Raw genomic sequence first — 53,621 nt, 5'->3', positions numbered from 1 at the left:
GCGGGCGCGCCCGCCGGTCGCGAGCAGCAGCTGGTCGTAGCCGACCTCCTCGCCGTCGGAGAGCCGGACGACGTGCGCGTCGACGTCGAGCGACTCGACCGTGACCCCGGTGCGCAGGTTGACCGACTGCTGCTCGTACCACTCGGGCTTCTTGATGCGGATCTCGTCGGGCGTCTTCTCGCCGCGCACGATCTCCTTGGACACCGGCGGCCGGCGATAGGGCAGCTCGGGCTCGGCGCCCAGCAGGTCGATGTCACCGTCGTAGCCGCTGCGCCTCATCGCCGCGGCGGCGCTGACCCCGGCGATGCCGGCGCCGACGATGACCGTGCGGTGCGTCATTCAGACCAGCTCGAGCATCGTGAAGTCGGCCTTGGCGGCGCCGCAGTCGGGGCACGTCCAGTCGTCGGGGATGTCCTCCCACTTGGTGCCCGGCGGGATGTCCTCCTCGGGCCAGCCCTCGGCCTCGTCGTAGATGAAGCCGCACTGCTGGCACTCCCAACGCTTCATGCGTCGTCTCCTTCGGTCGTCACGTCTGCGTTCGCCTCGTCCTGCCGCTCGGCGGACCTGCGCTGCACCTGGGCTCGGGTCTCGGCGGCGATGATGTTGCCGTCCTGGTCGTTGTGCTCGAACTCCTCGATGGGCAGGAAGTCGACCTGCTCGCGTACGCCGCAGTCCGGGCACGTCCAGTCAGGGTCGATATCGGCGAACGGCGTGCCGGCCGGCCAGCCCTCCCTCGGGTTGCCCTGCTCCTCGTCATAGACGTACTCGCAGTTGGGGCAGATGAACTGGCTCATGCCGCCGCAGCCTCTTCGTCCTTGCTCGTGCCGACGCCGTACCTCCGCACGTACGCCTCAGCGGTGCGCGGGTGCAGGTTGGCACGGCCGATGTCGCCGTCGTAGTGACCGAGCACCCGCTGGTCCATGACCTTGCGCCACACCTGCGGGATCCAGGTCAGCACGATCATGCCCGCATAGCCCGTGGGCAGGACCGGCGCCTCCTTGAAGTCGCGCAGCGCCTGGTAGCGGCGGGTCGGGTTGGCGTGGTGATCGCTGTGCCGCTGCAGGTGATAGAGCAGCACGTTGGTGCCGATGTTGTTGGAGTTCCAGCTGTGGCTCGGGTTGACCCGCTCGTAGCGGCCGGATTCGAGCTTGGCCCGCTTCATGCCGTAGTGCTCGAGGTAGTTGACCGACTCCAGCAGCCAGATGCCGGCGGCTGCCTGGATCACGAGGTAGGGCAGGATCTCCCAGCCGAACGCGATCGTCAGCCCGCCCCACAGGACGACGGAGAACATCCAGGCGTTGAACAGGTCGTTCTTGATCGACCAGTGCGTCTTCTTCTGGCGCGCGAATCGCTTCTTCTCCAGGCCCCAGGCACTCCTCAGGCTGCCCATGATCGTGCGCGGCATGAACTCCCAGACGGTCTCGCCGAGGCGACCGCTCGCGGGGTCCTCCGGGGTGGCGACGCGTACGTGGTGGCCGCGGTTGTGCTCGATGAAGAAGTGGCCGTAGAACGTCTGCGCGAGCGCGACCCGGGCGAACCAGCGCTCGTGCTCCTCCTTCTTGTGGCCGAGCTCGTGCGCGGTGTTGATCCCGATACCGGCGACCATGCCGAGGCCGAGTGCCAGGCCGATCTTCTGCACCACGGTCAGCGGGTCGTCGATGCCCGGCAACGTCCCGCCGCCGAGCAGGTAGGCGCCCCAGATCAGGCCCGCGATCTGCACCGGGATGAACGCGTAGGTCACCCAGCGGTAGTAGCGGTCCTCCTCCAGCGCCTCGATCAGCTCGTCAGGCGGGTTGTTGGGATCGAGTCCGGCCAGGAGGTCGAACAGCGGGATCAGCACGAACACGAAGAACGGGCCGAAGAACCACACGATCGTCGCGCCGGTCCACGCGTAGAGACCCCACATCATCAGCGGGATCAACGGGATGATCGCGCCCATGATCCACAGGTAGCGCTTCTTGTCGCGCCACTGGATGAGCTGGCCGTCGACGGTTGCCTGGATCGTCATGCATTCCTCCTCGTACGCCTTGGGAGAGGCGCTTTACAAGAAGGTAGCAAATGTAAAGTCGGTGCGCAATGGTCCTACTTGGATCCCACGTTGTCGGCGATGCTGACGATGGCGGGGGTCAGGATCACGATGAACAGAACGGGCAGGATGCACACCAGCAACGGGAAGATGATCTTCACCGGGACCTTCTGAGCCGTCGCCTCGGCACGCTTGCGGCGGCGGAATCGGATCTCGCTCGCCTGCGTCTTCACGACTGACGAGATGGACACGCCGTACTGCTCGGCCTGGACGATGCTCTTGACGAACCGCCGAAGGTCTTCGACGTCAGTGCGAGCGGCGAGCGCTTGATACGCGTCGCGCCGACTCATGCCCAGTCGCATGTCCTGAACCGTGCGCACGATCTCGTCGGCGAGGGGGCCCGTCCGACGTTCCCCGATGTGGGCGAATGCGGCTTCGAATCCCAACCCCGACTCGATCGAGATCGACACCTGGTCGAGCACGTCGGGCAGCTCCTGCTGGATCATGGCCTGGCGAGCTTCGGCGCGCTTCTGGATGATGACGTCCGGTGACACGTACGCGACGAAGATGCCCAGACCCCCTAGTCCCCAATTGAGCAACGACGGCTTGCTGGTCACCAGGATGAAGAGCATGAACACGGCCACCACGCACAAGACCAGCTTGAGCGTGACCACGGTTCGCGCGGTCCATCCATCGGGCCGTCCGGCCAGGAGCACGTTCCGTTCGATCTTGGCCAACGACGCACCAGTTGTCAGGAATCGGAAGATCGAGGAGCTCTTTCCCTGAACCCGGATGACCGGTTCATCGCCTTCGCTCACAGGCTTCGGACCGGCGGCCACCAAGCGCGCGCGGACCGCCTTGTTCGATTGACCCCACATGCCCAAGGCGAGAGTGAGTGCCACCAGCGATCCACCGATGAGAGCCACGCCCAGTACCACCATGACGAACGGCATCTCAGAACTTCACATTCACGATCGCCCTCATCCACACGCCACCGATGATGTAGAGCACCACCGAAGCGGCGAGGAGCATCTTGCCCAGCGACGAGGTGAACATCGGATCCATGTAGCCGGGATTGACGAGCGAGAATGCACCAGCGACGACTGCCGGAAGTGCCATCAGCACGATTCCGGAGAACTTGCCTTCCGCAGCGAGCGTGTCCACCTCTTGGCGAATCTGGTTGCGCTCGCGCATGGTCTGCCCCACCCGATCGAGAACTTCATTGAGGTTGCCGCCGGCGTCTCGGTGGACAGCGACGGCTTCGGCGACCCAACGGAAGTCGTCGCTGGCCATGCGATCAGCCGTCTGTTCGAGCGCCACGATCAGGTCGCGACCGATCCGGTTCTCGTTGATGACGCGGGCGAACTCCTCCGCGGTCGGCGAGTCAGCCTCCGTTGCGACGGCGTCGAGGGCGCGGATGAAGCTGTGCCCCGCGCGCAGTGAGGACGCGATCATCTGGATCGTCTCGTCCAGCTGCTTGGCGAACGCCTTGCGTCGCTGATCGATCTTGACCTTGAGCACCAGCTTGGCGACGACCGGAACCAACGCGCCGGCCAGGATCGCGACGAACACGTTACCGGTCAGCACGAACCCCACGACCAGGGCGGCAACGCCGATCGAGCCGACCGTGACGACAAGCGCACCGGGCGTCATCGACAGACCCGCCAGATCCAGCTCACGTTCACGGAAAGGAGCCCAGCTGCTTCCACGGAGCACGCGGTCCACCATGGACACCAGGTAGTCCGAGGTCAGCGAGAGGACCGGCCTCTCCTCCTTCTTCCCCCATTGACGACGCTCCAACGGGATCCGATCCACGGGGGCAGCAGTCAGGACGTACACCAGCATCGCCAGGGCGAGCGCCGAGAAGATCACGCCGGAGATGAGCAGGGCCACGACGTCACGCTCCCTTCGCGGCTGGGCCGAGACTGTCGAGATTGAACTTGATGCCCATCTCCTCGAACTTGTCCGTGAACCGGGGCCGGATCCCCGTGGACACCTGCGTGCCCCTGAATCGTCCATGCGCGTCGATGCCGGCCGCGTAGTCGAAGACGAACGCGTCCTGAAGGACGACGGTCTCGTTCTCCATGCCGAGCACCTCCGTCACCGCCGTGATGCGGCGAGTGCCGTCACGCATACGGGTGAGCTGGATGATCATGTCGACTGCTGAGGCGATCTGCTCGCGGATGGCTCGCATGGGCAGGTCCATGCCGGCCATGAGCACCATCGTCTCGAGACGTGACACCGCATCGCGTGGCGAGTTGGCGTGCAGGGTCGAGATCGATCCGTCGTGACCCGTGTTCATCGCCTGCAGCATGTCGAGACTCTCGCCGCCTCGACACTCACCGACGACGATCCGGTCAGGCCGCATACGCAGCGAGTTGCGGACCAGGTCGCGAATCGTGATCTCGCCCTGTCCCTCGATGTTGGGTGGGCGGCTCTCCAGCGAGACGACATGCTCCTGCTGGAGCTTGAGCTCGATCGCGTCCTCGATCGTCACGATGCGCTCATCCGAGGGAATGAACGACGACAACACGTTGAGCAGCGTCGTCTTGCCCGTTCCGGTGCCACCCGACACCAGGACGTTCAGACGCGCGTTGACGCAGGCGTAGAGCAGCTCGGCGACCGGCTTGGTCATCGTGCCGAAGCGCACGAGGTCGGCGACCTCGTACGGAGTCTCCGCGAACTTGCGGATGGTCAGCGACGAGCCGTGGACTGCGAGCGGCGGGATGATCGCGTTGACTCGCGATCCGTCCATGAGCCGCGCGTCGACCAGAGGAGAGTTCTCATCGATGCGTCGGCCGACGCGGCCGACTATGCGTTCGATGACACGGCGCAGGTGCTCCTCGGAGTTGAACCGGAAGCCGCTCAGCTTGAGCTTGCCGTTGCGCTCGACGTAGATGTGATTGTGCCCGTTGACCATGATCTCGGTGACATCCGAGTCGGCCAAGAGACGCTGCAACGGACCCAGCCCCAGCGCATCGTCCTCGATGTCCTGGATGAGTCGCTTTCGTTCGTCAGAGGTGAGGGACAGCTGCTCCTCATCGACGATGCGACTGAGCTCCTGCCGCACGAACCGGCGGAGCTGGTCCTCCGTCAGAGACGAGTCGTTGATTCGCACGCCGATGCGCTCGAACAAGGTCTCGACAGCACGCGCCTTGACCGACACCAGCCCCTCGGCCAGACGAGCCGAGACCACCGTGGGCTCGACACCGTCAGGTTCCACCGCTTCGGGCACCTCCGGCACCGGCTTGTCGGGGATGATCTCGCTCTTGGTGCGTGCGGCTTCCAACCGCTGGCTGAGGCTACTCATCCCTGACCCGCTGTCCTCTGCTGCGCTTCTCGGCCCGGGACCGCTTGGGTTCCTTGGGAGCCTTCGGTGCCTTCGGTGCCTTCGGTGCCTTGGGTGCCTTGGGTGCCTTCCCGCTGTTCACGTTTCCCTGGAGAGGCCCCGGTCCGGCGGCCAACCGCGCAGCAAGGCTCATGACACCGGCAGCAACGGGACCCGGCTTCTTCGCCATCATCAAAGGCTCCCCGCGATTGCCGGCAACCTGCGCGTCCTTGACACGAGGGAGCACCACATTGATCGGCATGCCGACGACGGCCTCGACATCGCGTTCGATCAGGCCGGATCGGCGGTCGGCGAAGTTGAGGATGAAATGACGCGAGGTCGGCAGGAGATCGAGCTCAGCGAGCACGTCGATCTCCTTCCGCATCGCCCGGATGCTGGAGACATCCATGCTGGAGACGAGCACGACGTCGTTGGCGTCCTCGAGGGCTGCGAGGGTGAGCTCGGAGAGCCCCGCGGACGTGTCCACGATGACATGACGGAACTGGGATGCGAGCTGAGCCAGCAGGCGCTTGATGTGAGACGCAGTGACGTGGTCGCCTGCCACGGGCGACTCGGCTCCGGCCAACACGTAGAACCCGGCTGGATGGACGGTGAGGAATGTCTTGAGGATCAACGTGTCCAGAGCAGCCGATGTCCCGAACGCGTCCTCGATCGAGTGCGCAGGCTTCAGGTCGAGGAGCACGGCGACGTCACCGAACTGGATGTCGAGATCCACCAGGACCGTCTGCATCGGTTGGATCCTGGCCAGTCCGACCGCGAGGTTCGTCGCTATCGTGCTCTTGCCCACACCACCCTTGGGCGAGGCGACAACGATCACGCGACCGGTTCCGAGGGCTGCGTCCGGCGATGAGCCACCTTGGGGATTGCCCATCCGGGTCACCGCACTGGCAGCGGCGCGATGGACGACGACCTTGAGGTCGTCCTCGTTGATCCTCGGCTCGATGATCTCGCGGATGCCGGCCCGCATTGCGCGAAGAGCCAAGCCAGTGTCGGCTTCGGCGACGAGCATCACCTCGACGAGCGGACTGCTGCCATCGATGACCTGCGCGATCGACAACGCCTCGCCGATCGGCAGCTCGTCACCGATGATGACCACCTCGGCCACGCGATCGCGATCCAGCGCGACCAGGCTGCCCATGCCATCGACCTGCACGAAGTTGGTGACGGACTCACGGTCGAGCGAGACGACGTCGTGACCCGGGAGGGCCTCCACCAGCGCGGTCACGTCCGGATTCGCCGCAAGCACCAGAATGCCGGTCATTGGGTCACATCCTCTTTGGAGATCGAACCACCATTTCCGTTCGCCGTGTCCTTGTTCTGCTTGGTGAGGTAGACCTTGCCGTACTCCATCGCATTGATGATCTTTCCGGCGTCGCGGATCGGCACCGCGACCGTCACGATCTGCGTGATGTCCTCGAGAGGCGAACCATCCCACTTCACGCCTGGCCCGGTGATCTTGGTGATCACCACTTGGTTGCGAATCATCTGGGTGACTCCGTCACCCTCCTTGGTCTGGTAGCTGCCGACGACACCGACCTTGTCCCCCACCTTCAGGACGTCCGAGACCGCGCGCGCTGAGCTGAGCGGAATGGCCAGCTCCTGCATGCCCTTGGGGACGTCGCCCTTGGCTGTCTCCTGCTTGGCCTCGCCCCCCGTGGAGAAGCGAGAGAGCAGGACCTGCTCGCCGGGTTCCAGGTCGGTCGTCGTCGACATGCCCTTGACCTCCGACAGGCTCTTGATCGCGCCCTGCGCGATGGCCGACTGCGGCAGCTTGACCGTCTCGACCTTCCCTCCCAGCTCATCGGCATTGGTGTTCGCTGCAATGGGCTCGTCGACCTGGAGGACCTCCACGAGCTTGGCGTCGTTGAAGGCTCGTTCATTTGCGCCGTTGGCATAGCCGATCAGCAGCACGATGCCGACAACCGCCAGCACGGCGGCGACCAACGCCGCAATCGCCCTCTTGCTCATGTGTCACAACTCTCTCTTGGCGCCTCATGCGCGACGCGATGCGAACTCTTGTCTCGGAGGCGAGGAGAGGTTCCCCCAGCCCTCAGAAGGATGGTCACGATGCCCCCGCTCAATTGGTCAGCTCCACCTTGAGTGCGCCGAACTCGGCGCCGCCCTCGCCGTACGTGAAGTGGTCGAACGGCTCAGCGCTGCTCGTGAACTTGCCGGCGATCTTGCTGGCGCCCGACGAGGCGCCGTAGCACTTGGTGCCGAAGCACCAGCCGCTGACCTGGAACGGCGCATAGCCCAAGATCTTGAGGTCGACGGTGCCCTTCCATGCCGCTTTGGTGCCGTCCTTGCGGAGGCCGCCCCAGGCGTATTCCGTGGACGGCGCATAGACGGCGATCAGTATCGTCGTGCCGGGATGGAGGAACTGCGAGAACTTGTCCTGCTGGTTGACGTTCCAGCCGTCGACACTCGCGAGCGTGTCCAGGACCGCGGTCGGGATGAGCTGGCCGTTGTTGGTGCTGGACCCGTTCGTGCTCATCCACAGGCCGCCGGGCAGCATCTTCACCGTGCCACCGCTTCCCGACAGGTCAACACCCGACGGGACGGAGCAGCTCGTCAGGAGGCCCTTGCTTGTCATGGCGTTGTGAGCCGCCGTCAGCGTGGTGCCGTTGCTCGTCACGATCTGGCTCGCGATGACATCGTTCGTGTCGGTGGCGATCGTCGTCGGCGTGTTGAGCGAGTTCTTGTTGTACTCACAGAGCGACACGGCGAAGGGGATGACGTCTCCTGCGGTCGCGTGCTTCGACCACTTGGCTGTCGCGTTGGCGTCGACGGTCTTGTTGTTGATGCCGAAGGCACCGAAGAAGTTGGTGTTCACCGATTTGGAGACGTGGGTCGTGACCTGGCCGTCCGAGGGCGCGAGCGCGCCCCCGACGATGGATCCACTGCCGCTTCCAGCGTTCTCGTCGACCATGGTGTCGGCGATGGCATCGCCACCGGCCTTCGAGCACGTGGTCTTGTGCCGCGCACAGTCGAGAGCGATCGCGAGGGCGCCGGCGTCCGCACCGTGCTGGACGCGCCCGTTGTCGTAGACGACATGTGCCGTGTCGACCCCCAAGCCTGTGGCCGCAAGGAGCATCGTGCCCATCAGTGCCACCATGACCGCAGCGACACCGCGCTGGTCATGCCGGCGGTTGGTCAGTCCTCGCATCGCGCCACACCCTTTGCATTCACCACAAAGGTGTCGCCGCCCGGGAACAATCCGGTCGGCGAGTTCTCCGTGGACGTGATCGTGACGGTCACATTGCCGCCCGGCGGGCATGAGAAGCCAGCGAACGCGGCGCCGCTGGGCATCCGGTTGTCGGCCGCCCGGCCCGCGGCCTGGGCTGCAGCGGCATCCTTGTGGATCGAGTAGTCCCTGGCCGCGACGAACGCCGCATTGTTGAGCACTGACGATCGCGAGTAGCGGTATCCGTACTCGATGAGGCCCAGCACCAGGAGCAGCAGGAGCGGCACGATCAGAGCGAACTCGACCATGACGGCCCCACGCTCACGCGACCTTCGCATGCCTGCACTCCTCTTGAGATAGCCCTGCGCCGCAACCGGTACTGAGTGGTCGCGGCGCAGGGACGTTTGCTCGATGTCGTCCAGCTGAGACTGATCGACCAGCTCTAGATCACGGCAGTCCGCCGAACATGGTGGAGATACGTCCGCCGAGCGCAGCGGCGGCAACACCGACGACGACGGCGATGCCGGCGACGAGCAGCGCGTACTCGACCATCGCCGCACCCTTGTCGTCACGCCTGGGGCGATCGGACAGCATCGTGATCGTCATGAAGAAGATTCGATCGATGAAGTTCATGTCTTTGTCCTTTTCAGTAAGGCCGCAGGTGCGGCGTCTTCGTGTTCAAAGCCGCCTTTGGCGACCCTCCCACTCGGAAACGTAGACCCAGTTTTTTGTGAGACACACTGTTAGTTCGAAAGATCATCATTTGTGACTAGACATTTCGATTTTCGCTCGGATCGCAGGCCAAAGTGACTTTGGTCGACAGGCGATCGGTACGCGACAGTGACGCCTCCGTGGGTCACCCACGAGCTGTCCGACGCCCGAGGTCTGGCTGCGCACCCGAGGTGCCCAGTCAGTCAGCGGTGATGCTGATCGACGGTCGCAGGGTCCGGAGTGTCCGGACTCAGAACGTCGCGAACATGGCGGCTACGCGGCCGCCGAACGCGGCGGCTGCCAGGGCAACGACCACAGCGATTCCGACCGCCACCAGCGCGTACTCCGCCATGGCCGCGCCCGCTTCATCGTGGCGCGTGGTGGCGAGCTTTCGAAGCAGTCGATGGGCACGCATGAGGTGGACTCCTTGCACTGGTGCCGACAGGGCGGCTGGTTCCGAGCGTAATTGCGCTTTCTCCTCTCGTCTCGAAATGCCCAGAAGTCATCGGGACTACGGCACGAGCACACCTCGGTGCTTGTTGCTCCTCGTGACCAGTTCGTCCGCGCGGATGAGATCGACGACCCTGTCGAAGGCCTTGCCGGCTGCGCAGCGGCGCTTGCGCTCAATGACCGGTCGTCCCAGATCGTTCGAGAGCTTGACCTCACGTGAACGCGGGACCAGCACCTCGATCGGGAGGCCGATGGCTGCTTCAACCTCGCGCACGCCGATGCCGGACTGCCGATCGGCAAAGTTCATGACGACGTGACGGGACGCAGGTGCGACACCACGCGCAACCAACATGTCGACCTCGCGACGCACGGCGCGCGCGCTCGAGAGGTCCATGCTCGCCACGAGCAGCAGGTCGCTCGCCTCGTCGATGGCCGCCAAGGTCTGGTCATTCATGCCAGCCGCGGTGTCGACCACGACGTAGCGGAACTGCGCCGACAGCTGCCGAAGCAGCTGCCGGACCTGGGCAGCCGACATCTCGTCCGACGAGGCGGGGGACTCACCTGTGCACAGCACGTAGAAGCCGGCGCGATGGACCGTGAGAAGCGTCTTGAGGATCAACCCGTCCAGGGAGCCGGCAGACCCGAACGCCTCGGCAATCGTGTGCGACGGGGTGATGTCGAGGAGCTCGCCGGCGTCTCCGAACTGAAGATCGAGATCGACCAGGACAGTGTCCATCGGGGCGGTTCGAGCCAGCGCCAGGGCAACGTTGGTGGCCACGGTGCTCCTGCCGACTCCCCCCTTGGGGCCGGACACCACGATCATCCGGTGAAGGTCGTTGGGTGGCGGGTTCGCATCATCGCGTCGGACGGACGTCGGGCTTCGGTCCGCTCGGTGCATCAGGACCTTGAGCTCGTCCTCGGTCGCATCCCTGGAGACGATGTCGCGGACCCCTGAACGCATGGCCCGGAGGACCAGCTCCGTGTCGGGCTCGGCGACGAGGACGCGGTCCACGCTCGGGAACAGCGTGCCCATCGACTCAGCCATCGACAGCGCCTCGGCGACGGGTAGTCCGTCACCCAGGATCGCCATGTCGGCCAGCATGTCGTCCCGGACGTTGAGCACACTCTCCAAGCCGTTGACGCGCGCCAGCTCGTCCATCCCCGCGCGGTCGAGCGCGGACACGATGTGGCCGGGAACGGAGCGGACCCGATCAACGAGATCGGGAGATCCTCCAAGTATCAGGATGTAAGCCATGACGGTCGTCCTTTCCGTGGGATGGTGCGATCAGTTGGTCAACGCGACCGAGCTCGCGCCGTAGTCGGCTCCGGACTGCGAGTAGGTGAAGTCCGGCTTCGCCTGCATCGTCTTCACGAAGTAGCCCTGGATCCCGTTGCAACCGATGCTTGCCGGGGGATGCACCAAGAGCGGGATCGAGAAGCACTGCGGTGCGCTGGCGTCGGGGTTGGAGTTGTTCGGATAGTTCCAACCAGTGATCTTGAACGGCGCGAAGCCCAGGACCTTGATCCCGATCCGCGGCGGGATCTTCGCTGAGCAGATCCCCAGCAAGCAGCCGTCGAGCTCGAGCCCGAGCTGCTGCAGACTGATCGACGGAACGTAGATCGGCAGCAGGACGACCTGACCCTTCTTGATCGACGAGCCCAGCTTGTTGACGCAGCTCGACGGGATGACTGAGCTCAGCGTGCTCCCGAGGAACCCGTCGATGGTCCCCAAGTGCATGTTGCAGACGGAGGAATTCCAGTTGAACGCCCCGTGCAGGGCCCCTTCGAGACCGGACAGCCAGATGGGCCCGCGCAACATCTTGAGGTTCAGCCCGGTCGGCCCCGTGCAGGCGTCCGTCACCCCGAGCAGGTCGCCCACGAGAGTCGTGATGAGCCGGCCAGCCGTTCCGCCCTGCACGATGACGTTGAAGACCACACTGATGACGTCGGATCGCAGCAGGAGCGGGGTGGTCGCCGGTGGCTGGTTGTCCTTGTACATGCAGTACGGGATGCCCATCGGCAGCATCGTCGTTCCCTCAGTCGGATGGCCGTTCCACTTCGCCGTTGCGGAGGCTGTGACCACCTTGGAGTTGACCCCGACCACCTTCATCAGGCTGGTGGTGACCGTCTTGCCAACCGTGACCTTGACGCTGTCAGCACCCAACACGACGCCACTGCCGGCCACGGTGCTGCCCGGTGCGTTCTGGTTCGCGAAGTACGTCGCCGTGCTGAGAGCACCCGGCGCGGTGCACGTGGACTTGTTCAGCGCGCAGTCCTGCGCGATCGCCATCGCGGCATTGTCCGCGCTGTGCTGCACTCGGCCCTTCTCGTACGTCACCTTGGCGGTGTCGACGCCCAGTCCCGCCGCAGCGACAAGGACGGTCGACAGCAGTGCGACCGCGACGGCGACGGCGCCGTGTTCGTCACGGCCCTTGCCGCGCGGGCGAGTCGCACCCTCGCGATGACGTACCACAAAGAAAGCCATATGGGTCTCCCTCCCCATGGCATTGCGAGCAGCCGCTCCCCTGGCTTCAACGCAATGAGTGAACGTTCACGAACGGTCCGCTGGGACCGCCTCAGCTAGACACGGCAATCACCCGAAATTGATGGCCGGGCCCGTGCGCCATGTCAGCTGTACGTGAAGCGCCTTCGGCTACGCACGCGTGCGTAGGTCTGCATGGCCTCGCGCAACGCGGGCCTGGACCGTGCCGTGAAGACATCGTTCATTGTTCGCTCCCTCAAACAAGCCGCTCCCACGGCTCTCCCTGGCGCTGACAGTAGACCCGTGACGTGTTGTCGCGTGTGAATTCGCGAAAAAGCCGCGAATGCCGTGTCAGCTGGTGACGGCGAGGGGGTCGAACAGGTCCATGCCGACGAGGACCATCGTGTTCTGGCTGACGCAGGTCTGCAGCACGATGTCGGTGTCGGGCAGGTCGCGCACCTTGGCCTCGTTGCGAGGGACGTGCCCGATCGACGTCACGACGTAGGTGCCGTCCTGCACGCCGTCGCCGGAGAGCTTGATCGCGTCGCCCTTGCCGAGCTTGGGCATCCACTCGAGGCCGCCGCAGTAGTCGTGCTCGGCGATGAGGCGCGGCCGGTGCTCGCCCACGAAGATGGCGATCGGCCCCTTGCAGATGTCGAGCATGAACTCCGACCGCTTGAGGCTCGACGTCGCGAAGATCGTCCGGACGTACTTCGCCTTGGGTGGGTCCGCCGGCACGACGACCTGGTCGAGGGTCGCGTTCTGCAGGGCGGTCGACCCGGGCGCGCGAGCGGGAGCCGGCGACTCGGACCCCGACGACAGCAGGGTCACCACGAGCACGGCCGTCGCCGCGGCGACGAGTGCCGCGAGAATGCGCTTCATCGGTGACCTCCCTGCTGCACCATCGTACGAGGCGGAACCCCGATGCGGTGACCTGCGGAAAAGTTGCTCCGGACATGAGACGGTGTGGCACGTCCGGACATCTGTGGGTAGAGACGTCCGCACACCGCAGAGATCGGAGCGCCGGGTGACATCACCGACGACCACCGCTGAAGGGGACCGGGAGCTGTTGGCGCGCGCCGCCGCCGGCGACCGGGCCGCGTTCGGCCAGCTGTACGACCGGCACGTGCGGCCGGTCTACTGGCAGGCGTACGCCGTGGTGCGGGACCAGCGCGAGGCCGAGGACGTCACCCAGGACGTGTTCATCACGACGTGGGACAAGATCCGGCGCATCACGGTCGTGGACGACTCGGTGCTGCCGTGGCTGCTGGTCACCGCCCGCTTCACGGCCCTCAACGCGCGACGCCGCTCGCAGAAGGTCAAGACGCGCAGCATCCAGCTCAACGCCGACCTGCCGGACGACGCCTCGGTCGAGGACGAGGTCGTCGCCGGGCAGATACGCGGCGAGATCGAGAAAGCCGTCGCCGCACTGTCGCCGACCGACCAAAGGCTCTACGAGATGTGCGTCGCCGGCGACGACACGTACGAGTCGGCGGCCCGCGAGCTCGGGGTCAGCCACGCCGCCGTACGCAACCGCGTCTCACGACTCCGCACCAGGCTTCGCGCCGACCTCCGTTCCATGAGGGAGACATCATGACCACCCCCACGCTCGACGACGACCGCATCGCGAAGATGCGCTCGACCGTCATGCACGTCGTCGACCAGGACATCGCCAAGCGGGGCCACCGGGCCCGTATGACGATCGGGCTGGCCGCGGCCAGCGTCGTCGTGGTCGGCTTCGGCTCGGTCGGCATCGGCGCACTCAGCAACGGCAGCGATGCCGGTGACGGGAGCGACGCGGCCGGCGGCGGCAGCGCCCAGAAGGCCGAGACCGGCAAGCCGTACGCCTCCAGGGACAACGCCCTGAGCACCACAGCCGGCGACGACAGCGCGGCCGGTTCCACCGCCACGCAGGACAAGGCAGCCGCCCCCGACGACGACCGCGAGGTCATCACGACCGGCGAGATCAACGTGCGGGTCAAGAACCCGCGCGCGGTCGCCCAGAAGATCAGTGCGTACGCCGAGACGATCGGCGGCCGGGTCGACAGCCGCACCGAGCACGGCGACGGCGACGACGCGTCGGCGTTCGTCACGGTGCGGGTGCCCAGCACCAAGGTGACCGCGACGATCAAGCGCCTCGAGACGTACGGCAAGGTCACCAACGTCTCGTTGCAGAACGACGACGTGACCGCCCAGGCCAAGGACCTCGACGCCCGCATCGAGGCGCTGCAGCTGTCGATCAACCGGCTCGAGCGGATCATGGCGAAGGCCGACACGAGTGGCGAGCTGATCAAGGCCGAGAACGCGCTGACCCAGCGACAGGAGCAGCTCGAGAGCCTCGAGGCGCAGCGCAAGCAGATGAAGGACCAGGTGTCCCTCTCGACGCTGTCGATCGACCTGTCGCAGAAGGCCAAGGCCGACTCGGTCGAGCCCGGCGGGTTCAAGGGCGGACTGACCGACGGCTGGAACGCCCTGGTGTCGACGGTCAACAACGTCGTCGAGGTCGCCGGCGTGCTGCTGCCCTGGCTGGCGATCGTGATCCTGCTGTACGGCGCCTACCGGCTCGTCGCGCGTCGCCGCGGCTGGAACTAGATCCCGTCGAGGAACTTTCGCGCGACACCCTTGGGCACGCACATGCGCCAGGCGTCGATCACGAGCTCCTCCATTTCGTCGGGATCCAGCGCGGCCATGTCGGCGACGACCCACTGATATCGCATGTCGCCCGGTGACGGCAGCTGGAACGTCTCGGGCCTCGACGAGACGAGGTGCTCGCGCTCCTCGCGGGGGAAGCCGAAACCCATCAGGGTCTCGTCGCGCGAGAACGCGACGAAGACGAGGCTGCCGACGCGGAACTTGATGCGGTCACGCACCAGCACCTCGTACGCCCGCGGCAGCGTGAGCGCGACCCGTCGCACGTCCTCGACCGTGATCATGCCCAGAACGTACGCCTCGGCGCGGACACTTCACCCCTGCTGCTGACAGGATGACGGCGTGACCGCACCCCAGGACCGTCGGACCAGCTGGTCCGACGCCGCACCCGTCCCCTACTGGCTCGACACCCCCGACCGGCCACCGGCACGGGCCGCGCTCGACGGCAGCCTCAACACCGACCTCGCGATCGTGGGCGGCGGGTTCACCGGGCTGTGGACCGCGCTGATGGCCAAGGAGCGCGATCCCGCACGCGAGGTCGTGCTGATCGAGGCCGGCCGCATCGCCGGCGAGGCCACCGGGCGCAACGGCGGATTCTGCTCCGCGAGCCTCACGCATGGCGAGGCAAACGGGCGCGATCGCTGGCCGGACGAGTACGACCAGCTGCACCGGCTCGGCCTCGAGAACCTCGACGAGATCGCCGCGACGATCGAGCGCTACGGCATCGACTGCGACTTCCGGCGCACCGGCGAGATCGCGGTGGCGACCCGGCCGCACGAGCTCGCCGAGTACGACTCCTCGGCCCCTGACTTCCTCGACGCCGCGGCCCTGCGACGCGAGGTGGACTCGCCGACGTACCTCGGCGGCACGTGGGACCGCGAAGGCACCGCGATGCTCGACCCGGCCCGCCTGGCGTGGGGCCTCGCCGCCGCGGCTGAGGCCGCCGGCGTCGTGATCCTCGAGCACACGCCAGTGACCGACCTCAAGATGTACGGGCCGCGGATCGCGTTGGTCACCGAGCGCGGTGGGATCACCGCCGACCGGGTGGCACTTGCGACGAATGCCGCGCCGCCCCTGCTCAGACGGCTGCGCTTCCACACCGTCCCGGTCTACGACTACGTGCTGATGACCGAGCCGCTCACCGACGAGCAGCTCGAGTCGATCGGCTGGCGCAACCGGCAGGGGCTGTCGGACTCGGGCAACCAGTTCCACTACTACCGACTCACTGCCGACAACCGGATCCTGTGGGGCGGCTACGACGCGATCTACCACTTCGGTCGCAGCACCGGGCCGAAGTACGACCACCGCCCCAAGACGTACGCAGCTTTGGCGGCCAACTTCTTCGACACGTTCCCGCAGCTCGAGGGCCTACGTTTCTCCCACCACTGGGGCGGCGTGATCGACACGTGCACACGGTTCTGCGCGTTCTTCGGGACCGCCTTTCACGGCACCGTGGCGTACGCGACGGGCTACACCGGGCTAGGCGTCGGCGCGTCGCGGTTCGGTGCCAACGTCATGCTCGACCTGCTGTCGGGCGAGGAGACCGAGCGGACCCGGCTGAAGATGGTCCGCACGAAGCCGCTGCCGTTCCCGCCGGAGCCGTTCGCGTGGCTCGGCATCCAGATCACGACGTGGTCGCTCAAGCGCGCGGACCGCACCGGCCGACGAAACCTCTGGCTCCGCCTGCTCGACCGCTTCGGACTGGGCTTCGACTCCTAGGCGTTCTGGCTGCCCACCGCGTTGACCATCCAGCTGATCCCGAACTTGTCCGTGAACATGCCGAACGTGTCACCCCACGGCGCCCTCTCCATCGGCACCGTCACGGTGCCGCCCGCCGACAGTCCCTCGAACCAGCCGCGCAGCTCGGTCTCGTCCTCGCCGCTCAGCGACACCGCGACGTTGGTCCCGGGGTTGTAGTCCATGCCCGCGGGGGTGTCGGCGGCCATCAGGGTCAGGCCACCGGGCGTCTCGAGCTGCGAGTGCATGACCTTGTCGGCCTCGGCCGGTTCCACATCCATGTGGCTCTCGCCGAACGTGCTGCGGGTCAGCTCGCCGCCGAGCACGGACTGGTAGAAGTCCATCGCCTCGGTCGCCGTGTCGCGAAAGCTGAGATAAGGGTTGAGCTTCGTCGCCATGTTGCCTCCTCGTGTTGGGCCTGCCTGACCCCCGATCAGCCCAGCAGAACACGAAGGTCAGACAGTTGTCACGAGGTCGCGCAGACCTTGGTCGGAGGCTAACAGCGCCTCGCGGTCGTACGTCGAGGTGGACGCGAGGAGCTCGTCGGCGCCGGTGCGTTCCACGAGCTGCTCGAGCGAACGACGGACGGTCTGCGGGCTACCCGCGACCGCCCGGTCGAGCGAGGCTTCGACCCGGTCCCGCACCTGGGTCGTCCACGTCTGGCGGCGGATGTCGTCGACCGACGCGAGTGGAGGGAACTCCCCCGTCTGCCGAGACCGCGCCATCGCCCACGCCTCGGGCAGCGCGAGCTCACGTGCCGTCGCGTCGTCGTCGGCGACGGTCACGTCGAGCGACACCACGACATACGGCCGCTCGACCCCGTGGCTCGGCCGGAAGTCCCTGCGGTACGCCTGGAGCACCTCGTCGAGCCGTGGCTCGGCGAGGATCGGGCCGCCGATGACGGCCGGCAGCCCGAGGCGCGCGGCGATGACGGTGCCCCGGCCGGTCGCGAGGACGTACATCGGCACCCGGCCGGCCGTCCGGGGTCGTGCGGTCACGGCGGCCTGGCCGTCGAGGTAGGCCCGCAGGGCGCGCAGGTCGTCCTCGAACGTGTCGGGTCCGTGATCGCGCAGTGCCTCGCGTACGGGCGCGGTGAAGCCCAACGAGCGGCCGAGCCCGAGGTCGATGCGGCCGGGGTACATCGCCTCGAGCATCAGGAACTGCTCGGCGACCACGAGTGGCTGGTGGTGCGGCAGCATGACGCCGCCCGAACCGAGCCTGATCCGGCTCGTACGGGCGCCGATCGCGGCCAGCAGCACCGGAGGCGAACCACTGGCGATGCCCGGCACGGCGTGGTGCTCGGCGACCCAGAACCGGTCGTAGCCCAGGCGTTCCGCGTTGATCCCACGATCGATCGAGCCGGTCAGCCCTTCAGCCTCGGGACGGCCTGCCCGCGTACGGGAACGGTCCAGGAGCGAGAGCTTCACACCTGGTTCAACCAGCGTGGGACGGCGTTGCTTCCCGTGCGGACACAGCGGCGCGGAAGACGAATCTCCGGTAGGACCAGAAGCGGAATGCCGTGCCCAGGGCCAGCCCGACGACGTTGGCCGAGACGTTGTCGGCGAGCCGGCTCGTGAGTCCCAGCAGGTCGTGCGACACCGCGAGGGTCAGCACCGAGAAGCCCAGACCGATGACGTTGAACAGCACGAACAGCGCCACCTCGCGCCGCCGGCCGCTCGAGCTCTCGCCGCGCCAGGTGACCGCCCGGTTGCCGACGTACGTGACGACCATCGCCAGCGCGACGGCGAGGCACTTCGCGACGGACGGGTCGACCGAGCCGAGCACAGGAAGGGTGCGCAGGTAGTTGAACGCGCTGACGTCCACGACGTAGCCCGCACCGCCGACGGCGAGGAAGCTGACGACTTCGGGCGTCAGTCGTCGCGAGATCACGGCATGACCTCCTTCAGCAGCGTCGGCGACGCATGACAGTCGCCGACCACGGTGGGCGCGGGTCGATCGACGCCCGCACGGAGATAGACCGTGCGGCCGCAGACCGTACCGGTACGCCGGTAGTCATGCGCCAGGATCGTGCTCGTCCGGGCGGTGTCGAGGCCCCACGACGGCACGTGTCTCCACACGACGACCCAGGTCGGCGCCGTGGGACCGGTCAGCACCTCGTCGAGGCCCGTGAGCTGCGGGTCGAGCGTCTTGACCGGCAGGCTCCACAGCTGCGCGTACGGCGAGGAGAGCCCCGAGGCGTACGTGACGTTCGCGTGGCCCCACACCGTGACGATGGTGTCGCCGGGCTGCGCTGACGCCGCCACGGCCTGGCCCACGCTGCGACCCGTGCTGCCCTGCGACATGGTCACGCTGAGCGCCCAGCAGAGACAACCGGCCACCGCCACGTACGCGATCACGCTCCTGGCTGCGAGGTCCCGACGGGCCGCCAGCACCCCCGCCGCCACCGACAACGGCACGACCAGCTCGACCATGTAGTGGTGCCAGTAGTTGCCGCCGAGCAGCACCGACAGCACGGCGAACCCGGTCATGGCGACGAGCGCGGACCACAGCGGGTCGCGCCGCCGGTGGAGCACCTCGTCGCGCAGCACGCCGAGCAGCAGCAGGCCCAACCCGCTGACGACGAACGCGACCGCAAGGCTCGTGAGGCGGCTGATCGAGTGCTGGCTGCCGCCCGCCGCCTGGACCTGGTCGGCGTGGACGCGGAAGGGATACATCGCGTCGAAGACGCCGGTCAGCGACGTGCCGTGCCAGACGGTCCACACGGCAACGACCGCCGCCGTGGCGAACGCGCCGGTCAGGGCGCCCCGCGTCCGGAGCCAGAAGTGCCGACCCGACAGCGCGAACGCGGCGAGGCCGAAGACCGCGGCGTCCGCGAGGTTCTGCTTGACCAGCAGCGACGCCATGGCGCACGCACCGGCGGCCCCGGCGGCCAACACGATGGCCCGGCGCTCTGTCGAGCGTACGGCGAGGATCACGCCGGCCATCCCGCCGAGCGTCAGGGGTGCGGCGAGCAGCTCGCCGTTGACCTCGTAGCCGCCCAGCAGAGGACTGACGCACAGGCCGGCCGCCGCGACCGCGGCCCACCGCGCGGCCGGCCGGCCGCCGACCATCGCGGCAACGCCTGCCGAGCCGAGCACCACGAGGACGACCGCGACGCAGCCGAACAGGCGCAGCGCCGTGAGCCCTCCCAACCGGTCAGCGAGCCGGAAGATCGTGATGAGCAGCGGCGGCCGGTCGACCCAGAGGTTGCCGTACAGGGACGAACCGGCGCCGCTCCACTGCTTGCCGACCATCAGGAAGCCCGCTTCGTCCGGGCTCGGCGCATGTGCGAGGTACGGCAGGSGGACCGCGACCGCCACCGTTGCGGCGCCGACGGCCGTCCAACCCGCAAGCCCCGCGTGACCTGCCGCAGCGCGGAGCGGGCGATCGGCGAGGGCAGTCACGCCACCACCGTCACCCCGCGAACCTGCCTGTGACCTGACTGTGTCAGCGGAGGACGGCCCATAGCGTGGGCTCGTGGTGCACGATTGCGGCATGACCGTGGTGGGCATCTGCGAGGACGACGCCGGCGTCCGTCGCGTCCTGACCGACGCCCTGCGGATGGGTGGTCACCAGGTCGTGATCGCCCGCAACGGCCGGGAAGCCGTCGACAACCTCGGCACGACCAGCGGCGTCGAGGTGCTGATCCTCGACGTCGGCCTGCCCGACGCCGACGGCCGGGACGTGTGCCAGGCCCTGCGTGCCGGCGGTCAGCACGCACCCGTGCTGTTCCTGACGGCCCTCGATGCGGTGCACGACCGGGTCTCCGGTTTCCGCGCCGGGGGTGACGACTACGTGGTCAAGCCGTTCGCGATCTCCGAGGTGCTCGTGCGCGTCGAGGCGCTGCACCGGCGCAGCAGGCCCGACCCGGTCACGATCAGTGGTCTGACCCTCAACCCCGACCGGATGTCGGTGCACACCAGCGCCGGCGAGGTGCCGCTGACCCCGACGGAGTACCGCCTGCTCGCCGCGATCGCCGCCGAGCCGGGCGTCGTCGTACGCCGCAGGGCCGCCGTCTCCGCAGCCTGGCCCGACGGCGCGATCGTCAACGAGAACACGATCGACTCCTACATCCGGCGCCTGCGGGTCAAGCTCGCCGAGATCGACTCCCCCGTCGAGCTCGCGACGGTGCGTGGCGTCGGGTTCACGCTGCGATGAGGACCCCCGGCCGTACGCTCATCTCCCGCATCGTCCTGACGACGCTCGTGGTGACCGCGGTCGCCATGGTGGCCATGGTCGCCACGGTCATGCTGGTGCTGTCGGCGCTGACCCGCAATGACATCGACAACCGGCTGCACGACCAGGTGGCCGCGGTCGCCGCGACGGTCGACGTGGGGAGCGACGGCACCGTGACGGCGCCCGACACGCAGGACGACTCCATCGACGACACCACGTGGATCTTCACCTCCGGCGGCGAACTCGTGCAGGGTCCCCACGTCGCCGACCGGGTCACCGAGGCGGCCGCATCACTGTCGGACGTACGCACCGAGGCCAAGCTCGACCGCTACGAGCGCTCGTTCCTCGCCGTCCCGGTCACGCGCAACGGCAAGGTCACCGCGGTGGTCGTCGCCGCCGCCAGGCTCGAGCCGTACGAGTCGACGCGCAACCTCACCCTGCTCGGCCTCGTGGTCGTGAGCATCGCCGTCACCGCCGGTTCGGCCGCGATCGCCTGGTGGACGGTCAGACGTACGTTGGGACCCGTCGAGTCGATGGCGCTCCGTGCTGAGGACTGGAGCGAGCACGACCTGGACTCCCGGTTCGAGGCCACCAACACCGACGACGAGTTCGGCCACCTCGGCCGTACGCTCAACGTCCTGCTCGACCGGGTCGCCGGGGCGCTGCGTGGTGAGCAGCAGCTGACCTCCGAGCTCGCGCACGAGCTGCGCACGCCGCTGACCGCCATCCGCGGCGAGGCCGAGCTGGGCATGATGACGACCGCAGACCCCGACGTCCGCGAGCGCTTCGGCCGGGTCGTCGAGGTCGTCGACCGGATGAGCACGACGATCTCGTCGCTCCTCGCGATCGCCCGTCACGCACCCCGTCCCGATGCGCGTACGACAGCGTCGACGCTGGTCAGCGCCACGCTCGAGCACCTCGACACCACCGGCATCGCGGTCTCCGCCGAGGTCGGGGAGATCGGCATCGCGGCGCCCAACGAGCACGCCGTCCGGGCCCTGTCCCCCGTCGTAGAGAACGCGCTTCGCCACGCCGCCTCGTCAGTCACGTTCACCGCCACGACTCACGCCCGCACCGTCGACATCACGGTCAGCGACGACGGCGAGGGGATGACGCCCGACGACGCCGAGTCGGTGTTCGTCTCGGGCCACCGCGGACCGCGCAGCGACGGCGCCGGCCTCGGCCTGGCCCTGGCGCGACGCGTCGCTCGTACGCTCGGGGGCGACGTGCGGGTCACCTCGACGTCCCACCCCACGAGCTTCACGCTGACCCTCCCCCGCAACTGATCAACTGGCAGTCAGGTTGCGTGCAGGTTCGGCGCCCAAGAATGTTCGACATGGGTCAACCCCCTGAGCCCCGTCCGGTCCCTGCTTCCCCTGCGGGCCCGGGCGGGGCTCGATTGTTCTGGGAGTGCGGGGCCGTCGCTTCTGCGTGCGGCGGCCCCGGTCAGATCAACGGCCCAGGAAGCCCAGCAGCGCAGCGTTGACCTCGTCGGCGTGGGTTGCCAGCATGCCGTGCGGCGCACCCTCGATCTCGACGTACTCGGCGGCCGGCAGCCGCTTCGTGAACTCGCGGCCGGTCGAGTCGATCGGCAGGATGCGGTCAGCCGTGCCGTGCACGATCAGCGCCGGGACATCGACCTTCGCGATGTCGTCGCGGAAGTCCGTCAGCCAGGAGTCGACCACGGCCGATGCGGCGTACCAGGACGATCCAGCGGCCACGTTCCAGCTGGCGCGGACCGTGGCCTCGCTGATGCGACTTCCGAGGGTCTCGTCGAGGTTGTAGAAGTTCTCGTAGAACGAGTCGAACCACGCGAAACGGTCGTCGGTCGCAGCCTTGCGGATGCCGTCGAACACCTCCGCGGGCACGCCTGCGGGGTTGTCATCGACCTGGAGCAGGTAGGGCTCGAGCGAGGCGAGGAACGCGACCTTCGCCACGCGGTCGGTGCCGTACGTCCCGACGTAGCGGCCGACCTCGCCGGTGCCCATCGAGAAGCCGACCAGGACGACGTCCTGCAGGTCCAACGTCTCGAGCACGACGTTCAGGTCTGCGGCGAACGTGTCGTAGTCATAGCCGGTGATCGGCTGGCTCGACTGGCCGAAGCCGCGGCGGTCGTACGTGATGACCCGGTAGCCGGCCTGGAGGAGCGCGGCGGACTGCTTCTCCCACGAGTGACCGTCCAGCGGATAGCCGTGGATCAGGACGACGGGCTGACCCGTGCCGTGGTCCTCGTAGTAGAGCTCGATGTCGGTGGAGTTCTCGGTGCCGACCTTGATCGTTGCCATGTCAGTTCCTCTCGAAGTCTGGAGAACGTTCGTTCTCCGGTATGCTCTAGACTAGAGAACGATCGTTTTCTACGCAAGTCCCCGAGAGGATCGGTTCCATGACGAAGGTCACCACCGACGATGCGCGCAGCATGAGCGACGACGCCGCTCGCGACCTGGTGATCGCGACGGCCGACAGCCTCTACAACCTCCGGGGCATCCAGTCCGTGGGCATGGATGCCCTCCGCGACGCGAGCGGCGTCTCCCTCAAGCGGCTCTACAAGCTCTTCCCGTCGAAGGAGGTCATCGTCGAGGAGGTCCTGCGCAGCCGGCACGAGCGCTGGATGACGAGCGTCTCGGCCGCAGTCGCCGACGCCGCCACTCCTCGCGGGCAGCTGCTCGCGATCTTCGACTACCTCGGCGCCTGGTTCGGTGAGAACGACTTCCGCGGCTGCGGCTTCATCAACTCGTTCGGCGAGCTCGGTGGCACGGTCGAGTCGCTCGCCGGGATCGTGCGCGACCACAAGGCCGACTTCCAGGCGTACGTCGCCCGGCTCGTCGAGCAGGCCGGTGGACCGTCGTGGCTCGGCCCGCAGCTCGCGATCCTCGCCGAGGGCGCCCAGACGACTGCCGCGATCGCCGGCACCTCGCAGGCCGCGGACGACGCGCGTCGCGCCGCCGAGATCCTCATGGATGCAGCCGGCATCACGGAGTGACCCGGCGAGTCAGCTCTGCGGGGTGAGGGCGACCGTCAGCCGTTCGAGCCCGAACTCGAAGGCGCGCTCGATGTCGCCGCCCAGGCGAAACGCGCCGGCGAGCTCCATCGACACGAAACCGTTGACCCATGCAGTCACGAGCCGGGCCGCCTCCAACGCCTCGGCAGGTCCCACCAGCTCCTCGGCTGCCTTGAGGATCGGCACACTCGCGCGTGCGAGCGACTCGGTGTCGGCAGCCGTCGACATGGTCAGCCGGAATCCTTCCGGGCGCTCGTGCGCGAACGCGCGATAGGCGTGCGCAATCCCGGCGATGGTGCCGTCGGCGGCCGCCATCCGCAGGCTCAGCTCGTCGACCGTCGCGCCTGCGATCAGGCCGAGGAGCGCCTCACGGTCGCGGACGCGCTTGTAGAGCGACGGCGCCCGTACGCCGACCCGACGTGCGACGGCCTGCATCGTGAGGCCCGCCGGCCCGCCGGTCTCGAGGAGCTCGCGTCCTGCGTCGACGATCTCGGCCAGGGAGGTGCGCTCGGGCGCAGCCATGTCACGACCTCCTTGGCTATTGACATTAGCCTTCACGGCTAACTACCGTAGCCATGTTGTATCACGTACTCACGATCGGGGAGACCGTTGAAGCTCGGCCCGCACCTGCACCGCATCGGCAACGACATCGTCGCCGCCTACTTGGTCGACACCGATGACGGCGTCACCGTCATCGACGCCGGTCTGCCGGGTCACTGGCGCGAATTCGTCGCCGAGCTCAGCGCGATGGGTCGCAGCGTGGACGACGTCCGCGGACTCGTCCTGACCCACGGCGACTCCGACCACATCGGGTTCGCCGAGCGGCTGCGCAAGGACCACGGTGTGCCGGTGTTCGTCCACGCGGATGACGCCGACCGGGCCCGCGGCGGCGACAAGCCCAAGCCTCCCCCGGACGCCAAACGCCTCGGCCCGATGCTCGGCTTCGTCACGTACGCCCTCCGCAAGAAGGGCTGGCGGACCTCCTACCTCACCGAGGTCACCGAGGTCACCGACGGCGAGGTGCTGCCGCTTCCGGGCTCACCTCGCGTCATCAGCATGCCGGGCCACTCCCCTGGCAGCATCGCCGTCCACGTGCCGGTCGCCGACGCGATCTTCGTCGGCGACGCGCTCACGACCCGGCACGTGCTCACCGGGCGGACCGGCGTCCAGGCCGCACCGTTCACCGACGAGCCCGCCCGTGCGCTCGAGTCCCTCGGCCGGCTCTCGGGGCTCCAGGCGACCTGGCTCCTGCCGGGTCACGGCGCGCCGTGGCAGGGCGACCTCGCGTCGGTGCAGGACGTCGTACGCCAGGCTGCCACTAGCTGACACCGTCCATTCACGGCCGTCGTCGGTGACCCGGGTCGAAACCCCGGTCCCACGCGTTCGACCTGAGCCACCGCCACACAAGAAGACCCCGGGCAAAGAGCGCCCGGGGTTCTTGATCTTGTGGAGCATAGGAGATTCGAACTCCTGACCTCTTCGATGCGAACGAAGCGCGCTACCAACTGCGCCAATGCCCCTCGTGCTGCCCCGCAACTTTATCAGGCTGGTTCAGTGACCGACGGCCCGGCGTTCGTCGCCCGCGTCATCGCCGCGCTGCGGCAGCTCGACGTCCTCGCCCTCGATGTGTCCCGAGGTCCAGGCGCCTGCCTGGCTGAAGTCGATCGTGCGGACCGTGCGACCGGCGCGAGGCTTCGTGACGTACGTCGGCAGGGTCACCGGGAGCGGGTCCCAGAGCGCCTCGCCGGTCGTCGAGACGGACGGCACCGCGATCACGATCTGGTCGTCGAGTGCGTTGGCCTCGAGCGGCACGTCCTCCATCTGGTGCTTGAGGCCGGGGTTGATGTCCTCGAACTGCCCCGAGACGACGATCGTCTGCTCTTCGTCGGCGGCGGTCGAGACGGACTTCTTCTTGTCGGTCTTGGGCTTGGGCGTCTTGACGCGCGCGATGCCCAGCTCGCTGCGGACCTGGATGCGGCAGGCCACGAGCCAGGCCACGACCAGGGCGACGGGTGCGGCGACCCAGAACGGGGCGATGACCGCGGCACCGGCCAGACCGCCGACCAATGCGGTGGTGGCCAGCAGGGTCAGGAGCGTACGCCGGCGACGCCGCGCCGCGAGACGCGCGGCGGGGCGGTCGAGCGTACGGGCGGGGGGTGCCACGACCTTCTCGGCGACCGGGATCTCAGGCTCGACGGCAGCAGCGACAGGTTCGGCGACCGCAGCTGTGGGCTTCGCGGCAGGCCGGGCGATGACGCGGGACTGCGAGCCGGACGTCTCGACCGAGGCGTTCTTGCTGGCCTCGTCGTACCGGCGCAGCACGAGGGGCACGAAGTACGCGGCCCAGACGGCCACGACAAACGCGATGATCAACCCACTGCTCGAACCCACGAGCAAAACGGTAGGCGGTGCGGGTGCCCTTACCCGGCACCCACGGCCGTGTGTCGCCTGAGAACTTGTGGGACGCGTGTGACTCGACTCGTCCCCGCAGGGCCGGATGACGCGGATCCGGGTGGTCGGAGCTACCCCGGAACGTCGTCCTCGGCCTCCGAGCGCGGCGGATCGAGGCGCGCGACGAGGCCGGCCGGCACGTCCTCGGCGAGCACCTGGAAGATCCGGTGGTCACGCCACTCCCCCGCGATGTGCAGGAATCGGTGGGCCAGGCCGATCTCGCTGAAGCCGAGCTTCTCGACGACGCGCAGGCTGGCGGCGTTCTCCGGCCGGATCGCGATCTCGATGCGGTGCAGCCCGACGGTCGTGATCAGGTGGTCCGAGACCAGAGCTACGGCGGTCGGGGTGATCGACCGCCCGGCGTGACTCTTCGCGACCCAGTAGCCGAGGCTCGCCCACCGCGCGGATCCCCACGTGATGCCGTTGACGGTCAGCATGCCGACCATCTCGTCGTCCCAGGTCAGCACGAACGGCATGGCCTGGCCGAGCCGCGCACGACGGCGCAACGTGCCGATCATGCCGACGTACGACGTGGCGGGCGGTCCCGCCTCGCGTGGCAGCGTCGCCTCCCACGGACCGAGCCAGTCGGCGTTGTCGGCGCGCAGCCGCGACCACGTGCGGGCGTCACGACGGCGCAGGGGACGTACGCCGATCCGTCCGCGCGTGAGGACGACCGGCCAGCCCGGGCTCAGGACGCGCTCCCAGCGCGGGGATGGTCGCCGCCCATCAGCTGGTCGACGGCATGCGGCAGGACGTCGGCCAGCACCTCGAGGCCGTCCTTGACCCCGCCGCGAGAGCCGGGGAGGTTGACGATGACGGCCCTGCCCGAGACGCCGGCGACCCCGCGCGACAGCATCGCGGTGGGTACGCCCTTGGCGACGCCGTGCGCGCGGATGGCCTCGGCGACGCCCGGCAGCTCCCGGTCCAGCAGCGGACGGGTCGCCTCCGGAGTGCGATCGGTCGGGTTGATGCCGGTGCCACCGGTCGACAGCACGACCGAGACCCCCTCGGCGAGAGCCGCACGGATGGCCTCGGCGACGGGTTCACCGTCACCGACCACGGCCGGCGCGCCGACCTCGAAGCCCCAGGCCGTCAGCGCCTCGACGATCAGCGGCCCCGTCGTGTCCTCGTAGACCCCGGTCGACGCCCGGTTGGACGCGACCACGACAGCTGCCTTCATGCCTGCCCCGTCGCCGACCGCGTCCAGTCGCCGCTCTTGCCACCGGACTTGGCGACCACCTCGATGTCGGTGATGCGGGCCAGCTTGTCGACGGCCTTGACCATGTCGACGACGGTCAGCGCAGCGACGCTCACGGCGGTGAGGGCCTCCATCTCGACGCCCGTACGATCTGCGGTCCGCACCGTCGCGGAGATGGCGACGGCATCGTCCTCGACGACCAGGTCGACCTCGACCCCTCCGATCGCCAGCGGGTGGCACAGCGGGATCAGGTCAGGGGTGCGCTTGGTCGCCATGATGCCGGCGATCCGGGCCGTCGCGATGGCATCGCCCTTGGGCACACCCTCGCCGCGCAGGAGCGCGATCACCTCGGGGCTGACCTCCACACGGCCGCGAGCCGTGGCCGTGCGGGCCGTGACGTCCTTGGCGGTGACGTCGACCATGCGGGCGGCGCCGGAGTCGTCGACGTGGGTGAGCCGGTCGGGCATGGTCAGAACGGCCGATCCAGCACCAGCGTGCGCACGGTGTCGCCCATGTTGAGCGCGGTCTGGTCCTCGCCGACGATGATCAGCGCGTTGGCCTTGGCCAGGGAGCCGATGAGGTGCGAACCGTTGCCGAGGATCGGCGTGACCTTGGCGCCCCGGTGCGTCACCTCGAAGACCCCACGGACGTACTGGCGGATGCCGGGCGTCGACCTGAGGTCGGCGGCCAGGACCGCGTGCACCATGGGCCGGCGGTAGGGCGTACGGCCCATCATGCGCCGGATCGCCGGGAGCACGAACACCTCGAACGAGACATAGGCCGAGACCGCGTTGCCGGGCAGCGTGATGATCGGGGTCTGCTCGTCGAAGACCCGGCCGAAGCCCTGGGGCTTGCCGGGCTGCATCGCGACCTCGACGAAGTCGACCGTGCCGAGCGCCGACAGCGTCTCCTTGACGACGTCGTGGTCACCCTTGCTGATGCCGCCGCTCGTGACGACCAGGTCGGCTCGGACGAGCTGCTCGGAGAGCACCTTGCGGAACGTGCGCGGGCTGTCGTCGACCGCCCCGACGCGGTAGCAGATCGCGCCGGCGTCACGGACCGCCGCGGCGAGCATGTAGCTGTTGCCGTCGTGGATCGAGTCGAAGTCGAGGTGCGTGCCGGGCTCGCGGAGCTCGTCGCCGGTCGAGATGACGACGACGCGCGGACGGGGACGCGCCTTGGCCCGGGGCGCACCGAGCGAGGCCAGCAACCCGATCTCACGCGGTCCGAGAACGGTGCCCTCGGCGAGCACGGTCTCGCCGGCCTTGATGTCATCGCCCTTGGGCCGGATGCATGCGCCGCGGGCAGCCGGCTCGTAGATCTCGACCCTGGCATTGCCGCGGTCGGTCTTCTCGAACGGCACGACGGCGTCGGCGCCACGCGGGATCGGCGCGCCCGTCATGATCTTGACCGCGGTGCCCGCGCTGATCGCGAACGGCCGGCCGGACCCTGCGGCGATCTCGCCGACGACCGGCAGCGCGACCGGCTGCTCGCGGGTCGCGCCCACGACGTCCTCGGACCGGACGGCATAACCGTCCATCGCGGAGTTGTCGAACAGCGGCAGGTCCGAGGGGCTCACGAAGGCCTCGTGCAACGGCAGGCCGAGCGACTCGACGAGCGGCTGGTCGTAGGCGCCGAGCGGACCGATGCCGCGCAGGATCTTCTCGAGGTGGTCCTCGACGGTCAGCATGCCCTCGCGGACGCTCGCCGGCCGGGGACGGGCACCGGAGGAGGCGGGCTGTGCGGGAGCCGCCGGCTCGGGCGAGGTGTCGGTCGTTGAGCTTGTCGAAGCGACAGGAGGGGTTTCGACAGGCTCAACCGGCTCAACCGGCTCGGACGGCCCGTCGGTCGTTGAGCTTGTCGAAGCGACAGGAGGGGTTTCGACAGGCTCAACCGGCGCCGCCTGCTCCGACGGCGCCTCGGGCAGGCGTACGGGCTCGGTCTGCTCACCCTCGCCGGCCGGACTGGACGGGTATCCCGGGATCGGATCCGGCGGAGTGTCCGAGCCGAGCGGCAGCATGTTCTGCTCCGGCCCGTCGTCGGTTTCTCCAGGTGACATGCGAGTCAGCCTAACTGGGCGCCCGCCGGGACGCTCTGGGCCGCGCCGGAGTCGTCGAGCACCACGTCGCCGCGCATCGTGACACCTCGGCCGAAGCGCCAGTCGCCCTTGACGGTCAACGACGTGGCGTCGACCAGCGACGGAGCCTCCGGGATGCGCGCATCGAAGTCGGCCATCGTCGTGTAGAACCGGCGGTCGAGGTTGACGAGCGGCGCCGAGCTCACCTGCGCGCGTACGCGGAAGTCCTCGCCCACCCCGTAGACGTCGGAGCGCAGCAGCAACAGGTCGTTGGTGGTCTTGACCGGCAGGAACCGCGAACGATCGACCTCGATCGCGGTGGCCCCCTCGAACACCTCGACCGCGGCACCCATCGCCGACTCGATCTGCACGACCTTGGTCGACGAGGGGTCGGTCGGATCGACGGTCTTGGCGTTGCGGATCAGCGGCAGGCCGAGGATGCCGTCGCGGGCCTCGAGCGTCGCCTTCATGACCCGCAGGTCGAACCACAGGTTGTTGCAGTGGAAGTACTTGTGCCGCTGCGGGTCGTCAGCCTCGGGGGCGTCCTCCGGTGCGACCTGGGCGGTCTCCCGCAGCACGAGACGGCCGTCGCTCTTGCGTACGACGATGTGCCCGCCCTTGACGTCGGCGGGCGTACGCCGGCAGACCTCTGCGGCGTACGGGGCGCCCGACGCCGCGAACCAGCCCATCATCGCCGGGTCCGGCGCCGAGCCGAGGTTGTCGGCGTTGGAGACGGTCGCGTAGCGGTAGCCGGCGTCGAGGAGGGCGTCGAGGATGCCGGAGACCTCAAGGGCTGTGTAGAGGTCGCCGTGGCCTGGCGGGCACCACTCCAGCGACGGGTCGGCCGGCCAGTCGACGGGCGTCAGGTCGTCGGCGCGCAGCTTGGGCTCGCGGTTCTGCAGGAAGTCGATCGGCAGGCCCTCGACCTCGAGGTCGTCGTACTTCGCCAGTGCCGCAAGGGTGTCGTCACGTGTGCGGAAGCTGTTCATGAACAGCAGCGGCAGGCGTACGTCGAGGGACTGCCGCACGTGGCGGACCTGGCCCACGATGACGTCGAGGAACGTGAGGTCCTGGCGTACGGGCAGCAGCGTCTTGGCCTTGTCGAGGCCCATCGAGGTGCCGAGCCCGCCGTTGAGCTTGATCACCGCGGTGACCGCGGCGGCGGCGCGGCACTCCTCGTCGCTCAGCTGGAGCGCGCCGGCATGGTCGATGCCGTCGAGCGGGTCGACGTCCGCCTCGCGGATCATCCCGCTCTCGCCCTCCTCGAGCTTGGCGTAGAAGGAGGAGAAGACATCGATTGCTCGCTGGGGCACGCCAGCGTCCGTCATGCGCTGCTGCGCCATCGCCAGTCCCGACATTCCCGACATTCCCCATACGCTAGCGTCAGCGCGTGATGAAGGAACAGGCGCGTTTGGACCTTCTGGCGAGGCGCCGCGCCATGGCCCCCGAGGCGCGCCGGCAGGCGGCTGACGCGATCGCGCTCCACCTGCTCGCCGCACCCGTCGTCGCCCGGGCGAAGCGGGTCGCCTGCTACCTCTCGATGCCGTCCGAGCCCGGCACCGTCCCGCTGATCGCGGGCCTTATCGACCGCAGCATCGAGGTCGTCGTGCCGCTGAGCCGCGACGACCGCACGCTCGACTGGGTAGCGTACGACCTGGAGTCGTCGCTGACCACGACTCCGCTCGGCATCCCCGAGCCCGCCGGGCCGTCCCTCGGCACCGACGCGCTCGAGACGTGCGACGTCGTGGTCGTCCCGGCGCTCGCGGTCGACCATGCCGGACATCGTCTGGGCCGCGGGGCCGGCTACTACGACCGGGCACTCGCGGGCGTACGGGCGCCGCTGTGCGCGCTGGTCTTCACGCACGAGCTGGTGCCCGAGCTGCCGCACGAACCCCACGACGTACCGGTCCAGATGGCCGTGACCCCCGGCGGCCTGTTCCGCGTGCCCTGACGCTGCTGATTCAGGACTCCTCCGAGGGCTCTGGACGTACGAGCTCGACCTCGATCTCGAGCCGGATCTCCTTGGACACCAGAAGGCCTCCGGCCTCGAGGGCCATGTTCCACGTCAGGCCCCAGTCCTCGCGGTTGATCGTGCCGGCAGCGCTGAACACGGCCCGCTCGGCGCCCCACGGGTCCGTCGCGTGGCCGAGGTACTCAGCCTCGAGTGTCAGCGGCCGAGTGACGCCCTTGATGGTCAGCTCACCCGTCATCTGCGCCACCGCGCCCGTGGTGGTGACCCCCGTCGACCGGAAGACCGCCTGCGGGTGGTTGGCGACGTCGAAGAAGTCCTCCGACCGCAAGTGGTCGTCGCGGGTCTGGCTGCCCGAGCTCACCGACGCCATGTCGATGACCACGTGCACCTCGGAGAGGTCGAGGGGCTCCCTCACCGTGACGGTTCCCTCGACGCCGGTGAACCGCCCGCGGACCTTGGTCAGGCCGAAGTGCCGGCCGATGAAGCCGACCTCGGCATGGCCCGGATCGATCGTCCAGGTGCCGGTGGCCGGGAGGTCGATCTGGTCGACAGCTGCTGCAGTGCTCATGGTGTGGCCCTTCTCGTAGTTATGTGCGTGTGCACACACTCTACATTTGCGTGCGGATGCACGCAAGTAGTAGCTTCGTCACATGGCCGAGGACCGGAATCCCGTCGCTGCGTGGCAGGCCGTGCTGCGGGCGCAGAACCGCGCGCTGCGAGCGATCGAGCAGGACCTGCAGGACCGGAAGCTCATCCCTCTCTCCTGGTACGACGTCCTGCTCGAGCTCAACGCCGCGCCCGACCACCAGCTGCGCATGCAGGACCTCGCCGCACGGGTCGTGCTCTCACGGACGCGCGTCAGCCGGCTCGTGTCGGAGCTGGAGCGGGTCGGCTACATCGAGCGGGTCCCGGATCCCGACGACGGACGGGCGACCCTCGCCCGGCTCACGCCGGAGGGCCGCGCCGCTCGCCGTGAGGCCGCGCCCGTCTACCTCGCCGGCATCGAGGAGCACTTCAACCGGCACCTCACCGCTGCCCAGCAGGACGCCATCGCCAAGGGCCTGCAGCGCGTGGTCGACGCCCACGAGGTCGACCCGCGCCGTTGAACGGCTAGGCGCGCTCGGCGCTCCGGATCTCGCCGACGAGCTCCTCGAGGACGTCCTCCAGCATGATGACCCCGAGCACGGCGCCCGACTCGTCGGCGACGCGCGCCATGTGCGAGCCGCGGGCCTGCATCGTGCGCAGCGCCTCGTAGAGGCCGGACCCGGCGACGACCGTCGCCAACGGCCGCAGCCACTTGTCGGCGATCGTCTCGAGCCGCGACTCCTCGTCGGTCTCGAGGACGTCCTTGATGTGGAGGTAGCCCGCGATCTCGCCGTTGGCGTCGAGCACCGGGAACCGCGAGAAGCCCGTCTCAGCACACGCCCGCTCGACGTCGACCGGTGTGGCACTCGGCGGGATCGTCACCAGGCCGGCGCTCGGCAGCAGCACCTCGTCGACGGTGCCCTCGTGGAAGTCGAGGGCCCCCGACACCAGGTCGTACTCGTCCTCGTCGAGCAGGCCCTCACGACGGGACTCCTCGACCAACCCTGCGACCTCGTCGTGCGAGTAGGTCGAGGCGACCTCACCCTTGGGCTCGATGCGGAACAGCCGGATGATCGTGTTGGCCGTGCCGTTGAGCGCCACGACGAACGGCTTCAGGATCGCGACGACCGCGAGCATGAACGGGCCGAGGAACAGCGCCGCTCGGTCGGGCCCCACCAGGGCGAGGTTCTTGGGCACCATCTCGCCGAGGACGACGTGCGCGAACACGACGATCGTCATGGCGATGACGAACGACAACGGGTGCACCGCACCGTGCGGCACGTGCAGCGCCTCGAACAGCGGCTCGAAGAGGTGCGCGATGGCCGGCTCGCCCACGGCGCCCAGGCCGAGCGAGCAGATCGTGATGCCGAGCTGCGCCGCAGCCATGACCTGGGTGATGTTCTCGATCGCCCGCATGGCCATGCGCGCCGGCCGCGAGCCGGCCTGGATGCGCGGCTCGAGCTGTGTGCGCCGTGCCGAGATCAGCGCGAACTCCGACGCCACGAACAAGGCATTGAGCGCCAGCAGCACGACGGTCACCAGGACGCCGACGAAGCCGTTCACGTGTCACCACCGCCGTCGTCGTCGACCGTCAGCGAGACCCGGTCGATGCGGCGACCCTCCATGCGTTCCACCATGAGCGTGACGACCACCGGCTCGGGGTCCTCCTCGTCATCGTCCGGCGTACGGTCGAGGCGCAGGGTGACGGAGTCACCGCGCACCGCGATGCGGCCGAGCTTCTCGTGGAACAGGCCGGCGATCGTCTCGTAGTCCTCACCCTCGGGCAGCGCGATCCCGGTCTGCTCCTCGACCTCGTCGGGGCGCAGCAGGCCCGACAGCGACCACGTGCCGTCACGGCGGTGCCGGCTGCGCGACGAGAGCCGGTCGTGCTCGTCGGCGATGTCGCCGACGATCTCCTCGACGAGGTCCTCGAGCGTCACGACCCCGTCGGTGCCGCCGTACTCGTCCATCACGATCGCCATCTGCATGCCCTGCTCACGCAACAGGGCCAGCAGTGGGTCGAGCTCGATGCTGTCGGGCACGATCGTCGCGGGATCCGTGATGTCGGCGATGCGTACGCTGCGACGGCGGTCCGGCTCGATGCCGACGGCCCGCTTGATGTGCACGATGCCGATGACGTCGTCAGGGCCCTTGCCGATGACCGGGAAGCGCGAGTGCCCGGTCTGGCGGGCGGCCTCGATCACGTCGAACGCCGTGTCGCGCCCCTCGAGGAAGTGCACCCGGACCCTGGGCGTACGCACGTCGGCCGCCGTGCGGTCACCGAACGCGATGCTGCGGGCCACGAGGTCGGCGGTCTCGTCGTCGATCGCACCCTGTTGAGCCGATCGCAGCACGAGGGAGCGCAGCTCGACCGGCGAGCGCGCCGAGCGCAGCTCCTCCTGCGGCTCGACACCGAGCAGCCGCAGGATCGCGTTGGCGAGCCCGTTGAGAGCGCGGATCGGCCACGCCATGGCCTTGGTGAACATGCGCTGCGGCCATTGCGTCACGGCCGCCGTGCGTTGCGGCAGGGCCAGGGCGAAGTTCTTGGGCACGAGCTCGCCGACCAGCATCGTCACGACGGTGCTGAGCACGAGCGCGATGGCGTACGCGACACCCTTGAGCGTGCCGCCCTCGAGGCCCGCCGACTCGAGCGGATCGTGGAGCAGCTTACCGATGGCCGGCTCGGCGAGGAAGCCGATGACGAGGTTGGTGATCGTGATGCCGAGCTGGGCGCCGCTGAGCTGGGTCGACAGCGTGCGCAGCGCGAGCAGCGTGCCCTGCGCCCCGGCGTCCCCCGCCTCGGCATCGCGCTCGATCGTGGCCCGGTCGACCGTGACGAACGAGAACTCGGCGGCGACGAACACCCCGCACGCCAGCATCAGGAGCAATGAGGTGGCCAGGAGCAGCCATTCGGTCATCGCTGGGCTCCAAGAGGACTGTGTCGACGAGGACTAGCCCAACAAGGGAAGTGATCGGTCACGGTGCGGGCAACTGTACCCTTGGGGGGCATCATCGATCGAGCGGGAGCAAGACGTGCCGAAGTACCAGTATCAGTGCAAGGACTGCGGAGAAGCGCTGGAGGTCCAGCAGAGCTTCACCGACGATGCGCTGACCGTGTGCCCCAACTGCGGCGGCGACCTGCGCAAGGTGTTCAACGCGGTCGGCGTCGTGTTCAAGGGCTCAGGGTTCTACCGCAACGACAGCCGGTCCAGCTCGTCCTCCAGCGACACGGCCAAGCCGGCCGCCAAGGACAGCTCCTCGAGCTCGAGCTCGTCCTCGTCGGACTCGTCGTCCACCAGCTCCACGCCGGCCAAGAAGTCCGGCAAGGAGTCCGCAGCCTGACGTTGCCTGTGGACAGCGCCCGGCGCCGCCGGCCGGTTCTGCCTAGAGTCCCGGCATGGACCGGATCCACCGCTTCGTCTTCGAGCATCGCCGCACCCTGGCTGCGGTCTTCGCCGGCCTCGCCGTCCTGACGGCGCTCTCCGCGCTGCGCCAGCAACCCGCCGGCACCGCCGTGCTGGTGACGAGCCGCGACCTGCGCAGCGGGCACGTCCTGACCGCGTCGGACCTCCGCACCGCCACCGTCCCGCCGTCGGCCCGCCCGTCCCACAGCCTCGACCGGGCAGCCGCCGTCGGCCGCCGCGTCGCCGGCCCCATGCGCGAAGGCGAGGCGGTCACGGACTATCGCGTCCTCGAGGACGACGCCTTGTCCGGCTACGGCGACGACGCCGTGCTCACGACGATCCGCGTCGACCGCGCCGACGGCCTCACCGGTCTGCACGTCGGCGACCGGATCGACGTCGTCGCGGTCGACCCCGACGGGGAGAGCAAGGCCGCCGTGGTCGCCCGGGCCGTCGAGGTCGTGACCCTGCCGCGGTCGAGCGGCGACACCGAGGTGGTGTCGGTCGGCATCGTCACGACCGAGAAGGTCGCCCTGGCACTGGCGACGGCGGCGCTCGAGGCCCGTTTCAGCGTCATCACGTCGTCCTAGTCGGTAGCCCGCGCCCTCGCTAGGGTCGAGGGACTGACACCCAATCCGTAGGGGGCAACATGATCAAGGGCTTCAAGGACTTCCTGATGCGCGGCAACGTCGTCGACCTCGCGGTCGGCATCGCGATCGGCGTGGCGTTCACGAGTCTCGTCGCTGCTTTCGGCGACAACTTCGTCAAGCCGATCGTCGCCAGCGTTGGTGGCGGCGACGCAGATTCGAAGGGCTTCGGCTTCCAGATCACCGACAGCGACGCGACGTTCGTCAACCTCGGCGGGATCGTCAACGCGCTGATCATCTTCGTGGTGACGATGGCCGTGATCTACTTCGCCATCGTGGTCCCGGTCCAGAAGCTCCAGGCGCTCCGCAAGCCCGGGCCCGGCGTCGACGAGCCGGAAGCCGTCCCCGAGGACACGGCGCTCCTGCGGGAGATCAGGGACGCGCTGCGCCAGCGCCCGCCGGTCTAGCCGTGGTGGGGTGGGACGTCGCGGAGGTAGTCGTCGTCGCGTGACGATGACTCCTTCTCGCCCCAGCCCTCCGCGGTCTCGTCACGCGTCGTGTCGGGGAGCAGGTCGCCGAGCAGCTCGGCGGCTCTCCGCCGACGCTCCTGCTCCGCCTTGCTGAGCTTGGCAGGCCGCTCAGACGAGGTCATCGAACCAGTCCGGCGTGAGCTTGGGGTGAGAGGGGTGCCAGCCCGTGCGGTCGCTGAAGAGCTGGGAGCTGACGCGCTGCGAGCGGGTCAGGATCTCGAGCTTCTCGCCGCCGAGCCTCAGGACCCAGCCCGGCAGGAAATGACCCTCACGGCGGCCGGCGGCCATCGCGATCGTGTCGACGTAGTCCCGGCGCTGCACCGGCTCGGCGCCGACGTTGTAGACCCCGCCCGGTGCGGTCAGCGCCTGCACGACGGCGGACCCGACATCGTCGGGGTGGATCACGTGCATCCACGACTGCTCGGCGCCGAGACCGATCGCCCGGCCGGCGGCCGCCCGGCGGAACAACCACGCGGTGTTGCGGTCGTTGCCCGTGATGAGGCCGAACCGCAGGCTGACGGCGGTGCCGCCGGCCGCCTCGATCGCCTTGACGTTGCTCTCGGCGACGACGACCGGCTCGGTCGCGTGGGTCACGTCGATGGGGCTGTGCTCGTCGACCCAGTCGTCATCGAGGTCGGCGTACATGAAGCTGAGGCTCTGCTGGACGACCCGGCCGACGCCGGCGCGCTGGGCGGCGTCGGTGACGACGCGGGAGCCGTGCTGGCGGATGCGGTCGATCGCCTTGAGCGATCCGGGGAGCAGCGCAGCGGTGCCCACCGGCACCTTCGTCGCGAGGTTGGCGACGGCGTCGCAGCCCTGCATGCCGGCCGTCATGGCGTCGAGGTCGAACACGTCACCGAGCCGGGGCTCGGCACCTGTCGCGGCGATCATCTCGGCGCTCTGCGGCGTACGGGCGAGGCCGACGACCTCGTGGCCCGCGAGGTGCAACGCGGCGATGGACGATCGGCCCATGACTCCGCTCGCACCCGTGAGAAAAACCTTCACGTTCTCTCCCTGGTGGAGGATCCCCCGGCACCATCCGCCAGGGGAATCCCCGGTCGAGGCCTGTGGGCCCGCCGGAGATTACGAAAGGATAACAATTCTCCCGGCCGTCGTATTACCTCTTGGTAACTTCGCGGTTAATGCACGAGTGGCACGATGTCGGCGATCGAGTCGAAGATCTCGGTCGGCCGGAACGGGAAGCGCTCGATCTGACCCGGCGCGGTCGAGCCCGTGAGCACCAGGAACGTCCGGAGTCCGGCCTCGAGGCCCGACAGCACGTCGGTGTCCATGCGGTCGCCGATCATGACGGTCGTCTCGGAGTGCCCCTCGATCTGGTTGAGGGCGCTGCGCATCATGAGCGGGTTGGGCTTGCCGACGAAGTAGGGCTCGACGCCGGTCGCCTTGGTGATCAGGGCGGCGACCGAGCCGGTGGCCGGCAGCGAGCCGCCGGGCGACGGGCCCGTCGGGTCGGGGTTGGTCGCGATGAACCGGGCGCCGTTCTCGATCAGCTGGATCGCGCGCGTGATGGCCTCGAACGAGTAGGTGCGGGTCTCGCCCAGCACGACGTAGTCGGGCTCGCGGCTCGTCATGATGTAGCCGACGTTGTGCAGCGCGGTCGTCATGCCGGCCTCGCCGATGACGTACGCCGTGCCCTCGGGACGCTGCTCGCTGAGGAACTTGGCCGTGGCCAGGGCCGAGGTCCAGATCGCCGACTCGGGCAGGTCGATGCCCGCCACACGGAGGCGCGCACAGAGGTCGCGCGGCGTGAAGATCGAGTTGTTGGTCAGGACGAGGAACTTGCGGCCCGTCTCGGTCAGGCGGGCGATGAAGTCGGCCGCTCCGGGGATGGCCTTCTCCTCGTGCACGAGAACGCCGTCCATGTCGGTCAGCCACGTCTCGATCGGCTTGGTCATGCTCCTATTGTCCACCAGTCCGGTGCTGTTCGAAGAATCGCCAGATCAGGCTGCTGGCGTCGATCTCCTGCGTCATGACGCCGGAGACATGGCCGGACGGCGCCGGCTTGCCCCCCGGCCACCGGTGACCGCCGTTGTCCACGACATAGACGTTGACGTCGGAGCCCTCCTTGCACCGGCTCCAGGTGAAGTGGCGGACGTGCTGGGACACCGTGGTCGTCGCGCTGGCGGCGGGACAGCTGTCGTGCGCCGCCCAGCTCGCCATGACGTCGTTGACCGGTGGGAGGGGCCCGATCACGGTGTCGGCACCGGCGTACGGGACGGTCTTGTCCTTGAGGCCGTGGAAGTAGATGATCGACGCCGGCGGCGAGGAGCGGCAGGTGTCCTTCCAAAACGGCCCGGAGACCGCACCGTAGGCCGCGAACTTCGTCGTCCCGTCGCAGGCGAGCGCGAGGGCGAGGACCGATCCGTTGGAGAAGCCGGCGGCGTAGACCCGGGACGCGTCGACGCACGCGTCGCCCTTGACCTCCTTGACGAGGTTGCGGACGAACGCGAGGTCGGACGTCGGCTGGCTGATCGGCGTCCGGAAGTCCCACTCGGTGATCTGGCCGCGGGCGAGGGGCGCCACGAGGATCGCGTTGTTCTTGTCCGCCAGGGCATCCATGCTCGTCGTGTCGATGACGCCCTGAGGCGTCCCGCCGAGGCCGTGGAACAGCAGCACGAGCGGGGTCCTGGTCGAGCCGTCGTAGCCCGGTGGCACGTGGATCAGGTAATGCCGCTGCTGACCGCCGGAGTCCATCGTCCGCTCCGTCGATCCGCTCGGCAGCGACCTCGCCGGAGCGCACTCGTCGCCCGGCCGGCGTATCGTCTCGGCCTTGCCGCACGACGTCATCGCCGTGGCGCACACCGCCACGATCGCGGCCAGGACGAGCAGCCGCCTCACTGCCCGGACCCTCTGGCGCACAGGCGTCTGAGGTGAAGGCACATAGAGGCGATCGTATGGGTTGGGACCAAGACTGGATAACCTGAGTCCTCACGCCCTCGTAGCTCAGTCGGATAGAGCGACCGCCTCCTAAGCGGTAGGCCACAGGTTCGATTCCTGTCGGGGGCACCACATGACGCCGAAGTCCCCCGCGAAGCGTGTTCGCGGGGGACTTCGGTGGTTCGCTTCGTGCTGACTAGACGACCACGAGCTCCTCGGCGTGCTCGAACGGCGTCTCGTCACCCTCGGCGACCGGCGGGCTCTGCTTGGTCACCAGCACCAGCGACAGCAGGGCGGCCAGCAGCAGCGCACCCAGTCCCCAGTTGAAGGCGACCGTGTAGCCGTGCACCACGCCGTCGGCGGTCTTGGCGACCCCGTTGGCGGCGATGTAGCTGGTCGTCGCGGTGGCGGCGATCGTGTTGAGGAGCGCCGTGCCGAGCGAGCCGCCGACCTGCTGGGTCGTGTTGACCAGGGCGCTGGCGACACCGGCGTCGTGGTCCTCGACCCCGATGAGCGCGGTGCTCGACAGCGCGACGAACGCGAGTCCGACACCGAGGCTCATGACGATCTGAGCCGGCAGGACCGTCGTGACGTAGCTGCCGTCCACCGTGATCTGGGCGAAGAGGAACATGCCCACCGCGGCCGCCAGCGTGCCACCGACCATGAGGGGACGCGGCCCGATGCGGGGCAGCAGGGCGCTCGCCACGCCTGCACCACCGACGACGCCGATGCTGAAGGGCAGGAAGGCCAGTCCGGACTTCACGGCCGAGTACTGCAGCGTGCCCTGCATGTAGTAGACGAGGAACAGGAACATGCCGAACAGTGCGAGGCCCAGCAGCAGCGACACCAGGAACGCCGCAGCGCGGTTGCGCTCGAGGAACACCCGGGTGGGCAGCAGCGGCTCGGCGGTGTTGCGCTCGATCAGGACGAACGAGACGAGCAGGACGACCGCGGCACCGAGCAGGAGGATCGTGCTGGTGGCCGACCAGCCGCTCTCGTTGGCCTTGGTGAAGCCGTAGACGAGGGCGACGAGGCCGAGCGTGCTGGTGACGACGCCGGGGATGTCGTACTTGGGCTTGCCCTCGGCGCGGCTCTCACGGACCAGGATGCCGGCAGCCACGGCCGTCGCGATGGCGATCGGCGTGTTGACCAGCAGGGTCCAGCGCCACGAGGCGTACTCGGTGAGCACACCGCCGAGGATCAGGCCCAGCGCGGCGCCACCACCGGAGATGCCGCCGTAGACGCCGAAGGCCTTGGCCCGCTCCTTGGGCTCGGTGAACGTGACGCTGATCAGCGACAGCGCGGCCGGCGCCATGAGCGCGGCGAACGCACCCTGAAGGGCGCGGGCGGAGAACAGCTCACCCTGGTTCTGCGCGAGGCCGCCGACGGCGGAGGCCACGCCGAACCCGACGAGGCCGATGATGAAGACGCGCTTGCGCCCCACGAAGTCAGCGATGCGGCCGCCCAGGAGGAGCAGGCCGCCGAACGCCAGGGCGTACGCGGTGACGACCCACTGGCGGTTGGCGTCGGAGATGCCGAGCGCGTCCTGGGCGGACGGCAGGGCGATGTTCACGATGCTCGCGTCGAGCACCACGATCAGCTGGGCGACGGCGATGACGACGAGCGCCAGCCATCGACGGGGGTCGACGCCGGTCGGCGTCTCTGTCTGGATCGAGCTCATGGTGATTCCCTCACTACGTTGTGGGCGATGGCGTTCATCGACTCCCATAACGTACGAGACACAATCATCCGAGTCCAGACGATCCGAGTGTGACTTATCCGACGTTGAACATATGTCGGCGGGGCGATACCCTCCGTTCATGGGAAGTTCGCTGCACGAGTCCGAGACGCAGGCGCTCGCCGCTTGTGCTGCGGCATACCCGGCCGACCTCACGATCCTGCTGCACGCCGCGGTCAACCGCGTGACGATCTACCTCGATCACGCCGCCGCGGAGATGGGCCTCAACGACGCGCGTGACTGGCTCGTGCTGGCCGCGCTCGAGGACGGCCAGCAGCGGACCCAGCTCGAGCTGAGCCGCGTCGTGTGCGTCGACAAGACGACGCTCATCACGGTGCTCGACCGGCTCGAGCGACAGGAGCTGATCGTGCGCACGGTCGACCCGTCCGACCGTCGCGTCCGCATCCCGCAGATCACCGACTCCGGCCGTCGCATGTTCGCGACGTTCGCGACCGCCCGCGATGCCGCCGAGGCGCGGGCCCTCGACGGCGTGAGCAAGGAGGACCGGGACCTGCTCCTGACCCTCCTCGGTCGAATCGCGACCGACACCGACACCCTCGCCACGACGGCCTGAGGCCCACACCGTGGAGAAGGTCGTGGTGCTGCTCCGCGCCGAGCCACCCGACGACCAGTGGTGCGAGCGGATCCGCGGCCCCGTCGCCGACGAGCTGCTGGAGCTCGGCATCGCCGGCCTGGCGGTCAACGTGCGCGACGGCGCAGTCCGCGACTCGTTGATGACGTTGACGACGCTGGCTCCCCCGGTGGCCGCGGTCGTCAGCATCTGGACGCAGCAGTCGTACGGCGCACAGGTCGCGGCGGCCATCGAGCTGCTGAGCGGCCACTGCGAGCAGCTCGCGGCCTACCTGGTGACGGAGTCCGTCCCGATCGCGCCGCCCGACCGGCTCGGCGAACGGACCCCCGGCTTCGCCAACGTCGCGCTGCTGCGCCGGCCGCCCGAGCTCGACCGCCCGACCTGGCTCACGCGCTGGCAGGTCGACCACACGCCGGTCGCGATCGAGACCCAGGCGACGTCCGGCTACACGCAGAACGTGGTCGTCCGCGCCCTCACGCCTGACGCACCGGCGATCGACGGCATCGTCGAGGAGCTGTTCCCCGATGCCGCGACCACCGACCTGCACGCGTTCTTCGGCGCCGCCGACGACGCCGATCTCCACGACCGGATGACGCGCATGGTGGCGAGCACCTCGGCGTTCGGGGCGACCGACAACATCGACACCGTGCCGACGAGCCGCTACCTGCTGCGGTCGGCGTTCACGACGTCCTGACCTTCGGTCACGCCGTCGCGGCGTCGCGTACGAGTGCCGTGTCGACGAACTGCTCGAAGCGGACGATCAGCCCGCCGCGAACGACGAAGTGGTGCGCCACGCGCACGGCGAGCGGCTTGCCGGTCCCCTTGTGCTGCGCCGTGTAGCGCGCCAGGACGACGACGTTCTCGCCGTCGACGACGTACGTGTCGTCGTGCGCCGCCCAGCCGTCCCAGTCGGCGCCGAGCTTCTCCATCACGTTGCTCGTGACACCGGTGGGCGTCCGGTAGGTCCCGGCGAGCGGGAACCCGGCCATCTCCGTCCACTCGACGTCGGGAGCCAGCGTCGCCCTCAACGCCTCGAGGTCGCCCGCCGCCGACGCGAGGTACTGCCGGCGTACGACCTGGGCGGGGGCAGCCTCGTCGATCAGCCCCATGTCATCTCGCCCTTGGCGACCTTGGTGCCGAGATCGGCGGCGATGACGAGACCGGCATCCGGGTAGGCCGCGAGCAGCTTGCCCTTGGCGTCCTCCGCGGTGGCGGACTCGGTGACGGTCTGCTCGAAGAACCGCAGGTAGTCGCGGGTGTGCGTGATCGCGGTCAGGTCGGTGGGTGCGCCCGCGACGCGGTGGCCGGCGACGACGTACGTCGGGGCGAGAGCCTCCAGGGAGTCGAGGACGCGCACCCACTCGGCGCGGAGCTCCGGGGTCGCGCTGTCGGCGGTCCAGACGTGCAGGCCCTCGAACAGCAGCACGCCGCCGATGAGCGAGCGGGAGGCCGGCTCGAACAGGTACCAGGCCCGGTCGCCGAGCTGGTCGCTGCCGCGGCGGACCTCGATCGGCGTGCCGTCGACCGTCAGGACGGTCTCGGTCAGCTCGGCGATGTCGACGAGCCGGGTCGGCAGGTTGGTGCCGAGGTGGGCCCAGGCCTTGAGCTTGCCCTCGTACGAGTGCTGGATGTGCTCGATGACGTCGGCCGGTGCCGAGAACGTGGCCGCCGGGAACGCATCGGCGATGACCTCGGCGCCGAAGTAGAAGTCCGGGTCGCCGGCAGTGATCACGACGCGGGTCAAGGTCTTGCCCGAGTCGAGCACCTCGGCGACGATGCGGTGCCCGTCGGCGCGGGTGAACCCGGCGTCGACGACGATCGCCTCGGTGTCGCCGCTGACGACGACGCTGGTCTTGTTGAGCGAGCCCGGCGCCGCGTCGAACACGGTGTAGGTGAGAGTCATGGGTCTTCCGATCTGTGGTGAACTGGTGATGTCACCTGTAAAAATAGGCGCGCCAGCCTCGCAGCACACGGTCACGACGGGACAACCCATGGTGAAAACCGGACACGACGCATCCACCGACATCAGACCGGTGCGATTCGACCCGCCGACGGCCGAGGTCGGCGACATCGAGGTGCTCAGCCTCGAGCGGATGCGCGTACGCGGCGGCCCTGACGAGTTCCTCACCCCGCAGCGGCTCGACTTCGACATGCTGATCCGCATCGACGAGGGCGCCGCCACCCACACCGTGGACTTCACCGAGCACTCCCTGAACCCGGGCGACGTGCTGTGGGTGCGGGCCGGCCAGATGCACCAGTGGGGACGCATCGACGACATCGACGGGCCCAGCGTGCTGTTCGCCGCGCACGCGATCGACGACCGCACCCGCGAGCTGGTGCGGGCGTCCGGCACGGCGATCCCGAACGTCTGGCCGGCGGCCGTGCTCGAGGGGACACCGGTCGCGGAGGCCTGGGCGCTCCTCATCTCCTGCGGCCTGCAGGCCGCGACCGGCGACCTGCGCGACGCCGCCCTCGCGCACGCCACCGGCGCGCTCCTCACCCAGCTCGCGCTCGCCCAGCCGGCCGACCAGACCGCAGGACCGCCCGCGACGCACGAGGCGTACATCTGGTTCCGCGACGAGATCGACCGCAGGTTCAGCGAGTGGCACCAGGTGACGCACTACGCGGACCGGCTGGGCTACTCGCCGCGTACCCTCAACCGGCTGGCGCGGGCGCACACGGGCCGGTCGGCCAAGCAGCTCATCGACGAACGCGTCGTGCTCGAGGCCAAGCGCCTGCTGAGCCACGGCGACGCACCCGTCGCGGAGATCGCCGAGCAGCTGGGCTTCGACGACCCGTCCAACTTCTCGGCCTACTTCCGCACCCGCGCGGGCGTCACGCCCGGCGCCTTCCGCAAGGCCGGTTAGCCCGCAACGGGCGCGCCCCAGAACTCGTCCTCCGCCTGCTGGTCCGCCGAGTACAGCCACACCTCGGCGATCCGGTCGCCGTCGACCCGGACGACGTCGACGCCGCCCATCGACATCGTGGCGCCGTCGCGCCGGGCGCCGAACTCGACCTGCATCGCGGCGAGGTCGCCGTTGACCATCGGCTCAGCGACGACGGCGAGCTCGAACGAGCCCTGCGAGGCGCCCATGAGTGCGCCGAGGTGCCCGTTGACCTCGGCCTGACCGCGGTACGTGCCCGCGAACCGGTGGGCACCGGGCTGGTGCCAGACGACGTCCTCGGCGAACATGCCGGCGACGGTGGCGAAGTCCTTGGCGGTGAGGGCGTCGGCGTACGTACGGGCGGTGGTGGCGGTGGTGGCCATGGGTGGGGGCTCCTTCTGTGGATGACTGAGAGCCCTATACTCACTTTCGGTAACCAGTTACCTCAACGTAACGAAAAGGCGGTGTGGCCCATGTCACAACACCCGGACTTCAACGTCATGACGGCGACCTGCCCCTCGCGTACGTCCTTGGCCCGGATCGCCAACAAGTGGACCGCCATGATCGTCATCGCGCTCGGCAAGGAACGCCTGCGGTTCGGCGACCTCCGTGCCACGGTCCAGGGCATCAGCGGCAAGGTGCTGACCGAGACGCTGCGCGACCTGGAGCGGGACGGGCTCGTCGCCCGGCACGCGTACGCCGAGATGCCGCCGCGCGTCGAGTACGAGCTGACTCCGTTGGGCCGCACGCTGCACACGCCCCTGCTGGCGCTCGGCGCCTGGGCCGAGACAAACATCGAGCTGGTCATGGCCGCGCGCGAGGCGTACGACGCGCAGTCCTGACCTGAGGGGTCAGGGCGCGAACGGCCCCGACAACAGGGCCCACTGCAGCAGCATGATCGTCTTGGCGTCGACGATGTCCCCGCCGATCGCGGCGAACGCCTTGTCGATGTCGAGCTCGACCACTTCGATGTCCTCGCCCTCCTCGGCGATCCCGTGGCTCGTGCCTCGTTGCTCGTCCGCCTGGTAGGGCGCGGCGTAGAAGTGCAGCTTCTCGGTCACCGATCCCGGGCTCATGTAGACGTCGAAGACGTGCTCGACCTCGCCGATCTCGACGCCGGTCTCCTCCACGGCCTCCCGGCGGATCGCCGACTCGGGGTCGTCCTCGTCGAGCAGCCCGGCCGCGGCCTCCAGCAGCATCCCGTCGGGGTGCCCGTTGACGTACGCCGGGAACCGGAACTGGCGCGTCAGCAGCACGGTTCGCCGAGCGGGGTCGTACAGCAGGATCGTCGCGCCGTTGCCGCGGTCGTACGTCTCCCGGCGCTCGGTCTGCCAGCTGCCGTCCGACTTGCGGATGTCGTACGTCGTGGCGCGAAGCACGTACCAGTCGTTGGCCAGCAGGTCGACGTGCTTGACGACGACGTCGGGGTTGCGGGTGAGGTCCAGCCCGGTCAGGTGGAGGCCTGTTCGACCACGGCCGTCCGGCTCGTCGATGCCCTTGGTCATCGCGCCCTGCCCTCAGCCCAAAGCCCGGAGCCGGGGAGCCAGGTCCGACGCGAAGAGCTCGAGGAAGCGGCGCTGGTCGTGACCGGGCGCGTGCAGCACGAGGTGGTTGAGACCCGCGTCGGTGTAGGGCTTGACCAGCTCGGCGACCTCGTCGGGGTCCGAGCTGACGATCCACCGCTTCGCGACCTGCTCGATCGGCAGCGCGTCCGCCGCCGCCTCCATCTCCATCGGGTCGTCGATGCTGTGCTTCTGCTCGGCCGTCAGCGACAGCGGCGCCCAGAACCGGGTGTTCTCCAGCGCGACCTGCGGGTCCGGGTCGTACGAGACCTTGATCTCGATCATGCGGTCGATGTCGTCGGCCGACCGGCCGGCCTTCTCCGCCCCCTCGGCGAGCGCGGGCATGAGCTTGTCCTCGTAGAGCTCCATGCCCTTGCCGGAGGTGCAGATCATGCCGTCGCCCTTGCGCCCGGCATAGCGCGCCACGACCGGTCCCCCGGCGGCGACGTAGACCGGGATGCCGCCGTCCGGGACGTCGTAGATCGACGCGCCGACCGTGCGGTAGTGGTCGCCCTCGAAGTCGACCCGCTCACCGGTCCACAGCTGGCGCATCAGGTCGACGGCCTCCCGCAACCGCGCGAAGCGTTCCTTGAACTCCGGCCACTCGCCCACGAACCCCGACGCCGCCTCGTTGAGCGCCTCGCCGGTCCCGACGCCCAACAGGATCCGGTCCGGGTAGAGGCAGCCCATCGTCGCGAACGCCTGCGCGACGACCGCCGGGTTGTAGCGGAACGTCGGGGTCATGACGGAGGTGCCCAGGCGGATCGACGACGTGCGCTCACCGACCGCCGTCAACCACGCCAGCGAGAACGGCGCGTGACCGCCCTCGTGCCGCCACGGCTGGAAATGATCGCTCACCACGGCGGTGTCCATGCCGGCCTCCTCGGCCAGCACGCCGAGCTCGACGAGCTCCCTCGGCGCGAACTGCTCGGCCGATGCCTTGTAACCGATTCTCAGCTCCACGTGGCTCTCCTCCGGGTTTTCGATGGTTGAACCATGGCACGGGCGGACAGCCGGTCCGCCGGGAGGGCGCGCGCGGGCCGCTACGACATGCGTGCTCCGCATCGGTCACCTAGCGTGATCTCACCATGGTCCGCCTGCGCCGTACGTCCCCCAGCTCCCCCGGCTGGTCGCGCGTCCGGCACGGCCGCGGCTTCCGCTTCCTCGACGAGGACGGCCGGCCGCTGGAGCCCGAGCAGGTCCTGCGCTGCAAGCAGCTCGTCATCCCGCCGGCGTGGAACGAGGTGTGGATCTGCGCGGTCGAGAACGGCCACCTGCAGGCCGTCGGCACCGACGCGGCGGGCCGGCGCCAGTACATCTACCACCCCGACTGGCGGGCGCGGCGCGACACCGAGAAGTTCGAGCGGATGGAGGGCTTCGCCGCGTCCCTGCTCAAGCACCGCCTCGAGGCACGCCGCCACTTGGCCGGTGACGAGCTGACCCTCGAGCGGGTCGCCGCGACGGCCTTCAGCCTGCTCGACCTCGGCATGTTCCGCATCGGCTCGGAGCGGTACGTCGAGGAGAACGGCAGCTACGGACTCACCACGCTGGAGAAACGCCACGTGCACGGCGCTGGGACCGGCATGACGTTCTCCTACCCCGCCAAGTCCGGCCAGCTCGTCGAGGTCACGGTGCGGGACCAGCGCGTTCGAGAGGTCATCGAGGTGCTGCGCCGGCGGCGCGGCGGCGGCGATCGCCTGCTCGCCTACAAGCGCGGCGGCCAGTGGTACGACCTCGCCGCCGACGACGTCAACGCGTACGTCAAGGAGATCATCGGCGAGCACTACACGGCCAAGGACTTCCGGACCTGGCGCGGCACGTCGATCGCCGCGCTCGCCCTGGCGCGCAGCGACCGGAGCACGCCGACCCGGCGCAAGAAGTCCGTCGCGGCGGCGATGCGGGACGTCTCGGAGCACCTCGGCAACACGCCCGCGATCGCCCGCACCTCGTACGTCGATCCGCGCATCATCGACCTGTTCGAGGACGGCATCACGGTGCGCGCCGACCACCGGCGGGTCGCGCCCGGTGCACCCATGAGTCGTACGCTCGAGCGCCAGGTCCTGCGCATCCTGCGACGCGCCTGACGCATGCCCTGGCGGGTCGGCGACCCCGCGTGTGGAGGTGGGGACCACAATTGCTGAATGACTGGTCCCAACGAACGCGAGATCAGCCGGGCCGTGACGCGCGCGGTCGCGGGCAAGACGATCGACGCCCGCGAGGCCGCCGGGCTGCTGAGCGCTCGCGGCGACGAGCTGCGCCGGCTCATGTCGGCCGCGGCACGCGTCCGCGACGCGGGTCTCGAGGCGGCCGGCCGGCCGGGCGTCGTGACGTACAGCAAGAAGGTCTTCATCCCGCTGACCCGCCTGTGCCGCGACCGGTGCCACTACTGCACGTTCGCGACGACGCCGGGCCGGCTGCCTGCCCCGTTCCTGTCCCCCGACGAGGTGCTCGACATCGCGCGCAAGGGTGCCGCGATGGGCTGCAAGGAGGCGCTGTTCACGCTGGGTGACCGCCCCGAGGACCGCTGGGACGACGCCAAGGAGTGGCTGGAGGCCGCCGGGTACGACAGCACGCTGGAGTACGTCCGTGCGATGGCGATCCGCGTGCTCGAGGAGACCGGGCTGCTGCCGCACCTCAACCCGGGCGTCATGAGCTGGAAGGAGATGTCGCGGCTCAAGCCCGTCGCGCCGTCGATGGGCATGATGCTCGAGACGACGAGCCGCCGCCTCTACGAGGAGAAGGGCGAGGCACACTACGCCAGCCCCGACAAGGACCCGGCCGTACGCCTGCGGGTGCTCGAGGACGCCGGACGGCTCAACATCCCGTTCACCACGGGGCTGCTGATCGGCATCGGCGAGACGATCGACGACCGCGTCGAGAGCATCTTCGAGCTGCGCCGGATCGCCCGGACGTACGGGTCGATCCAGGAAGTCATCATCCAGAACTTCGTGTCCAAGGACGACACCGCGATGCGGCTGACGCCGGACCTCGAGGTCGAGGAGTACCTCGCCGCGATCGCCACGACCCGCATCCTGATGGGCCCGGCGATGCGCGTCCAGGCGCCGCCCAACCTCGTCGGTCTCGACGACTGCCGGGCCCTGCTCGACGCCGGCGTCGACGACTTCGGCGGCATCAGCCCGCTGACGCCGGACCACGTCAATCCCGAGAAGCCGTGGCCGCAGATCACGGCGCTGGCCGAGCTGTCGGCTGAGCGCGGTTTCACGCTGACCGAGCGGCTCACGGCGCACCCGCAGTTCCTGTCCGAGCCGTGGCTCGACCCGCGCCTGCGCCCGCACGTCGACGCTCTCGTCGCCGACGACGGGCTGGCCCGCGCCGACGCAGTTCCGGAGGGCCTGCCCTGGCAGGAGCCCGACGGCGGCTGGTCGACGACGGGCTGGCTCTCGAAGGGCCGCACCGACCTGCACACCGAGATCGACACCGTCGGGCGTACGACCGACCGGCGCAGCGACTTCGAGGACGTCTACGGCGACTGGTCGGTGCTGCGCGACAGCCAGCCGGGCCGCGACGCTGCGCTGGTCGGCGTGGGCGACGGCGGGTTCGCCGCGGCGATGCGGGCGGCGGAGCGCGATCCCGCGGGCCTGTCGGACGCCGACGCGCTGACCCTCATGACGGCCGAGGGCGCGCACCTCGACGCCGTGACGGCGCTGGCAGACGACCTGCGCCGCCAGGCGGTCGGCGACGAGGTCACCTACATCGTCAACCGCAACATCAACTTCACCAACGTCTGCTACACCGGCTGCCGGTTCTGCGCGTTCGCCCAACGCCGTACCGACGCCGACGCCTACACGCTGTCCCTCGACGAGATCGCCGACCGGGCCACCGAGGCCGTGGCGTTCGGTGCGACCGAGGTCTGCATGCAGGGCGGCATCGATCCCGAGCTGCCCGGCACGGCGTATTTCGACATCGCCGCTGCTGTCAAGCAACGCGAACCCGGCCTGCACGTCCACGCGTTCAGCCCCATGGAGGTCATGAACGGCGTGACGCGCACCGGCATGTCGGTGCGCGACTTCCTCGTGCGCGCCAAGGAGTCCGGCGTCGACTCACTGCCCGGCACGGCGGCGGAGATCCTCGACGACGACGTCCGCTGGGTCCTGACCAAGGGCAAGCTGCCGACGTCGGAGTGGCTCGACGTCATCCGCACGGCGCACGAGATCGGCCTGCCGACGACGTCGACGATGATGTACGGCCACGTCGACCACCCGGGTCACTGGGTCGGCCACCTGCGCACGATCGCCAACCTGCAGCGCGAGACCGGCGGGTTCACCGAGTTCGTCCCGCTGCCGTTCGTGCACCAGTCGTCGCCGATCTACCTCGCCGGCGTCGCCCGCCCCGGGCCGTCGGTGCGGGACAACCGCGCAGTGCACGCCCTGGCACGGATCATGCTGCACGGCCTGATCGACAACATCCAGTGCTCGTGGGTCAAGCTCGGCCCCGAGACCTGCACGCAGGTGCTGCAGGGCGGCGTCAACGATCTCGGCGGCACGCTGATGGAGGAGACCATCAGTCGCATGGCCGGCTCGACGAACGGCTCCCGCAAGTCGATCGAGGAGCTCGAGACGATGGCCACCCTCGCCGGCCGGCCCGCCGTCCAGCGCACCACGACGTACGACCGGCTGACGCCGGTGCGGGCCGCCGGATGACGTACACCGCGATCGTGCCGATGAAGGCGTGGGACCGGGCCAAGTCCCGCCTGCACGCCGACTCGGACGTCCGCCGCGCGCTCGCCGAGGCGTTCGCCCGCGACACGCTCGCTGCCGTGCTCGCCTGCGAGGAGGTCGGCGAGGTCGTGGTCGTGACGCGCGGCGACCTGGTCGTCGCCGACGTCCGCAACGCCGGTGCCGTCGTGATCCAGGAGCCTGCGGACCGGCCGCTCGACACGTTGGGCTCGGCGATCCGGCACGGCATCGCCTGGGCGGGCGAGCACCGGCCGGACGCGCCCGTCGCCGTCGTGCCGTCCGACCTGCCGGCGCTGACACCCACTGCCCTGGCCGAGCTGTTGCGGGCGGCTGCGGCACATCCTTTCGCCTTCGTGGCGGATGCCAACGGCGACGGCACCACGATCCTGACGAGCCGCTCCCCGGGCCTCATGCGTCCCGGCTACGGTCCCGGCTCGGCGGAGCGGCACCGCGGCTACGGGGCGTACGCGCTGGTGGCCGCCGACGAGCTGCGACAGGACGTCGACGTGCTGCCCGACCTCGACGCCGCCGAGCGCCTCGGCCTCGGCGTGCACACCCGGCAGGCGTACACCGACCTCACGGCAGACGAAGCGCTCAGTCGCTGACGACGGCGATGACGACCTCGCGGCGCAGGGCGCGGGCGAGGATCCGCAGGCGCTCGGCCAGCGCTCCCGCCTCGACGTAAGCCTCCGGCGCTCCGTCCTCGCTCAGTGAGCGCACCTCCAGCGAGCCGTCGGCGGCGACGGTCACGTCGGCGAGCGAGAGGTCGGTGCCGGCCCGCGCGAGTGCGAGCAGGTCGTCGTCCTCGTCGGCGACGGGGAAACCCCGCGGGAGGTCACCGCGGGAGGCCGCCGCGAGCACCGCGTCACGGGCGCCGAGACCGAACAGGTCGCCGTCGTCGTCGCGGATCAGCGCAGCCGCGCCCTCGTCGGAGCCGAGCCACGACGTCGGCAGCCCTCGCACCACCACGACGGGCCGGCCATCGAGCTTGCCCGCGACCAGCTCGGCGGTGCCGGCGATCTCGTCCGCGACGGCAGGTGAGGTGACCGCGAGGAGGTTCCCGTACGCGTCCTCGACCCCCGCGAACGACACGTAGGGCACGACCCCGGACGCTCCGATCGCGATGTCGGTCTGCCCGATGCGCCACGCCCGCCCGGCGGTGTCGCTCACGATGACCCCGAGGCGTACGCCCGTGAGCTCCTCGAGACGGCCACGCAGGTCACGAGCCGCACCGTCCGGGTCAGGTGGAAGCGGGATAACGGTGCCGGCCTCGAGGTTGGAGGCGTCGATCCCGGCCGCGGCGAGCGTGAGGCCGGAGTGCGTACGCACGATGCGGGTCTGGCCACGACGCGCCACGACCCGGTCGGTCTCGGCGTCGATCAGGGAGTCCCGGTCGCCGGCCGTCGCCAGCCCGGCAGCCTTGCTGACCACCTTGCTGGTCACGACGACGACGTCGCCGTCCTCGAGCGGGTCACCGAGGTGGTCAACGATGATCGCGGCGAGGTCGTCGCCGGGGCGGATCTCGCCGATGCCCTCCAGCGGCCACGCGCGCAGCACCATGTCAGCGCCCGGCGGCCAACGAGTCGGCGAGGGTGAGGGTGTCACGGGCGAGCTGGGCCGTGGTCGCGTCGTCCGTCATGTAGAGCGGCACCGCCTGGGACCTGATGCCGGCCGCCTCGATCGACCCCAGCTCCCCGGCATCCGCGGTGTCGACCAGCCAGCCGTCGAGCACTCCCCCGGACGCACGCGCCCCGTGGTGGCGAGCCACCCCGGAGGCACTGATCTCGAGGCCGAGGCCGGTGAGCAGCTGGTCGGCCATGCCCCGCACCGCAGCACCACCGATGATCGGCGAGACACCCACGACCGGCGCTGCGGTCGTACGCAGCGCCTCGGCGACCTGGGCCACCGACAGGATCGCGCCGATCGACACGATGGGGTTGGACGGCGGCAGGATCACCCGGTCGGCACCGAGGATCGCCTCGACCACGCCGGGCCCGGCCGTCGCCTCGTCAGCGCCACGGAACGCGACCTCACGCACCGGGACGCGGGCGCCGAGCCGGATCCAGTACTCCTGGAAGTGGATCACGTCGATGCCGTCGTCACCGTCGATGCCGATGTGGGTCTCGACCTGGTCCTCGGTCATCGGCAGGAGACGGACGCCGGGCTGCCACCGCTCGCACAGCCGCTCGGTGATGGCCGCGAGGCCCACCCCCTCGTGCCACATCTGGGTCCGGATCAGGTGGGTGGCAAGGTCACGGTCACCGAGCCCGAACCAGGTCTTGTCGACGCCGTAGGCCGTCAGCTCCTCCTTGGCGTTCCACGTCTCGTCGGTGCGACCCCACTTGCGCTCGGGGTCGATGCCGCCGCCGAGCGTGTACATCACGGTGTCGAGGTCGGGGCACACCCGCAGGCCGAAGAGCCAGATGTCGTCGGCGGTGTTGCCGATCACCGTGACCTCGTCGTCAGGCCCCACGGCGGCCAGCAGCCCCTTGAGGAAGTTGGCCCCACCGACCCCACCCGACAGCACCGTGATCCGCATGGGCCCAGTCTGCCCGAGCGCCCGAAGGGTCAGAGCGCCGACTCGATCGCCCGCCAGAACGTCGGGTAGGCGTAGACCGTGTTGCGCAGCGTCTCGAGCGGGATCTCGGCGCGTACGGCGAACGCCAGCGCCGAGAGCGTCTCGCCA

General features: G+C 69.0%; 64 protein-coding genes and 2 tRNA genes (2 of these 66 only partly in view). 20 read left to right on the top strand and 46 right to left on the bottom strand.

Features of this window, described 5'->3' with window-relative positions:
• From ASE12_RS16825 to ASE12_RS16755, 16 genes are all read right to left on the bottom strand, one after another.
• A protein-coding gene (locus ASE12_RS16825; protein WP_056403198.1) for an NAD(P)/FAD-dependent oxidoreductase crosses the window boundary here: on the bottom strand, nt 1-339 show its 5' end (the start). The gene continues 840 nt to the left of window position 1, outside the view; only the first 339 of its 1,179 coding nucleotides appear in the window; its start codon is at nt 337-339; the stop codon falls past the left edge of the window.
• A complete protein-coding gene (locus tag ASE12_RS16820; protein WP_056212108.1) occupies nt 340-507 on the bottom strand; it encodes a rubredoxin in 168 nt (55 codons plus the stop codon).
• Nucleotides 504-794 carry a rubredoxin gene (locus ASE12_RS20740; RefSeq protein ID WP_082582351.1) on the bottom strand — a complete coding sequence of 97 codons (291 nt, stop codon included), beginning with the start codon at nt 792-794 and terminating at the stop codon, nt 504-506. Before ASE12_RS20740 ends, ASE12_RS16820 begins: the two co-directional genes overlap by 4 nt.
• Nucleotides 791-2,008, bottom strand: coding sequence for an alkane 1-monooxygenase (locus tag ASE12_RS16810; RefSeq protein ID WP_056403194.1), 1,218 nt, complete (start codon nt 2,006-2,008; stop codon nt 791-793). Before ASE12_RS16810 ends, ASE12_RS20740 begins: the two co-directional genes overlap by 4 nt.
• Before the next feature lie 74 nt (nt 2,009-2,082).
• Entirely contained in the window at nt 2,083-2,979 is an 897-nt protein-coding gene (locus tag ASE12_RS16805) for a type II secretion system F family protein (RefSeq protein ID WP_056403191.1), read from the bottom strand.
• 1 nt (nt 2,980) lies between these two features.
• On the bottom strand, nt 2,981-3,919 hold the full coding sequence (locus tag ASE12_RS16800) for a type II secretion system F family protein (RefSeq protein ID WP_056403188.1): 939 nt from the start codon (nt 3,917-3,919) through the stop codon (nt 2,981-2,983).
• Nucleotides 3,920-3,923: 4 nt separating this feature from the next.
• Nucleotides 3,924-5,336 carry a CpaF family protein gene (locus tag ASE12_RS16795; protein WP_056403185.1) on the bottom strand — a complete coding sequence of 471 codons (1,413 nt, stop codon included), beginning with the start codon at nt 5,334-5,336 and terminating at the stop codon, nt 3,924-3,926.
• Entirely contained in the window at nt 5,329-6,636 is a 1,308-nt protein-coding gene (locus ASE12_RS20735) for an AAA family ATPase (RefSeq protein WP_056403182.1), read from the bottom strand. The genes ASE12_RS16795 and ASE12_RS20735 overlap by 8 nt, the downstream gene beginning before the upstream one ends.
• Entirely contained in the window at nt 6,633-7,343 is a 711-nt protein-coding gene (locus ASE12_RS16785) for a Flp pilus assembly protein CpaB (protein ID WP_056403179.1), read from the bottom strand. The genes ASE12_RS20735 and ASE12_RS16785 overlap by 4 nt, the downstream gene beginning before the upstream one ends.
• Before the next feature lie 109 nt (nt 7,344-7,452).
• A complete protein-coding gene (locus ASE12_RS16780; RefSeq protein ID WP_162255511.1) occupies nt 7,453-8,541 on the bottom strand; it encodes a TadE/TadG family type IV pilus assembly protein in 1,089 nt (362 codons plus the stop codon).
• Entirely contained in the window at nt 8,529-8,897 is a 369-nt protein-coding gene (locus ASE12_RS16775) for a TadE/TadG family type IV pilus assembly protein (protein WP_082582496.1), read from the bottom strand. Before ASE12_RS16775 ends, ASE12_RS16780 begins: the two co-directional genes overlap by 13 nt.
• Before the next feature lie 109 nt (nt 8,898-9,006).
• Nucleotides 9,007-9,192 carry a Flp family type IVb pilin gene (locus ASE12_RS16770; RefSeq protein ID WP_056403171.1) on the bottom strand — a complete coding sequence of 62 codons (186 nt, stop codon included), beginning with the start codon at nt 9,190-9,192 and terminating at the stop codon, nt 9,007-9,009.
• Nucleotides 9,193-9,520: 328 nt separating this feature from the next.
• Nucleotides 9,521-9,685: a Flp family type IVb pilin gene (locus ASE12_RS20140; protein WP_157413029.1), complete on the bottom strand. Its 165-nt coding sequence runs from the start codon at nt 9,683-9,685 to the stop codon at nt 9,521-9,523.
• A 96-nt stretch (nt 9,686-9,781) separates the two neighbouring features.
• Nucleotides 9,782-10,975, bottom strand: coding sequence for a P-loop NTPase (locus tag ASE12_RS16765; protein WP_082582348.1), 1,194 nt, complete (start codon nt 10,973-10,975; stop codon nt 9,782-9,784).
• 30 nt (nt 10,976-11,005) lie between these two features.
• Nucleotides 11,006-12,205 carry a TadE/TadG family type IV pilus assembly protein gene (locus ASE12_RS16760; protein WP_162255510.1) on the bottom strand — a complete coding sequence of 400 codons (1,200 nt, stop codon included), beginning with the start codon at nt 12,203-12,205 and terminating at the stop codon, nt 11,006-11,008.
• A gap of 348 nt (nt 12,206-12,553) precedes the next feature.
• Nucleotides 12,554-13,084 (bottom strand): hypothetical protein, encoded by a 531-nt coding sequence (locus ASE12_RS16755; protein WP_056403163.1) that lies wholly within the window; start codon nt 13,082-13,084, stop codon nt 12,554-12,556.
• Nucleotides 13,085-13,229: 145 nt separating this feature from the next.
• Between ASE12_RS16755 and ASE12_RS16750 the strand changes: the two genes are divergently transcribed.
• Both ASE12_RS16750 and ASE12_RS16745 read left to right on the top strand, forming a co-directional pair.
• Nucleotides 13,230-13,799, top strand: coding sequence for an RNA polymerase sigma factor (locus tag ASE12_RS16750; RefSeq protein ID WP_056403161.1), 570 nt, complete (start codon nt 13,230-13,232; stop codon nt 13,797-13,799).
• Nucleotides 13,796-14,794: a DUF4349 domain-containing protein gene (locus ASE12_RS16745; protein WP_056403159.1), complete on the top strand. Its 999-nt coding sequence runs from the start codon at nt 13,796-13,798 to the stop codon at nt 14,792-14,794. Before ASE12_RS16750 ends, ASE12_RS16745 begins: the two co-directional genes overlap by 4 nt.
• Here ASE12_RS16745 and ASE12_RS16740 read toward each other — a convergent pair.
• Nucleotides 14,791-15,135, bottom strand: a complete 345-nt coding sequence (locus ASE12_RS16740; RefSeq protein ID WP_056403156.1) for an MmcQ/YjbR family DNA-binding protein — start codon at nt 15,133-15,135, stop codon at nt 14,791-14,793. The genes ASE12_RS16745 and ASE12_RS16740 overlap by 4 nt on opposite strands.
• A gap of 58 nt (nt 15,136-15,193) precedes the next feature.
• On the opposite strand from ASE12_RS16740, the gene ASE12_RS16735 reads away from it, so the two are divergent.
• On the top strand, nt 15,194-16,570 hold the full coding sequence (locus ASE12_RS16735; RefSeq protein ID WP_056403153.1) for an FAD-binding oxidoreductase: 1,377 nt from the start codon (nt 15,194-15,196) through the stop codon (nt 16,568-16,570).
• On the opposite strand, the gene ASE12_RS16730 is transcribed toward ASE12_RS16735, so the two are convergent.
• From ASE12_RS16730 to ASE12_RS16715, 4 genes are read right to left on the bottom strand one after another with little or no spacing between them, the layout of a single operon-like run.
• Nucleotides 16,567-16,986: a VOC family protein gene (locus tag ASE12_RS16730; protein ID WP_056403150.1), complete on the bottom strand. Its 420-nt coding sequence runs from the start codon at nt 16,984-16,986 to the stop codon at nt 16,567-16,569. The two genes, ASE12_RS16735 and ASE12_RS16730, sit on opposite strands and share 4 nt — an antisense overlap.
• Nucleotides 16,987-17,043: 57 nt before the next feature.
• On the bottom strand, nt 17,044-18,015 hold the full coding sequence (locus tag ASE12_RS16725) for an LLM class flavin-dependent oxidoreductase (RefSeq protein ID WP_056403147.1): 972 nt from the start codon (nt 18,013-18,015) through the stop codon (nt 17,044-17,046).
• A gap of 7 nt (nt 18,016-18,022) precedes the next feature.
• Nucleotides 18,023-18,478 (bottom strand): GtrA family protein, encoded by a 456-nt coding sequence (locus ASE12_RS16720; RefSeq protein WP_056403144.1) that lies wholly within the window; start codon nt 18,476-18,478, stop codon nt 18,023-18,025.
• A complete protein-coding gene (locus tag ASE12_RS16715) occupies nt 18,475-19,992 on the bottom strand; it encodes a hypothetical protein (protein WP_157413027.1) in 1,518 nt (505 codons plus the stop codon). The genes ASE12_RS16720 and ASE12_RS16715 overlap by 4 nt, the downstream gene beginning before the upstream one ends.
• Before the next feature lie 91 nt (nt 19,993-20,083).
• On the opposite strand from ASE12_RS16715, the gene ASE12_RS16710 reads away from it, so the two are divergent.
• Together ASE12_RS16710 and ASE12_RS16705 are read left to right on the top strand one after the other, a co-directional pair.
• Nucleotides 20,084-20,746 (top strand): response regulator transcription factor, encoded by a 663-nt coding sequence (locus tag ASE12_RS16710; protein ID WP_056403139.1) that lies wholly within the window; start codon nt 20,084-20,086, stop codon nt 20,744-20,746.
• Nucleotides 20,743-22,050 carry a HAMP domain-containing sensor histidine kinase gene (locus ASE12_RS16705; RefSeq protein WP_056403136.1) on the top strand — a complete coding sequence of 436 codons (1,308 nt, stop codon included), beginning with the start codon at nt 20,743-20,745 and terminating at the stop codon, nt 22,048-22,050. The genes ASE12_RS16710 and ASE12_RS16705 overlap by 4 nt, the downstream gene beginning before the upstream one ends.
• A gap of 165 nt (nt 22,051-22,215) precedes the next feature.
• Here ASE12_RS16705 and ASE12_RS16700 read toward each other — a convergent pair whose 3' ends face one another.
• Nucleotides 22,216-23,049, bottom strand: a complete 834-nt coding sequence (locus tag ASE12_RS16700) for an alpha/beta fold hydrolase (RefSeq protein WP_056403133.1) — start codon at nt 23,047-23,049, stop codon at nt 22,216-22,218.
• Between the two features lie 98 nt (nt 23,050-23,147).
• Here ASE12_RS16700 and ASE12_RS16695 point away from each other — a divergent pair, with 98 nt between their 5' ends.
• Nucleotides 23,148-23,744, top strand: coding sequence for a TetR/AcrR family transcriptional regulator (locus ASE12_RS16695; protein ID WP_157413025.1), 597 nt, complete (start codon nt 23,148-23,150; stop codon nt 23,742-23,744).
• 9 nt (nt 23,745-23,753) lie between these two features.
• Here ASE12_RS16695 and ASE12_RS16690 read toward each other — a convergent pair whose 3' ends face one another.
• Entirely contained in the window at nt 23,754-24,284 is a 531-nt protein-coding gene (locus tag ASE12_RS16690; RefSeq protein WP_056403131.1) for a TetR/AcrR family transcriptional regulator, read from the bottom strand.
• A gap of 87 nt (nt 24,285-24,371) precedes the next feature.
• Here ASE12_RS16690 and ASE12_RS16685 point away from each other — a divergent pair, with 87 nt between their 5' ends.
• On the top strand, nt 24,372-25,088 hold the full coding sequence (locus tag ASE12_RS16685) for an MBL fold metallo-hydrolase (RefSeq protein ID WP_056403129.1): 717 nt from the start codon (nt 24,372-24,374) through the stop codon (nt 25,086-25,088).
• A 121-nt stretch (nt 25,089-25,209) separates the two neighbouring features.
• On the opposite strand, the gene ASE12_RS16680 is transcribed toward ASE12_RS16685, so the two are convergent.
• From ASE12_RS16680 to ASE12_RS16650, 7 genes are all read right to left on the bottom strand, one after another.
• Nucleotides 25,210-25,282 (bottom strand) — tRNA-Ala (locus tag ASE12_RS16680).
• 31 nt (nt 25,283-25,313) lie between these two features.
• Nucleotides 25,314-26,153 (bottom strand): hypothetical protein, encoded by an 840-nt coding sequence (locus ASE12_RS16675; RefSeq protein ID WP_157413023.1) that lies wholly within the window; start codon nt 26,151-26,153, stop codon nt 25,314-25,316.
• A 131-nt stretch (nt 26,154-26,284) separates the two neighbouring features.
• On the bottom strand, nt 26,285-26,866 hold the full coding sequence (locus ASE12_RS16670) for a GNAT family N-acetyltransferase (RefSeq protein ID WP_255355486.1): 582 nt from the start codon (nt 26,864-26,866) through the stop codon (nt 26,285-26,287).
• Between the two features lie 35 nt (nt 26,867-26,901).
• Nucleotides 26,902-27,393: a molybdenum cofactor biosynthesis protein B gene (locus ASE12_RS16665; protein ID WP_056403119.1), complete on the bottom strand. Its 492-nt coding sequence runs from the start codon at nt 27,391-27,393 to the stop codon at nt 26,902-26,904.
• On the bottom strand, nt 27,390-27,878 hold the full coding sequence (gene moaC, locus ASE12_RS16660; protein ID WP_056403116.1) for a cyclic pyranopterin monophosphate synthase MoaC: 489 nt from the start codon (nt 27,876-27,878) through the stop codon (nt 27,390-27,392). Before moaC ends, ASE12_RS16665 begins: the two co-directional genes overlap by 4 nt.
• A gap of 2 nt (nt 27,879-27,880) precedes the next feature.
• On the bottom strand, nt 27,881-29,470 hold the full coding sequence (gene glp / locus ASE12_RS16655) for a gephyrin-like molybdotransferase Glp (protein WP_235508935.1): 1,590 nt from the start codon (nt 29,468-29,470) through the stop codon (nt 27,881-27,883).
• 5 nt (nt 29,471-29,475) lie between these two features.
• Complete coding sequence (locus ASE12_RS16650; RefSeq protein ID WP_056403110.1) at nt 29,476-30,846, bottom strand: UTP--glucose-1-phosphate uridylyltransferase; 1,371 nt, start codon at nt 30,844-30,846, stop codon at nt 29,476-29,478.
• Between the two features lie 35 nt (nt 30,847-30,881).
• On the opposite strand from ASE12_RS16650, the gene ASE12_RS16645 reads away from it, so the two are divergent.
• Nucleotides 30,882-31,439, top strand: a complete 558-nt coding sequence (locus ASE12_RS16645) for a 5-formyltetrahydrofolate cyclo-ligase (RefSeq protein ID WP_082582344.1) — start codon at nt 30,882-30,884, stop codon at nt 31,437-31,439.
• A gap of 10 nt (nt 31,440-31,449) precedes the next feature.
• On the opposite strand, the gene ASE12_RS16640 is transcribed toward ASE12_RS16645, so the two are convergent.
• A complete protein-coding gene (locus tag ASE12_RS16640; RefSeq protein ID WP_056403106.1) occupies nt 31,450-32,028 on the bottom strand; it encodes a YceI family protein in 579 nt (192 codons plus the stop codon).
• 82 nt (nt 32,029-32,110) lie between these two features.
• On the opposite strand from ASE12_RS16640, the gene ASE12_RS16635 reads away from it, so the two are divergent.
• Nucleotides 32,111-32,566: a MarR family winged helix-turn-helix transcriptional regulator gene (locus ASE12_RS16635; RefSeq protein ID WP_056403103.1), complete on the top strand. Its 456-nt coding sequence runs from the start codon at nt 32,111-32,113 to the stop codon at nt 32,564-32,566.
• A gap of 4 nt (nt 32,567-32,570) precedes the next feature.
• Here the strand turns inward: ASE12_RS16635 and ASE12_RS16630 are convergent, their stop codons facing one another.
• Nucleotides 32,571-33,608 carry a hemolysin family protein gene (locus ASE12_RS16630; protein ID WP_056403100.1) on the bottom strand — a complete coding sequence of 346 codons (1,038 nt, stop codon included), beginning with the start codon at nt 33,606-33,608 and terminating at the stop codon, nt 32,571-32,573.
• On the bottom strand, nt 33,605-34,963 hold the full coding sequence (locus ASE12_RS16625) for a hemolysin family protein (protein WP_056403097.1): 1,359 nt from the start codon (nt 34,961-34,963) through the stop codon (nt 33,605-33,607). Before ASE12_RS16625 ends, ASE12_RS16630 begins: the two co-directional genes overlap by 4 nt.
• Before the next feature lie 115 nt (nt 34,964-35,078).
• Between ASE12_RS16625 and ASE12_RS16620 the strand changes: the two genes are divergently transcribed.
• From ASE12_RS16620 to mscL, 3 genes are read left to right on the top strand one after another with little or no spacing between them, the layout of a single operon-like run.
• Entirely contained in the window at nt 35,079-35,387 is a 309-nt protein-coding gene (locus tag ASE12_RS16620; RefSeq protein ID WP_056403094.1) for an FmdB family zinc ribbon protein, read from the top strand.
• 55 nt (nt 35,388-35,442) lie between these two features.
• Nucleotides 35,443-36,036 carry an SAF domain-containing protein gene (locus ASE12_RS16615; RefSeq protein ID WP_056403091.1) on the top strand — a complete coding sequence of 198 codons (594 nt, stop codon included), beginning with the start codon at nt 35,443-35,445 and terminating at the stop codon, nt 36,034-36,036.
• A 59-nt stretch (nt 36,037-36,095) separates the two neighbouring features.
• Entirely contained in the window at nt 36,096-36,500 is a 405-nt protein-coding gene (gene mscL / locus ASE12_RS16610; RefSeq protein WP_056403089.1) for a large conductance mechanosensitive channel protein MscL, read from the top strand.
• On the opposite strand, the gene ASE12_RS16605 is transcribed toward mscL, so the two are convergent.
• From ASE12_RS16605 to ASE12_RS16590, 4 genes are all read right to left on the bottom strand, one after another.
• Nucleotides 36,497-36,685, bottom strand: a complete 189-nt coding sequence (locus ASE12_RS16605) for a hypothetical protein (protein WP_056403084.1) — start codon at nt 36,683-36,685, stop codon at nt 36,497-36,499. The genes mscL and ASE12_RS16605 overlap by 4 nt on opposite strands.
• A complete protein-coding gene (locus tag ASE12_RS16600) occupies nt 36,672-37,568 on the bottom strand; it encodes an NAD(P)-dependent oxidoreductase (RefSeq protein WP_255355471.1) in 897 nt (298 codons plus the stop codon). Before ASE12_RS16600 ends, ASE12_RS16605 begins: the two co-directional genes overlap by 14 nt.
• A 134-nt stretch (nt 37,569-37,702) precedes the next feature.
• On the bottom strand, nt 37,703-38,479 hold the full coding sequence (locus tag ASE12_RS16595) for an HAD-IIA family hydrolase (RefSeq protein WP_056403079.1): 777 nt from the start codon (nt 38,477-38,479) through the stop codon (nt 37,703-37,705).
• A 4-nt stretch (nt 38,480-38,483) separates the two neighbouring features.
• Nucleotides 38,484-39,422, bottom strand: coding sequence for a PHB depolymerase family esterase (locus tag ASE12_RS16590; RefSeq protein WP_056403076.1), 939 nt, complete (start codon nt 39,420-39,422; stop codon nt 38,484-38,486).
• 94 nt (nt 39,423-39,516) lie between these two features.
• Here ASE12_RS16590 and ASE12_RS16585 point away from each other — a divergent pair.
• Nucleotides 39,517-39,593: transfer RNA gene (locus ASE12_RS16585), tRNA-Arg, on the top strand.
• 64 nt (nt 39,594-39,657) lie between these two features.
• On the opposite strand, the gene ASE12_RS16580 is transcribed toward ASE12_RS16585, so the two are convergent.
• Nucleotides 39,658-41,142: an MFS transporter gene (locus ASE12_RS16580; protein ID WP_082582343.1), complete on the bottom strand. Its 1,485-nt coding sequence runs from the start codon at nt 41,140-41,142 to the stop codon at nt 39,658-39,660.
• 139 nt (nt 41,143-41,281) lie between these two features.
• On the opposite strand from ASE12_RS16580, the gene ASE12_RS16575 reads away from it, so the two are divergent.
• Entirely contained in the window at nt 41,282-41,773 is a 492-nt protein-coding gene (locus ASE12_RS16575) for a MarR family winged helix-turn-helix transcriptional regulator (RefSeq protein WP_082582342.1), read from the top strand.
• Nucleotides 41,774-41,783: 10 nt separating this feature from the next.
• Nucleotides 41,784-42,485: an EthD domain-containing protein gene (locus ASE12_RS16570; RefSeq protein ID WP_056403071.1), complete on the top strand. Its 702-nt coding sequence runs from the start codon at nt 41,784-41,786 to the stop codon at nt 42,483-42,485.
• Between the two features lie 7 nt (nt 42,486-42,492).
• Here the strand turns inward: ASE12_RS16570 and ASE12_RS16565 are convergent, their stop codons facing one another.
• Nucleotides 42,493-42,900 (bottom strand): nuclear transport factor 2 family protein, encoded by a 408-nt coding sequence (locus ASE12_RS16565; RefSeq protein ID WP_056403068.1) that lies wholly within the window; start codon nt 42,898-42,900, stop codon nt 42,493-42,495.
• Entirely contained in the window at nt 42,891-43,694 is an 804-nt protein-coding gene (locus tag ASE12_RS16560; RefSeq protein ID WP_056403066.1) for an MBL fold metallo-hydrolase, read from the bottom strand. The genes ASE12_RS16565 and ASE12_RS16560 overlap by 10 nt, the downstream gene beginning before the upstream one ends.
• Nucleotides 43,695-43,782: 88 nt before the next feature.
• Here ASE12_RS16560 and ASE12_RS16555 point away from each other — a divergent pair, with 88 nt between their 5' ends.
• Nucleotides 43,783-44,658 (top strand): AraC family transcriptional regulator, encoded by an 876-nt coding sequence (locus tag ASE12_RS16555; RefSeq protein WP_056403063.1) that lies wholly within the window; start codon nt 43,783-43,785, stop codon nt 44,656-44,658.
• Here the strand turns inward: ASE12_RS16555 and ASE12_RS16550 are convergent.
• Nucleotides 44,655-45,059, bottom strand: coding sequence for a nuclear transport factor 2 family protein (locus tag ASE12_RS16550; protein WP_056403061.1), 405 nt, complete (start codon nt 45,057-45,059; stop codon nt 44,655-44,657). The genes ASE12_RS16555 and ASE12_RS16550 overlap by 4 nt on opposite strands.
• Before the next feature lie 90 nt (nt 45,060-45,149).
• Here ASE12_RS16550 and ASE12_RS16545 point away from each other — a divergent pair, with 90 nt between their 5' ends.
• Nucleotides 45,150-45,518, top strand: a complete 369-nt coding sequence (locus tag ASE12_RS16545; protein WP_056403058.1) for a helix-turn-helix domain-containing protein — start codon at nt 45,150-45,152, stop codon at nt 45,516-45,518.
• 9 nt (nt 45,519-45,527) lie between these two features.
• Here the strand turns inward: ASE12_RS16545 and ASE12_RS16540 are convergent, their stop codons facing one another.
• Together ASE12_RS16540 and fgd are read right to left on the bottom strand one after the other, a co-directional pair.
• On the bottom strand, nt 45,528-46,181 hold the full coding sequence (locus ASE12_RS16540; protein WP_056403054.1) for an NUDIX domain-containing protein: 654 nt from the start codon (nt 46,179-46,181) through the stop codon (nt 45,528-45,530).
• A gap of 12 nt (nt 46,182-46,193) precedes the next feature.
• Nucleotides 46,194-47,201: a glucose-6-phosphate dehydrogenase (coenzyme-F420) gene (gene fgd / locus ASE12_RS16535; RefSeq protein WP_056403052.1), complete on the bottom strand. Its 1,008-nt coding sequence runs from the start codon at nt 47,199-47,201 to the stop codon at nt 46,194-46,196.
• Between the two features lie 125 nt (nt 47,202-47,326).
• Here fgd and ASE12_RS16530 point away from each other — a divergent pair, with 125 nt between their 5' ends.
• Genes ASE12_RS16530 through cofC form a run of 3 tightly spaced genes read left to right on the top strand, consistent with a single transcriptional unit; the run spans nt 47,327 to nt 51,540 of the window.
• On the top strand, nt 47,327-48,322 hold the full coding sequence (locus ASE12_RS16530) for a DNA topoisomerase IB (protein WP_056403049.1): 996 nt from the start codon (nt 47,327-47,329) through the stop codon (nt 48,320-48,322).
• Between the two features lie 57 nt (nt 48,323-48,379).
• Complete coding sequence (locus ASE12_RS16525; RefSeq protein ID WP_056403048.1) at nt 48,380-50,899, top strand: bifunctional FO biosynthesis protein CofGH; 2,520 nt, start codon at nt 48,380-48,382, stop codon at nt 50,897-50,899.
• Entirely contained in the window at nt 50,896-51,540 is a 645-nt protein-coding gene (gene cofC, locus ASE12_RS16520; protein ID WP_056403045.1) for a 2-phospho-L-lactate guanylyltransferase, read from the top strand. Before ASE12_RS16525 ends, cofC begins: the two co-directional genes overlap by 4 nt.
• Here the strand turns inward: cofC and cofE are convergent.
• The 3 genes in view from cofE to ASE12_RS16505 are tightly spaced (at most 29 nt apart) and all read right to left on the bottom strand, a layout consistent with a single transcriptional unit that may run on beyond the window.
• Nucleotides 51,530-52,495, bottom strand: a complete 966-nt coding sequence (cofE, locus tag ASE12_RS16515) for a coenzyme F420-0:L-glutamate ligase (protein ID WP_056403041.1) — start codon at nt 52,493-52,495, stop codon at nt 51,530-51,532. The genes cofC and cofE overlap by 11 nt on opposite strands.
• Nucleotide 52,496: 1 nt before the next feature.
• Nucleotides 52,497-53,474 carry a 2-phospho-L-lactate transferase gene (cofD, locus tag ASE12_RS16510; RefSeq protein WP_056403038.1) on the bottom strand — a complete coding sequence of 326 codons (978 nt, stop codon included), beginning with the start codon at nt 53,472-53,474 and terminating at the stop codon, nt 52,497-52,499.
• Between the two features lie 29 nt (nt 53,475-53,503).
• Nucleotides 53,504-53,621, bottom strand: partial view of an NAD(P)/FAD-dependent oxidoreductase gene (locus ASE12_RS16505; RefSeq protein ID WP_056403035.1) — the end only. Its footprint extends 1,223 nt past the window's final position; the window shows 118 of its 1,341 coding nt (coding positions 1,224-1,341); its start codon lies beyond the right edge, outside the window; its stop codon occupies nt 53,504-53,506.

The sequence above is a fragment of the Aeromicrobium sp. Root236 genome (genome assembly GCF_001428805.1).
Lineage (GTDB): Bacteria > Actinomycetota > Actinomycetes > Propionibacteriales > Nocardioidaceae > Aeromicrobium.
The sequence above is the reverse complement of the archived record's forward strand: the minus strand, read 5'-3'. Positions and strand labels throughout refer to the sequence as shown.

Coding starts and splice junctions, on each gene's coding strand:
- ASE12_RS16625 (WP_056403097.1), bottom strand. CDS start 34,963: ATGACCGAATGGCTGCTCCTGGCCACCTCATTGCTCCTGATGCTGGCG.
- ASE12_RS16765 (WP_082582348.1), bottom strand. CDS start 10,975: ATGGCTTACATCCTGATACTTGGAGGATCTCCCGATCTCGTTGATCGG.
- ASE12_RS16575 (WP_082582342.1), top strand. CDS start 41,282: ATGGGAAGTTCGCTGCACGAGTCCGAGACGCAGGCGCTCGCCGCTTGT.
- cofD (WP_056403038.1), bottom strand. CDS start 53,474: ATGCGGATCACGGTGCTGTCGGGTGGGGTCGGTGGGGCCAACTTCCTC.
- ASE12_RS16595 (WP_056403079.1), bottom strand. CDS start 38,479: ATGACCAAGCCGATCGAGACGTGGCTGACCGACATGGACGGCGTTCTC.
- ASE12_RS16545 (WP_056403058.1), top strand. CDS start 45,150: ATGTCACAACACCCGGACTTCAACGTCATGACGGCGACCTGCCCCTCG.
- ASE12_RS16710 (WP_056403139.1), top strand. CDS start 20,084: ATGACCGTGGTGGGCATCTGCGAGGACGACGCCGGCGTCCGTCGCGTC.
- ASE12_RS16775 (WP_082582496.1), bottom strand. CDS start 8,897: ATGCGAAGGTCGCGTGAGCGTGGGGCCGTCATGGTCGAGTTCGCTCTG.
- ASE12_RS20140 (WP_157413029.1), bottom strand. CDS start 9,685: ATGCGTGCCCATCGACTGCTTCGAAAGCTCGCCACCACGCGCCACGAT.
- ASE12_RS16605 (WP_056403084.1), bottom strand. CDS start 36,685: ATGACCTCGTCTGAGCGGCCTGCCAAGCTCAGCAAGGCGGAGCAGGAG.
- cofC (WP_056403045.1), top strand. CDS start 50,896: ATGACGTACACCGCGATCGTGCCGATGAAGGCGTGGGACCGGGCCAAG.
- ASE12_RS16650 (WP_056403110.1), bottom strand. CDS start 30,846: ATGTCGGGACTGGCGATGGCGCAGCAGCGCATGACGGACGCTGGCGTG.
- ASE12_RS16550 (WP_056403061.1), bottom strand. CDS start 45,059: ATGGCCACCACCGCCACCACCGCCCGTACGTACGCCGACGCCCTCACC.
- ASE12_RS16695 (WP_157413025.1), top strand. CDS start 23,148: ATGACGAAGGTCACCACCGACGATGCGCGCAGCATGAGCGACGACGCC.
- ASE12_RS16635 (WP_056403103.1), top strand. CDS start 32,111: ATGGCCGAGGACCGGAATCCCGTCGCTGCGTGGCAGGCCGTGCTGCGG.
- ASE12_RS16795 (WP_056403185.1), bottom strand. CDS start 5,336: ATGAGTAGCCTCAGCCAGCGGTTGGAAGCCGCACGCACCAAGAGCGAG.
- ASE12_RS16760 (WP_162255510.1), bottom strand. CDS start 12,205: ATGGCTTTCTTTGTGGTACGTCATCGCGAGGGTGCGACTCGCCCGCGC.
- ASE12_RS16700 (WP_056403133.1), bottom strand. CDS start 23,049: ATGGCAACGATCAAGGTCGGCACCGAGAACTCCACCGACATCGAGCTC.
- ASE12_RS16580 (WP_082582343.1), bottom strand. CDS start 41,142: ATGAGCTCGATCCAGACAGAGACGCCGACCGGCGTCGACCCCCGTCGA.
- ASE12_RS16780 (WP_162255511.1), bottom strand. CDS start 8,541: ATGCGAGGACTGACCAACCGCCGGCATGACCAGCGCGGTGTCGCTGCG.
- ASE12_RS16805 (WP_056403191.1), bottom strand. CDS start 2,979: ATGCCGTTCGTCATGGTGGTACTGGGCGTGGCTCTCATCGGTGGATCG.
- ASE12_RS16555 (WP_056403063.1), top strand. CDS start 43,783: ATGGTGAAAACCGGACACGACGCATCCACCGACATCAGACCGGTGCGA.
- ASE12_RS16560 (WP_056403066.1), bottom strand. CDS start 43,694: ATGACTCTCACCTACACCGTGTTCGACGCGGCGCCGGGCTCGCTCAAC.
- ASE12_RS16785 (WP_056403179.1), bottom strand. CDS start 7,343: ATGAGCAAGAGGGCGATTGCGGCGTTGGTCGCCGCCGTGCTGGCGGTT.
- ASE12_RS16645 (WP_082582344.1), top strand. CDS start 30,882: ATGAAGGAACAGGCGCGTTTGGACCTTCTGGCGAGGCGCCGCGCCATG.
- ASE12_RS16820 (WP_056212108.1), bottom strand. CDS start 507: ATGAAGCGTTGGGAGTGCCAGCAGTGCGGCTTCATCTACGACGAGGCC.
- moaC (WP_056403116.1), bottom strand. CDS start 27,878: ATGCCCGACCGGCTCACCCACGTCGACGACTCCGGCGCCGCCCGCATG.
- ASE12_RS20735 (WP_056403182.1), bottom strand. CDS start 6,636: ATGACCGGCATTCTGGTGCTTGCGGCGAATCCGGACGTGACCGCGCTG.
- ASE12_RS16530 (WP_056403049.1), top strand. CDS start 47,327: ATGGTCCGCCTGCGCCGTACGTCCCCCAGCTCCCCCGGCTGGTCGCGC.
- ASE12_RS16755 (WP_056403163.1), bottom strand. CDS start 13,084: ATGAAGCGCATTCTCGCGGCACTCGTCGCCGCGGCGACGGCCGTGCTC.
- ASE12_RS16740 (WP_056403156.1), bottom strand. CDS start 15,135: ATGATCACGGTCGAGGACGTGCGACGGGTCGCGCTCACGCTGCCGCGG.
- ASE12_RS16540 (WP_056403054.1), bottom strand. CDS start 46,181: ATGACCAAGGGCATCGACGAGCCGGACGGCCGTGGTCGAACAGGCCTC.
- ASE12_RS20740 (WP_082582351.1), bottom strand. CDS start 794: ATGAGCCAGTTCATCTGCCCCAACTGCGAGTACGTCTATGACGAGGAG.
- ASE12_RS16665 (WP_056403119.1), bottom strand. CDS start 27,393: ATGAAGGCAGCTGTCGTGGTCGCGTCCAACCGGGCGTCGACCGGGGTC.
- ASE12_RS16730 (WP_056403150.1), bottom strand. CDS start 16,986: ATGGCGACGAAGCTCAACCCTTATCTCAGCTTTCGCGACACGGCGACC.
- ASE12_RS16770 (WP_056403171.1), bottom strand. CDS start 9,192: ATGAACTTCATCGATCGAATCTTCTTCATGACGATCACGATGCTGTCC.
- ASE12_RS16745 (WP_056403159.1), top strand. CDS start 13,796: ATGACCACCCCCACGCTCGACGACGACCGCATCGCGAAGATGCGCTCG.
- cofE (WP_056403041.1), bottom strand. CDS start 52,495: ATGGTGCTGCGCGCGTGGCCGCTGGAGGGCATCGGCGAGATCCGCCCC.
- ASE12_RS16810 (WP_056403194.1), bottom strand. CDS start 2,008: ATGACGATCCAGGCAACCGTCGACGGCCAGCTCATCCAGTGGCGCGAC.
- glp (WP_235508935.1), bottom strand. CDS start 29,470: ATGTCACCTGGAGAAACCGACGACGGGCCGGAGCAGAACATGCTGCCG.
- ASE12_RS16640 (WP_056403106.1), bottom strand. CDS start 32,028: ATGAGCACTGCAGCAGCTGTCGACCAGATCGACCTCCCGGCCACCGGC.
- ASE12_RS16615 (WP_056403091.1), top strand. CDS start 35,443: ATGGACCGGATCCACCGCTTCGTCTTCGAGCATCGCCGCACCCTGGCT.
- mscL (WP_056403089.1), top strand. CDS start 36,096: ATGATCAAGGGCTTCAAGGACTTCCTGATGCGCGGCAACGTCGTCGAC.
- ASE12_RS16705 (WP_056403136.1), top strand. CDS start 20,743: ATGAGGACCCCCGGCCGTACGCTCATCTCCCGCATCGTCCTGACGACG.
- ASE12_RS16525 (WP_056403048.1), top strand. CDS start 48,380: ATGACTGGTCCCAACGAACGCGAGATCAGCCGGGCCGTGACGCGCGCG.
- ASE12_RS16565 (WP_056403068.1), bottom strand. CDS start 42,900: ATGGGGCTGATCGACGAGGCTGCCCCCGCCCAGGTCGTACGCCGGCAG.
- ASE12_RS16690 (WP_056403131.1), bottom strand. CDS start 24,284: ATGGCTGCGCCCGAGCGCACCTCCCTGGCCGAGATCGTCGACGCAGGA.